The sequence below is a fragment of the Streptomyces sp. NPDC079141 genome (assembly GCF_040686775.1).
Classification (GTDB): Bacteria; Actinomycetota; Actinomycetes; order Streptomycetales; family Streptomycetaceae; genus Streptomyces.
This window is the reverse complement of record NZ_JBFBLP010000009.1, coordinates 112,100-166,848: the sequence shown is the minus strand read 5'-3', so window position 1 is coordinate 166,848 and position 54,749 is coordinate 112,100. Positions and strand designations below refer to the sequence as shown.

The following is a 54,749-nucleotide window of genomic DNA, read 5'->3' as shown; positions in this document are numbered from 1 at the left end:
CGTCCTCGATGGAGCCCTGGTCGACCGAGGCGAGCGTCAGGGTCTTCGAACTCCCGCCGTCGGAGCCCGCCTTGGTGCCGCCGCTGCACGCGGCCAGCAGGAGCAGGGCGGCCGTCGTGGCGGCGATGGTGCGTGTCTTCATGATGTCTCCCTCACGGAGAAGAAGCCGGGGGTCATCCCTTCAGCCCGCCCGCGAAGCCGCTGATGATGCTGCGCTGGAGCAGGAAGTAGACGATCAGGACGGGCAGGATGCTGATCACCAGTGCGGCGAAGATCAGATTCCAGTCGGTGACGTACTGACCGACGAAGCCGGCGATCGCGACCGGCATGGTCTGTTGCGCGCTGCCGCTGAGGTACAGCAGCGGAGTGAAGAAGTCGTTCCAGACGGCGACCGCGTTGAGCACCAGGGCTGTCACGGTGATCGGTCTGAGCATGGGCAGGACGACGTAGCGGAAGCCCTGCAGGGGGGTGCAGCCGTCGATCAGGGCAGCGTCCTCGAAGTCGCGGGGCAGCGCGCGCAGGAAGCCGACGTAGAGGAAGACGGTGAACGGCACTTGCAGGCCGGAGTAGAAGACGACCAGGGCCCAGGGGGTGCCGAGCAGGCCGAGGTCGCGCATCGTCTGGTACAGCGGGAGCGAGGCCAGCTGGAAGGGCAGGACCAGACCGAGGAGGACGAGCAGGTACGTCGCCCTGGACCAGCGGGCCGTGATGCGGGCCAGTGGATAGGCCGCGAGGGAGGAGACGGCCAGCACGACGACGACGCTGCACACCGTCACCAGCACGCTGTTGGCCAACGCCCCGCCGAGCGAGCCCTGTTGCCAGGCGTGGGTGAAGTTCTCCAGCGTCGGCGAGGTGGTCGGCCGGATGGGCGAGGAGGTGTCCGAGGCCGGGCGTACGGCGAGGTTGACCAGGACGTACACCGGGAAGCCGACGAACAGGGCGACGGCGATCATCGCCAGTTCGAGGGCGAGGGTGCGGGGGCGGTAGCGGTTCACGACGCGGCCCTCTCGTTGCGGGTCAGCATCAGGTACTGGCCGGTGGAGGCGACCGCGACGATGATCGTGAGGATCACCGCGAGGGCGATGCTGTAGCCGAACTCGCCCAGCGTGAAGGCGTCCTTGTAGATCAGGGTCGAGATGGTGTCGGTGGCGTGCCCGGGTCCGCCGCCCGTCAACGCGTAGACCTGGTCGAAGAGTTTGATGCCGCCGATGATCGACAGCATCAGGTTGATGGTGAACGCAGGCGCCAGCAGCGGACGGGTCACCGACCAGAAGCGCCGCACGGGGCCGGCACCGTCGATCGCCGCGGCCTCATGGATCTCCTTGGGCACGGACTGCAGGCCGGCCAGGAAGATGACCATGGAATAGCCCGCGAACTGCCACACGACGACGCCGACCACAGACCAGAGGGCGAGGTCGGGATCCCCCAGCCAGTCCTGCTCCCGGCCGTCCAGCCCCACGGCGCCCAGCAGGCTGTTGACGGCTCCGTCGGGGCCGAGCAGATTGCGCCACAGGTAGGCGGTGACGATCGGGGTGATCACGGCCGGGGCGAAGAGGAACACCCTGAGCAGGTTGCGGGACTTGATGGCCGTGTTGACCCCGAGGGCCAGTACCAGCCCCACCGCGTTCTGCACGACCGTGACCGACACCGCGATCAGCAGGGTGTGCCAGACCGCCTGTTTCGCGTCGGCGTCGCGGAGCATGTCGGCGAAATTGCCCAGCCCCACGAACGAGAAGTGAGGATCGAGGCCGTCCCAGTCGGTGAAGGCGTAGTACACCCCGCGCCCGCTCGGCACCAGGACGACGAAGGCGAACAGCAGCAGCGCCGGTGCCATGAACCACCACGGCGGCGCGGTGCGCGCTCGGCGAGCGGGGACGACCTTCACGGGCGGACCTACTTCCTTGAAACGATTCAACCATTCGCCGGTCGCCGAGTCGCCGGTTCCTGCTTCTCGGAGGGTGGCCCGATGCCGGGCAGGTAGTGGGTAACGTTTCCCAAAGGGTGGTGCCAGACCTTAGAGAGGCTCCTGCGTGACGTCAAGATGCCGTGCACGCTGCGCGATTGTTACGGCCGTCCCGCGCGGTCGGCATGATCCCGGCACCCGCTCATCGGCCGGTTGAGCCGTACACTCTGCGGCAACGTTTCCCACGGCGTCGGAGGAACTCGCATGGAACCGCCCGCAGCACCCCGCCGCGTCACCATCGTCGACGTGGCCCGGCACGCCCAGGTGTCCACCACCGCCGTGTCCAAGGTGCTGCGCAACGCCTACGGCGCCAGCCCCGAGATGCGCGCGAAGGTACGGCGCGCCATCGACGAACTGGGCTACCGGCCCCTCGCGGCCGCCAGGGGCCTGCGCGGGCGGACGTACACCATCGGCGTGATGCTGCCCGACATCCGCAACCCCTTCTTCCCGGAGATCCTCGACGGCATCACCGGCCGCCTCGCGGACACCGACTACCAGGTGCTGCTGGGGCCGGGCTGCAACGGGGAGAAGGAGGAGGCCCGGGTCACCGAGGCACTGATCGACCGGGGCATGGACGGACTCGTGCTGGTCGCGCCCGTCTCACCGCGCTCCCACCTCGACCGCGTGGCCTCGCTCGTACCGACGGTGGTCGTGGGCCGTCACGGCACCTCTCCCGCGTACGACACCGTGGCGGACGACGACATGACCGGGGCGTCCCTGGTCGTCCGACATCTCGCCGGCCTCGGGCACCGACGGATCGCCCACATCGAGCACCACGAGACCGACCCCACGCGCATCGCGGAGATGCCCAACGCACAACGTGCCGACGGCTATCGGGAGGCGATGCGGGATCTGGGCCTCGACGAGGAGATCGACGTCGTCTCCACCAGTTACACCCAGGACGGCGGGTACCGCGGCATGAAGGAGCTGCTGGCCCGCGCCGACCGGCCCACGGCCGTGTTCGCCGGGGCGGACATCGTCGCCATGGGGGTACTGGAGGCGATCGCCGAGGCCGGGCTCTCCGTGCCCGGCGACCTCTCGGTGGCCGGCTACGACAACACGACGTTCGCGGCGCTGGGTCCGATCTCCCTGACGAGCGTCGACCAGGCAGGCCGCGAGATGGGGCGGAACGCCGCCCGCCTTCTGCTGGAGCGGATCGAGGACCGCAACAAGCCGTCGGTCCAGGTCAAGCTGTCCCCCACGCTGGTGCCGCGGCGGACGACGGCTGGGCCGCCGGAATAGACCGGGGCGCCTGGTCTACCTCCGGCGAGGGCGGCTACCGCGAGTACGGCGTCGACGCCATCGGCATGCAGGAGGAGGACTACGACTCCCTCGGCGTGGTCACCCCGCACGCCTCGTTCCTCACCCGGGACTTCGGCGCCTACGACGACCGGTACGGCTTCCGCGACTCAGTGAACGTCACTACGGGCCGCGTCAGCGACTTCGTACTCACCCTCGACCAGGGCATGATCGCCGCCGCACTCGCCCGGCAACTGCGCCCCGGACTGCTCCAACGCCCCTTCCGTACGGGCGGTTTCGACGCCCGAGTACGACCGCTGCTGCGCAAGGAACGCGTCAGGATGTGACCACCTCGCCGCCGCGGAGGTGCCGCCGAGTCCGGACTCAAGTCAGGCCAGACACCTCCTGACCTGCCAGTCACTGCAGTCCTCCAGCGGCCACGACCTCAGCGGCGAATGAGCCCGAGGTCGATCGCCGTGGCCACCGCAGCCGTCCGGGAGTCGACGTCGAGCTTCGTGAAGATGCGGGCCAGGTGCGACTTCACGGTGCCCTCCGTGAGGTGGAGGCGTTGGCCGACGGCCTGGTTGGACAGACCCTCCGCGACCAGTCCGAGGACCTCGGTCTCGCGCCGGGTCAGGGTGGTGCCGGGTGTGCGCAGGCGGTTCATGAGCCGGTCGGCGACCGCGGGGGCCAGGGTGGTGCGGCCGGCCGCGGCGGTGCGCACGGCGGCGGCCAGGTCCTCGGGCGGGGCGTCCTTGAGGAGGTAGCCGGTGGCTCCGGCCTCGATGGCGGGCAGGGTGTCGGCGTCGGAGTCGTAGGTGGTGACGATGACGACGCGCGGTGCGCCCGGTCGTGCGGTGATCGCCGCGGTGGCCTCGGCGCCGTTCATGCCCCTGCCGAACTGAAGGTCCATCAGTACGACGTCGATGTCGCCCGCGGCGGCGCGCGTGACGGCCTCCTCGGCGGTGGCGGCCTCGGCCACCACGGCGAGGCCGGGCTCGGTCTCCAGGACGGCGCGCAGTCCGGCGCGGACCACGGGGTGGTCGTCGACCAGGAGGAGACGGATGGGGGCGTCGGTCACGGGCGGGCCTCGGGCTCGTTCTTGGTCTCGGCGGGTGGGGTGAGGGGCAGTCGGGCGGTCAGGGTCGTGCCGCGGCCGGGTGCGGAGTCCACGGTGAGGGTGCCGCCGAGCGCCTGGATACGGGCGCGCATGGCCGCCAGGCCGAAGCCGCCGTTTTCGGGGTCGGGGGCGGGCAGCTGGTCGGGGGCGAAGCCGGTGCCGTCGTCCACGACGTCCAGGACGGCGTGGTCGCCGAGGTAGCCGAGGGTGATCTCGGCCGTGGTGGCGTGGGCGTGGCGGACGGTGTTGGCGAGCGCGGACTGGGCGATGCGCAGCAGGGCGACCTCGTGCGCGGTGGGCAGCGGGGCCGGGTCGCCGGTGAGGTGGAAGCGTGCGGTGAGCCGGTGCCGGGCGCTGGTGGTGGCGCACAGGCGTGCCAGCGCGTCCGGCAGGGTGGTGCCGTCCAGGGCGGGCGGGGTGAGGGCGGCGACGAAGCGGCGGGCCTCGGCGAGATCGTCCGCGGCGGCCTGGCGGGCCTGTACGACATGGCGGGCGGCGACGTCGGGCCGGTCGGGCAGGGCGCGTTCGGCTGCGCGCAGCAGCAACTGGATGCTGGACAGTCCCTGGGCGAGGGTGTCGTGGATCTCGCGGGCCAGACGCTCGCGTTCGGCCAGCACTCCGGCGGTGTGCTGCGCCTGGGCGAGGTCGGCGCGGGTGGTGGTGAGCTCCTCGATCAGGCGCCTGCGGTGTTCGCTCTCCCGGTACAGCGCCTGGTATCCCCACACCACCGCGACCGCGACGGCGGCGCCGAGCGCGGGGCCGATGGCCATGGCCGGGCTGAAGGAGCCCTCATGGGCGGCATAGGCGGTGATCGCGGCGAGCGCCGTCGCAGCCACGGCGGGCAGGGCGGCCCGGCGCGGCAGCAGATGGAGCTGGAGGAAGTACAGCGGGAAGGCCAGCCACACCCCGTCGGCGGTCAGGGCGAGCAGCACCAGCCATACGGCCCCGACGGCGGCCAGCCACCAGGCCGCGGCGGGCCGGGAGCGGCGGATCGGGGGCAGCAGCGGGCCGGCCGCGTACGTCAGCGCGCATACGGCCGCCACGGCGACGATCAGTGCGGTGTGCGGTCGGCTGTCCGCCACCGCCCGGCCCGCGGCCAGGGCGAGCAGGGCGACGATCAGCAGGTGCAGGCACCAGGTCAGGGCCCGGCTGGTCGGGGTCAGGGCGGGAGCGGCGGTGTTCACAGTCCTTCCACTCTAAGGAGGCGAAGCCGCTTCGGGCCTCCATCGAAAGTTGCAACCCGTGTGGCGCCTTCCGTTCCGCGAAGTGACGTCCCTTGCCGGATGCCCGCGCACGGGGCCGGCGGCGACGGTTGAGGCCTACCGCTTCCACCGCCGGAAAGGGCAGCCAACGCCGTGTTCGTCGCCTGGAGAGATCTCCGGTTCGCCAAGGGGCGCTTCGCCCTGATGGGAACCGTCATCGTGCTGATCACCCTGCTGGTCGGCCTGCTGTCCGGGCTCACCGCGGGGCTGCAACGGCAGAACATCTCCGCGATCACCGGCCTGCCCGCCGACCGGATCGCCTTCGGCGCGCCCGGCGAGGGGCAGGACCTGTCGTTCGCCGACTCCACGGTCACCGAACAGCAGTGGCGGCGGTGGGCCGCGACACCCGGCGTCACCGGCGCCGAGCCCCTGGGCATCACGACCACCAGGGCCACCGCCGGTGCCACGAGCGCCGGGGTCTCGGTCTTCGGCGTCCGGCCCGGTTCGAGCCTCACCCCGGACGGCGGCGGGCTCGACGGGCCGTCGGTGATCGTGTCCCGTACGGCCGCCGACGCCCTCGGAGTGCGCTCCGGCGACACGGTAGGCCTGGCCGGACAGGAGCTGACGGTCGTCGCCGTGGCCGGCGACGCCTCCTTCAGCCACACCCCGGTCGTCTGGACGAGCCTCGACGTCTGGCGGCGGGCCGCGCCGGCCACGGGCGACGGCGACCGACCGGCCGCGACCGTGATCGCCCTGGACACCGCGCCCGGCGCCGATGTGCGGGCCGCCGACGCGGCCGCGGGCACCCGGACGGTCGTCAAGGAGGACTCGCTGTCGGCGATCGGCTCCTACACCTCCGAGAACGGCTCGCTCCAGTTGATGCGCGGTTTCCTGTTCGCCATCTCCGCGCTGGTCATCGGCGCCTTCTTCACCGTCTGGACGATCCAGCGCAGCGGCGACGTCGCCGTCCTGAAGGCCCTCGGCGCCCCCACCTCCCATCTGCTCAAGGACGCCCTGGGCCAGGCCGTGGTCCTGCTCGTCGGCGGCACTCTTCTCGGCACCGCCATCGCCGTCGCCGTGGGTGCCCTGGTCGCCGGCTCGGCCGTCCCCTTCGTCCTCACGGCGGCGACCGTCCTCGTACCGGCCGCCGTGATGATCCTGCTCGGCGCGCTCGGGGCTGCCCTGTCCATCCGCCGCATCACCTCCGTCGACCCGCTGACCGCCCTGGGGAGCGCCCGATGAGCCTGCACCTGTGCGACGTCACCCTCACCTACCCCGACGGCGACACCCGGCTGACCGCTCTGGACCGCGTCACCCTGGACGTGCCCGCGGGCAGTCTGACGGCCGTGGTCGGCCCCTCGGGCTCCGGCAAGTCCAGCCTGCTGGCCGTGGCCGCGACGCTGATCGCCCCCGACTCCGGCACGGTCACCGTCGGCGGCACCACCACCGCCGGACTGACCCGCGGCCGCCTCACCGATCTGCGCCGCCGCACGATCGGCATCGTCTTCCAGCAGCCCAACCTGCTGCCCTCACTCACCGCCGTCGAACAGCTCCAGGTCATGGCCCGGATCGACGGCCGGTCCCCGGCCAGGGCCCGCGGCCGGGCCATGGAACTGCTGGACGCCGTCGGCCTGGCACCCCAGGCAGGACGACGCCCCCACCAGCTCTCCGGCGGCCAGCGCCAGCGCGTCAACATCGCCCGCGCCCTGATGAACGACCCCACGGTCCTGCTGGTCGACGAGCCCACCAGCGCCCTCGACCACGAACGCGGGGCCGCCGTCATCGAGTTGATCACCCGGCTCACCCACCAGCGGGCCACCGCAACCGTGTTGGTCACCCACGACCGCACCCACCTCACCGCGGCGGACCGGATCGCGGAGGTCCACGACGGCCGACTGCACCAGCCCACTTCGGCCTGCTGAGCATGCGGATGCCGCGCCGGGCCCAACATCCCGCTCCGGCACGGCAGTTCACGCGCGTTGAAGCGGTACGCACCCGCCCGGGCCGGGTAGACCCGGTAGGCCGCGCCCCCGGCCGTGGCGTTACGGAGGAAGGTGACCCCTTGTGGCGCGGTGACGGGACGGTCCTGTGTGGGAACCCAGATCTCGGCCTCGGTGTTGTACGGGACGGTGACCGCCAGCTCGATCCGGCCGTCCGCGCGGCGCCACCACTCGCTGGACACCGTGCCGCGCACGGTGTCGATCGAGGCGCTGACGTGATCGAGGGTCGCGGGGTCCAGGTCCGTGTCCTGCGTGTCCTTGGGTACGCGGCTGTTGACGGCGACCGTGGGGATGTACGGGCGGATGCGCAGCGTCTCGTAGGCGGTCGAGGTCGGTCCGATGCCGGCCAGGGACTGGTAGAACCAGGTGGCCACGTTGGAGCGGTAGTGGTGGTTGACGGAGAGGCGGTCGGTCCACTGCTCCCACAGCGAGGTGGCGCCCTTGGCGATCTGGTGGACATAGCCGGGCATGCCGGTCTGGGTGACGGCCTGCAACGCCACGTCCGTGTACCCGTACTCACTCAGGATGTTGAACTCGTAGCGCGAGCCGTACATGTCGTTCTGGATGTGCTGGTCCGCGGCCACGATCCGGTCGGCGAGGAGCTTGGCGAGGGCCTTCTCGTTCTGCGCGAGCGTCTTCGTGCCGGCCAGGTGGCGGGGGTCGTCGGGGCTCAGGTCCGAGCCGGGCACGAGGTCGAAGGCGAGGGCCATGGCGTTCTCGCCGGAGATGCTGCCCTGGGTGAAGCAGCCCCTCGAAGCGTCCCAGTAGTGCGCGATGAACGCCCGGCGCAGGGTGCGCGCCAACCGCCCGTAGTGGGTGGCGCGTTCGGTGCGGCCGAGGATGCGGCCCACCTTGTCCATGTAGTCGCAGAAGTGGATGTAGAAGGCAAGGCTGATGACGGCGTTGCTGCCGGGGTCCTCGGCACCGGAGTAGGCGCCGAGGGAGGCCTCGAACCGGTAGCCGTTCTCGGCGGTGAACAGCGTCTCGTAGTACGTCAGGAGTGTGTCCTGGTGGTCGTACAGCGGGGCGAACAGGCTGCTGTTGCCGTAGTAGCGGTGCAGCTCCCACGGGATGACGAAGTACGCCGAGTCCCAGGCCGGCACCGCCTTCCATGCGGCGTTCCAGCCGGGTGTGCGGTCGTAGCCGTAGCCGCCCTTGGCGACGGGGACGATCATGGGCAGTTGGCCGGTTCTCCTTGTACATCGGCAGCACGACATCGAGCTGCGCGGCGCACTCCAGGCCCTCCCACCGCTCCACCGTGTTCGGCGGATTCCCCATCCGTTCCCTCCCGTCTACTGCCACCAGCCGCAACCGACGCTGGCTAGAGCGTGCTCGTCCCAACAGGAATGGACCTGCGAGACCGCTCGCCGATGCTGACGCCACCCTTCGAGGTGACGAGGCGAGGGACAGCCCTGCGGCTGCCGATGCCCCCGCCGCCAGTCTTCGCGGTGGCGGGGCGGCCGACGGTCCTGCGGGTGCCGGCGCCCGTGGTGACCTTCGCGGTCACGGGGTGACGGACCGTCCTGCGAGTGCCGACGCTCGGGCCACTGCCCTTCGCGGTCGCGGGGTAGCGGACAGCCCGGCGGCCGCCGACGCCGGAACCAACCTTCAACGTTGCGGGACGGCGGACAATCCTGCGGGAGCCGATGCCCCCACTGCCGCTTTTCGCGGTGGCGGGGTAGCAGACAATCCTGCGGCTACCGATGCCAGGCGTGCTCTTCGCAGTAGCGGGGTGGCGCACGGGCTGGCGGCTGTCGACGCCGGAACCGCCTTTCAAAGTGACAGCGCGGCCGCTGACGCCCGGGGTGCCCTTCAACGTGGCCGGGACGCGGACAACCCTGCGGCCACCGACGCCAATACCGCCACCCTTCAGCGTGGCGGGGTTGCGGACAGCCCTGCGGCTGCCGACACCCGGGATGCCCTTCAACGTGGCGGGACGGTGGACAGGCTTACGGGTACCGACGCCCGGATGGCCCTCCGCGGTGGCGGGGCGGTGGACGGTCCTGCGGGTACCGACGCCAGGGTGGCCGCCCTTGAATGTGGCCGGACGCCGGACAACCCTGCGGGTGCCGACGCTCGGGCCACTGGCCTTCAACGTGGCGGGGCGGCGGACGGGCCTGCGACTGCCGACGCCGGGGGTGATCTTCGTGGTGGCGTGGTGGCGGACGGCCCGGCGGCCACCGATACCCGAACCGGCCTTCAGCGTGGCCGGGTGGCGGACAATCCTGCGGTTACCGGCGCCTGGGGTGCCCTTCGCGGTCGCCGGGTGACGGACAGGCCTGCGGGTACCGAGGCCAGGGGAGCCGCCCTTCAGCTTGGCGGGGTGGCGGACAGGCTTGCGGGTACCGATGCTCGGGCCGCTGCCCTTCAACGTGGCGGGGCAGTGGACAGTCCTGCGGCTACCGGTGCTTGGGCCGCCCTTCAACGTGGCGGGGCGGTGGGTAGTCCTGCGGGTACCGGTGGTTGGGCCGCTCTTCAAAGTAGCGGGGCGGAGAGCAAGCGTTCCCTGGGCAAGGGCGGGGGCCTCAGAGTCCATAAGGGCGAGCATGTGTCCGGTCCTTTCGGCGTCGAGGCGGGCTCCGGTCCTGATGCGCACGCGGCCGGCGACGGGCAGACCGGGCTGCCTCCCCGGAACAGCTGGGACGGTGACGCACCTCGGGCGATCCGTTGTCTCGTTCCGTGCGTCGCGTCTCACGGCGACGGGTCACCTATCGTCTGGTGCTGCCACGCGGCCGGAAACCTCAACAGTTATAGGGTGCCGGGCGTTGATCGGCTGCAGGCCGAGGGGATACAGGATCGCCAAGGAGGGCGTCGCTCGGCTGCTCTACTCAAGTTCGGGGATGTGACCGTGTGTTACTCACTCGTCGTCGGCGGGGTCGGCTGCCTGGGATTCTGGAGCGAAGGTGATGTAGAGCGCCGTGATGGTGGGCAGGGGGATCCAGGCGTCGTGGTTGTCGAGGAAGCAGCGCCAGTCTCCGTGGGAGTCAGGCCCTGTGAGTAGTGGGTCTGGATCCTTCGTTAGTTGTCCTCGGTCATGAAGGCCCGCGCTGGGGGCTGTGCATCGGGGAAACGCGGGCTGAGGATCCTTCTGAGGCCCCAGAGCGGTATCTGCCACTTGTCGGCGATCTGCCGGTTGACAGACGATCTACTCTGCGAACTGCTGCCCATGACCAGTGTGAGCACCCTCAACGGCTGTCACACCAGCCCTTTGACCTGCGACTTCAAGTTGGCGGAGGCTCACTGAGCCAACTCCGCGCGATCCCCCTCCTTCGCTTCGGGACAGTTGAACCACTTGCCGTCCGTGCAGGGTTCACCGCGCCTCTACTTGCCTTCTTGTTACACGTACTTGGGGCGGCGAGGCTGGGGCACGTCGGTTTCCCCGCACGGAAAAGAGGACGCATGTCCCGCCGTACGCTTCTGTCCGCCGCCGTCGGCCCCCTCGCAGCTCTCACCCTGCTGTCGCTGGGCGTCGCCCCGCACGCCGTCGCCGACTCCACCGTCCGGTCCGAGGACGCGACGGCCGTCGCCGTCATCGCGCACCGGGGTGCCTCGGCGGCCGCCCCGGAGAACACCCTTGAGGCAGTCGACACGGCGCACGACATGGGCGTGCGCTGGGTGGAGAACGACGTGCAGCGCACCAAGGACGGCGAGCTGGTCGTCCTGCACGACACGAACCTGGCCCGCACCACCGACGTCGAGCAGGTCTTCCCCGACCGCGCCCCCTGGAACCTGCGCGACTTCACGCTGGCCGAGATAGAGAAGCTCGACGCGGGCAGCTGGAAGGGTGCGCAGTGGACCGGCGCGCGCGTGCCGACGCTGGAGCAGTACATGAACCGCGTCGAGGACAACCACCAGGCGCTCGTCCTTGAGATCAAGGCGCCCGAGCTCTACCCCGGTATCGAGAAGGAGGTCCTGCGCGAGCTGAAGGCCCTCGGTTGGCTCGACAGCGGCCATGTCAGGGCCAAGCTCGTCATCCAGAGCTTCAGCGCGGACTGCATCCGCACCGTGCACGAGTTGCGCCCGGACGTAAAGACCGGCTTCCTCGGCAAGCCGGCCGTCGCGGACCTCCCCAAGTACACGCCCTTCGCCGACCAGATCAACACCTGGGCCGCCGACGCCGCCTACTACGACGCCGTCCACGCCCTCACCGGCCCGCACCGCCGGCCCCTGCAGAACTACACCTGGACCATCGACGACCCGGCCCAGGCCGTGTCCCTCGCCAAGGCCGGTGCCGACGGCATCATCACCAACCGCCCCGACGCCGTCACCGAGGCGCTGGAAGAGGCCGGTTACGTCGTGCCGTAACGCGTGGAGAAGTTGTTGAGGTCCGGCCGGCGGGGCGACGCTCCGGCCGGACTTCGCCGTCGGGCGGGCCGTACGGCCCCATGCGCTTGTCCTGCCCTCCGGTACCGCAATACCGTGCGGCGGTGGATCTCTTCTCCCGTTCCTGGACGGCGTTGCGCGCGGCTGTCGCCGATATCGCGGACGAGGACTTCGAGCAGCCGTCGGGCTGTGCGGGCTGGCTCGTGCGGGACCTGGTGTGCCACCTGGTCATCGGCGCCCAGGACGTGCTGATCACCCTGGTCACGCCCGCGGGGACGGAGCCGACCGTGGACGCGGTCACCTACTGGCGGCCCACCGACTCGGCTGCCGAGGAGGGTCCGCCCGAGGCGTTGGTCCCGCGGCTCGCCGCGGCCTACGGCGAGCCGCGGTGGCTCAAGTTCCACTTCGACGACGTCGGTTCCGCCGCGGGCCGCGCCGCCGAACTCGCCGACCCCGCCGCCCGCGTGAGCACGCAGGGCGAGGTGATGACCGTCGGCGACTTCCTGTCCGCGTACGTACTCGAATGGACCTTGCACCACCTCGACCTGATCGCCCATCTGCCGTCGGCCGCCGATCCGCCCGACGAGACCCTCGCGGCGACCCGCATCCTGCTGGAGAAGATCGCCGGGACCTCGTTCCCCGCCTCCCTGTCCGACAAGGAGGCGCTGCTGATCGCCACGGGGCGGCGCACACCGACCGACGCGGAGAGGGCCGCGCTGGGCGGGGCCGCCGCGAGGCTTCCGCTGGCTCTGGGGTGAGGGGCCGACGCCGGGGCGTTGAGGTGAACGGCGTCAGCGGTGGCTGAGCACGTTCACGACGCGGCCGTTCGGGTCGCGGACGAAGAACCGCCGTACTCCCCACTCCTCGTCCTGCAGAGGGTGGACGATTTCCGCGCCGCTGTCGCGCACAGCCGTATAGACGGCATCGACGTCGTCGACCTCGACGCTCATGTCGGGGGTGACCGGGGCGGTCTTGTCACCGGTCATGATGCTGACCTGCGCGGCCGGGGTGGTCGGCGAGGCAAGGGTCATGATCCAGCCGAGGTTCATCACCTCCTCGAAGCCGAGCAGGCCGTAGAACTCCCGGTTCTCCTGCGCGGCCTCCGACTGGATGATGGGCATGACACGGCGAACGGCCATTGACGCCTCCGGATGAGATCGGGTCCTGGCAACAGGACGTACCCCCGCACCACCCGAGTCGGCGCAAAAGGAAAGGCAAGGAGGTCGTCCACTCCTTGCCACTCTTAACTTATAGCGCACTGGGGGGCTTGCGGCAAGGCCCCCGTCCTCCCGCAGAATCACTCCCCTGACCCCGGAATCTGCGAAATGGATGTCACCGACTTGAGTCTCCTGACCACCAGCGCGTTCGACCTTCCCGACCGTCTCTCCCCCAAGGCCGACCCGGCGCTGATCGCCGCCGACGAGCGGCACTTCGCGGCCATCGCGGAGAGCCTGGACCAGGCGATCGCTGAACTCTCCGACAGTCTGGACGACTTGCGCAGGGCGCCGGGCGGACTGGGCCGGGAGGCGATGGACCGGGACGTGGAGATCCACCGGCTGACCGGGCGCCTGCGCGCCCTGCGCCGCTTCGGCCTGGACCTGTGCCTGGGGCACATCGTCAGCGCGGACGACCCCGAGCCCGTGTACATCGGACGACTCGGCCTCACCGACAGCGAGGGCCGTCGGCTGCTGCTCGACTGGCGCTCCCCCGCCGCCGAGCCGTTCTTCGCGGCCACGCACGCCAACCCGATGGGTCTGGCGAGCCGCCGCAGGTATCGCTGGACGCGCGGCCGGATCGGCGACTACTGGGACGAGGTGTTCACCACCAACGGTCTCGAAGGGCACGCCGCGCTCGACGACCAGTCCGCCTTCATCGCCAGCCTGGGCAGCACCCGCTCGTCCCGGATGCGCGATGTGCTCGCCACCATCCAGGCCGACCAGGACGCCATCATCCGCGCGGGTTCGCGCGGCGCGCTCGTCGTCGACGGTGGTCCCGGCACGGGCAAGACCGTCGTCGCGCTGCACCGCACCGCTCATCTGCTCTACTCCGACCCGCGCCTCGGCCACCGGCGCGGCGGCGTGCTGTTCGTCGGCCCGCACCAGCCCTACCTGGCCTACGTCGCCGATGTGCTGCCCAGCCTGGGCGAGGAGGGCGTACAGACCTGCACCGTGCGGGACCTCGTCGCCGAGGGAGCCACGGCGGCGGCCGAGACCGACCCGCAGGTGGCCCGGCTGAAGTCGTCCGCGGACATGGTGAAGGCGATCGAGAAGGCCGTCCGGTTCTACGAGGAGCCGCCCACCGCGGGAATGACGGTCTCGACCGACTGGGCCGACGTCCGGCTGACCGCCACCGACTGGGCCGAGGCGTTCGACGCACCCGGGCCGAGCACCCCGCACAACGAAGCGCGCGACCTGATCTGGGACGAGCTGGTCGCGATCCTCATGGACAAGCACGGCGGCGACATACCGGCCGACGCGTTCCGCAGGTCACTGCAGAACGACAAGGAACTGGTCGACACCCTCAACAGCGCGTGGCCGCTGCTGGAGGCGGCCGACCTGGTCTCCGACCTGTGGTCGGTGCCCGCCTACCTGCGGATGTGTGCTCCCTGGCTGAGCCGCGAGGAGGTGCGCGCGCTCCAGCGCGAGAACGCCCAGGCGTGGACGGTGTCCGACCTGCCGCTGCTGGACGCGGCACGGCAGCGGCTCGGTGACCCCAAGGCGGCGGTGCGCAAGCGTCGGCAGCAGGCCGCCATGGCCGCCGAACGTGCGCGCATGTCCGACGTCATCGCCAACGTGATCGCGGCCGACGACGACGGCGAAGGCGCGGTGACGATGCTGCGCGGACAGGACCTTCAGGACAGCCTGGTCGACGAGTCCGTGCTGCCCGGCACCGAACCGGACCTGCTGGCCGGGCCGTTCGCGCACATCGTCGTGGACGAGGCGCAGGAACTCACCGACGCGGAGTGGCAGATGCTGCTGCTGCGCTGCCCGTCGCGGAGCTTCACGATCGTCGGGGACCGCGCCCAGACCCGGCACGGGTTCACCGAGTCGTGGCAGGAGCGGCTCGCGCGGGTCGGGCTCGACCGGATCGAGGTGGCCTCCCTGAGCATCAACTACCGGACACCGGAAGAGGTCATGGCGGTGGCCGAGCCGGCCATCCGGGCCGCGCTCCCGGACGCCAATGTGCCGACGTCCGTGCGCAGCAGCGGCATCCCTGTCGTGCACGGGTCCGTCTCCGATCTGGACTCGGTCCTCGACACCTGGCTCGCCGCCAACGACGACGGCGTCGCGTGCGTCATCGGTGACCCCACGTTCCCGGCGACGTCCCGGGTGCGCTCGCTGAGCCCGGGGCTGTCGAAGGGGCTGGAGTTCGACCTGGTCGTCCTCGTCGACCCGGAGGAGTTCGGCGAGGGGGTCGGGGGCGCGGTCGACCGCTATGTCGCGATGACGCGGGCGACGCAGCAGCTCGTGATCCTCACGTCCGCCTCGGGCTGAGCCGTCCTCCTGCCACCGCGCACGGCAGGGACCGTCGGCTGAGGAAGTCCCGGAGTTCGGCGCCGCAGCGTCAGGGAGCTGACTCACTGGGTGGCGTGTCGGCGTCGAGGGCCGCCGCGCGCAGGGCGGCTGCCACCCGGGTGGCCGGCTCGGTCGGCGGGTGCGGGAGGCGCGCCAGGAGCAGACGTCGCTGCTCCTGGGGGCCGCCGCGCACGGGCAGGACGCGGACGCCCGGTGGCGCGGCGGGGGTGAGCGAGGCGGGCACCGTGGTCAGGCCGCAGCCGGCGGCGACGAGGTGGAGCTTGGCCAGCCAGTCGCGGGCGGTGTGGGCGATCTCGGGCCGCTCGTCCAGGCCGGGCCATACGCCCATCAGCCGGTCCTCGCCGGACGTGGTGCCGGCGATCCAGCGCTGCCCGCGCAGGTCGGCGACGTCGACGAAGTCGCCGCGGGCCAGCGGGTGGCCGACCGGCACCGCGAGGCGCAGGGCGCGTTCGCCGAGGGTGTGCAGTTCCAGCGGGGGCGACTCGGCGTCCGGCGGGCGGAACGGCGGGGCCGACGCGAGCAGGGCGAGGTCCAGGCTGCCGGCGCGCAGGGCGCGCACCAGGGCCGGGGTGCTGCCTTCGCGTCCGACGACGTTCAGGTCCGGGTCGGTGCGGCGCAGCGCGGCCAGGGCCCTGGGCAGCAGGACGGCGCCGGCGCTGGGGAACCAGCCCAGGCGGACCGTGCCGGACTGCCCGGGCAGTCCGGACAGTTCGCGCGCGGTCGCCTCGATCTCGTCGAGGACGACCGTCGCGCGACGCATGACGACACGGCCGGCCGCGGTGAGCCGTACGCCGTCGCGCCGCCGCTCCAACAGCTCCGCACCCGCGGCCCGTTCGATCGCGGCGATCTGGCGGGAGACCGCCGACTGGGTGTAGCCCAGCGAGGCGGCGGCCGCGGTGAAGGTGCCCTGTTCGGCGACGGCGCGGAAGACGCGCAGTGCGGTCAGCGAGACATCCGTGAAGTCCATGACGTTTACGCATAGCAGACGTGCCGAACTCTCGTTGGACTCATGGACACCGGGTTTCTAGCGTGGCGTGCATGACCGCTTCCCGCATCGCCCTCATCACGGGCGCCAACCAGGGGCTGGGCCGCGCCCTCGTCGAAGGGCTCGCGGCCCGGATGGCCCCGGACGACCTGGTGCTGCTCACCGGCCGCAACCACCGGCGCGTCATGGACGCCGCCCGCGAGGTCGCCCGATTGTCCGACACCCGTGCCCGTGTCGAGGGCCGGGTCCTGGATGTCGCCGACACCGACGCCGTCACGCGTCTCGCCGAGGAGCTCCAGGCCCGGTACGGGGGCGTCGACGTCGTCATCTCCAACGCGATCGCCCGTGTGCTGCCCGAGGACTCGCAGGCCGAGCGGGCCGACGAGTTCATCGATGTCTCCAACACCGCCACGCACGCGGTTCTGCGCTCCTTCGGTCCCGTGCTGCGCCCGGGCGGCCGGCTGCTCGTCGTGGCCAGCACCCTCGGCACGCTCGGGCATCTCGACCCGCGGCTGCACCACCTCTTCGACGGCGCGAGCCTGGACCAGGTCGAGCACGCCGTCGAGTCCTGGCGCGGCGCCGTCCACAACAAGGCCACCGCGGAAGCGGGTTGGCCACTCTGGCTGAACGTGCCCTCCAAGGTGGCCCAGGTCGCCGCCGTCCGCGCGGTCGCGGCCGAACGCCGCGAGGACGACCTCGCCACCGGCACGCTGATCGCCTCCGTGTGCCCCGGCATGGTCGACACCGCCACGTCCCGGCCCTGGTTCAGCGACTACAGCCACGCCCAGTCCCCCGCGCAGGCCGCCCGCGCCGTACTCGACCTGGTCTTCGCCGAGCGCGTCGATCCGGCCCTCTACGGCGAGTTGGTCCGCTTCGGCAAGGCCCTGGACTGGCACGGCGGGACACCGCCGGTGGAGCAGGACCGCATGCTGACGCCCTGAGCGCCGAACGGCTTTGTCACGTGCGTATCTAGACCCTTGAGGGTGGCTGCCGCACCGTGGTCCCTCCTGTTCGCCCATCCGCGTGGAGGGATCCAACAGTGAGACGAAGGCGATTTGTGGCGGGCGCGATCGGCTCGGTCGCGGGGATCGCGCTCGGTCCGGGTACGGCCCGGGCCGAGGTGCCGACGCCCCGGATGCAAGGCTGGCAGGCCGTGCCGGCGCCCGGCAGCATTCCGGCCGCGCAGTTACGCCGTATCGCAGCGGCCGGGCCCCGACTGGCGTGGGCCGTCGGCGAGGAGGATCTCGGCGGGCCGTCTGGGGCACGGGCGTTGGGCATGGTGTGGGACGGCACGGGCTGGAAGAAGGTCGACCTGTCGCATCTCAACCACTCGCGGCTGACGGGCATCTCCGGTGTCTGCGCCGCCGCGGCGTGGTGTGTGGGCCAACCCGCCGGAACCGGCAGCCAGTTGCTGCGCTGGGACGGCACCACCTGGCGCGAGGCGCAGTTCCCGGGCCGGGGTGACCCGGACGTGCGGCTGACCTCGGTGGCGGTCGGGCCCGACCGGCAGGTGTGGATCTGCGGCAGCCGAGGCGGCGCCGTGCGGCTGCTGCACGGGGACGGGCGGCGCTGGCAGTGGCTGGACCCGCTGCCGGTGACGAGCGCGAACCTGTACCGGGTCGAACTGCGTTCACCGGGCGAGGTGTGGGTGAGCGGCGACCAGTCCAACGGCGCAGGCTGGTTCGGGCTGGTGGCCCGCTGGGACGGGCAGTGGACGGTCCTGCCCGCAATCGGGGGCCTGCGTCTGGGCATCGGCGACGTGCACGCGGCCGGTCCGGACGACGTATGGGCGGTGGGCACCGAGTTCGGTGTCGGCGGGCCCGTGGGCCGTCCCGGCAACCCGGTGCTGGCCCACTGGGACGGCACGGCCTGGACGCGGGTGGAAGCGGGCTTCACGCTCGGCTCGTTGAGCGGGATCGCGGGCAACACGCAGGGCCGCGCCGAGTGGATCTCGGGCTGGAACTACCAGGACCAGACCCGCAGTACGTATCTGCACCGCGAAGGCGACACCTGGACGCTCGTACGCGGTCCGGCCGGCGCGGCGCCGGCGCCGTACCTCAACGACGTGACACCCATCCCCGGCACCACGGGCTTCTGGTCGTCGGGCATGACGAGCCCCAGCCCGTACCCGCCGACCGAGGCCTATACGGAGCGCCTCGATGCCTGACGCCGGGTCACCTCGGACGTGAGCGGCTCCTCAAATACCCCCCTCAGGTATCGATTTCGATCACCGAACCTCTTGCCCCCAGGTACCCGAGGGGGGTATATCTGAATGCCGTCGGAGAGATACCCCCCAGGGGTACCTCGTCAGTGCATTTCAGAGAGGTCAGCCATGTCAACCGTCAATCCACGCCGCTGGTGGGCCCTGGTGGTCCTCGCCGCGGCCCAGTTCATGGTCATCATGGACACCTCGATCATCGGCGTCGCCCTTCCCGAGATGCAGAGAGACCTCGGCTTCTCGCAAGGTGACCTGCAGTGGGTCTTCAACGCCTACGTCATCGCCTTCGGCGGGCTCCTGCTGCTCGGCGGGCGCCTGTCCGACCTGCTCGGCGCGCGCCGGGTGTTCATCGCCGGCTGGAGCGTGCTCATCGCCGGTTCGGTGGTCGCCGCGGCCGCCCAGACCGCGTGGGTGGAGGTCGCCGGCCGAGCCGTCCAGGGTGTCGGCGGCGCACTCATCGCACCGTCCGCGATGACCCTGCTGATGATCCTGTTCTCGCACGACCCCAAGGAGCTCGGCAAGGCGATGGCGCTCTACGGTGCCGCCGCACCCGCGGGCGGAACCGCCGGCGTCTTCCTGGGCGGCGTCTTCACCGAATGGCTCAGCTGGCCCTGGGTGTTCATCATCTACCTCCCGATCGGCGCCGCCACGCTCGCGGCCACCGGTCTGCTCCCGGCGGTGCCGCCCCGGCGCGGGGCCGTCGACCTGCTCGGTGCCGTGACGGTCACCGCGGGTCTCGCCCTGACCGTCTTCGCCGTCGTACGGGCCCCGGAAGTGGGCTGGGGTTCCACGCAGACCGTCCTCGAACTCGCCGGAGCGGCCGCCCTGTTGACGCTGTTCCTCGTGCTCCAGAAGACCGTGCGCGAGCCGCTCATGCCGCTCGGCATCTGGCGGGTTCCGCGCCTGGGCTCGGCCAACCTGGCGATGGCACTGCTGGGCGCCGCGTGGATCCCGATGTGGTACTTCCTCAACCTCTACCTCCAGCAGGTCCTGGGCTACGGGGCGTTCGCGTCCGGCGCCGCGCTGCTGCCGATGACCGGGCTGCTGATGGTCTTCATGACCGCGATCACCGCCCGTCTGCTGGGCCGCTTCGGCGCCAAGCCGCTGATCGGCGGCGGGCTGCTGGTCCTCGCGCTCGGGCTGGTGTGGCTGTCGGCCGTGGAGCCGACCGGCACCTTCGTCGTCGACGTGCTGCCGGCCTCGCTGGTCGCCGCGCTCGGTATGTCGCTGGCGTACATCCCGGCAATGATGGCCGCCATGTCCGGCGCCCCCCAGGAGCAGGCCGGGCTGGCCTCGGGCATCGTCAACACCACCTACCAGGTGGGCTCCGCGCTCGGCCTCGCGGCCCTCAGCGCACTGGCCACCTCCCAGGGCGCGGACGAGCTGGGCAACCTGCCCGCACTGACGGACGGGTTCGGCGCGGCCTTCCTCGGCGCCGCGGCCCTCGCCGCCATCGGCGGGATCGTCACCCTCCTCGTCATGCGCACCGAGAAGTCCGTCGCGGCCGAGCAGCCCCGGCAGCAGGCGCAGGAGGAGGTGGGCGTCTAGGGATGGGCTGCTGTCGCGCACACTCGCCAGGGCGTCCGCCGTCTCTCCGGAGGCGGCGGACGCCTATGGAGGACCGGTTGACCGACGAAGGGATACGACGATGACGAACCAGCCGATTTCCCTGCTCCGCAGGGGCGCGGGCCATCCCCTGACACGTGTGGCGGCCGCGGCGCTGCTCCAGGCCCTGGCCACGCATCTCAGTCAGACCGGCTCGGCCGGAACACGGTCGCCGGACTGCTCCTGCCGGGTGTCCCGCACCTGACAGCACGCGACTGTCAGGCCTGCCGTCGGTTGCGGCGGTGCAGGTGCCGGCCCCAGGCCGTCAGTGCCATCACCTTCAGGGCGACCGCGGCCACGACACCCACCGCGGCCCAGCCCGTCCAGCGCGGCGCGGAGAGCAGCGCGCCCGCCAGGCCCAGGTGTACGGCGACGACGACGGCCACGAGGGCCGCGGTGCCCACCCAGGCGAGGCGCCTGCGTCGCGACGAGGACGGCGGTGCGGGCCTTTCCGGCTCGGGTGTGGCTGTCCCGGACCCCTGCCAGTCCACCCGTAGCTCCTCGCGCCGGCCGAAGCGGCCGATGTGCGCCGCGAGGAGCTCCTGGAGGCGGCGCAGGCCCTCCTCGTCGTCGGCCTCGACACGCAGCACCAGCGCGCCGGGCTCGGCGTCCATCGCGCATGTGCCCCAGGGCAGGCGCAGGACGCCGTGGGTGTCGGACCACTCGACGTGGATCTGTTCCGGGTCCAGGCCTGGCGTCCTGTGGTCGGCTCCGCTGTGGGATCGCGGACGGTGGCCGAGGTGGCGGCCCTTGTTGCTGAAGTGCTTGCACAGCTGGGTGAGATAGCGGCCGGGGCGGTCGGTTAGGACGCGGGCTTCGGCGGTGATCGGCATGACGTTCTTTCGGCTGATGGCGGGTGGGCGGGGTCAGATCCGGGTCAGGGCGACGAGCCAGGCCGCGACGTGGCCCGGGTCGGCGGTGATGTCGATGGCGGACGGTTCGACGGAGTCGATCCGCCAGCCCTCGGCGAACGCCGCGTCGATGTCGTTCCGCGTCACCGCGTGCACCGGGCCCCATGAGCCCTGCTCCCGGTCGCTGATGCACAGGACGAAGCAGCGCCCGCCGGGCGGCAGTACCGCGCGCAGGCCGTCGACGTAGGCCGTGCGGTCCTCGCCGCCGAAGACATGGAAGAGGCCGCAGTCCAGGACGGTGTCGAACTGCTCGCCGAGGCCGGCCAGTTCGCGGGCGTCGTGGCGCAGGAAGCGCGCCGTGCGTCCGCGATCCCGTGCCTTGGCCTCGGCGGCGTCCAGGGCGCGGGTGGCGAGGTCGATGCCGGTGGCGTCCAGGCCGAGGCCGGCGGCCAGCAGGGTGTGCTCGCCGGTGCCGCAGCCCGCGTCCAGGACACGGCCGCGCAGGGCCCCCGATGTGGCGAGGGCCAGGAACACCGGCTGGGGGCGGCCGATGTCCCACGGTGGCGGGGTGGCGTAGAGGTCGTCGGGGTGCCGTCGCGAGACGGGCATGGCGTCCCTCCCTGTTCGGGCGATGGGCCGGAGCCGCGTGGGGATCCGGCCCCCTGGGATGCCGCCAGATTTATCGATACAGAGTGTCTACGTCAAGTCATTGTGTATCGAGTGCGAGCGACTCGTACACTTGGAGACGTGCCGAAGCTGTGGAACGAGACGATCGAGGAACACCGCCGCGCGGTGCGGGAGGCGGTTCTGGAGGTCACGGCCGCCCTGGTGGCCGAGCACGGGCTGCGCGGCGTGACGATGTCGAGGATCGCCGAGGGGACCGGGATCGGCCGGGCCACGCTGTACAAGTACTTCCCGGACGTCGAATCGATCATGACGGCCTGGCACGCGGGGCAGATCTCGGGACATCTCCAGGAGCTGGCCGCGCTCCGGGAGCGGCCCGGCAGCCCCGGCGAACGGCTGACGGCGGTGCTCGTCGCCTACGCCTTCATTCAGCAGCGCCGCCACGGCCACGACCCGGAGATCGGTGCCGTGCTGCACCACGGTGACCATGTCGCCCACGCCGAGCAGCATCTGCGCGGGTTCGTCAGCGACCTGCTCGCCGAGGGCGTACGGGCCGGTGAGGTGCGCGACGACGTGACCCCGGAGGAACTCGCCTCCTACTGCCTGCACGCCCTGGCCGCGGCCGGCGGTCTGTCGTCCGAGGAGGCGGTGCGCAGGCTGGTGCGGGTCACGGTGGACGGACTGCGTCCGTCGCCCGTATAGCCCGCCGGTTCACCTCTGCTCTGCGGGACGCGACACCAGTACGGCCAGTTGTCCCAGGCGCCCGAGGTACCGGATGTCCTCGGCCTCAGTCCACAGGGGCCGGACCCGCTCCAGGTCCTGGACGCAGTCGCGCAGGATCCGGTGGCGCTCCGCGTCCAGGAAGCCGCCGTTGTTCAGCCACGTGGAGACGCATCCGGCGACGGTCGCGTCGAGCAGCACCATGTCGATGCCGTCGAGTTCGGCACCCCGCAGTCGGGCCGGGAAGGCCGCGCCCAGGTGTTGCTGCCACAGGCGCAGCACGGTGGCCCGATGCTCACTCGCTTCGCTCGTGTGACTCACCGGCCGACGTGGGCGGCGATGACGCGCGCGCACTCCAGGGACTCCGTGTGCGTCGTGTCCACCTCCAGGTCGTAGGAAACCCCCTCGTGCACCACGTCCGCCTGCATCGCGGCCATCCCCTGCACCCGGTCCCCTCGTGCGGTCTCCCGGCCCGCGGCGACCGCGCTGTCACAGCGAACGCCGACCCACAGCACGGTCAGCCCGCCGAGGGCCTTCCGCCACCGCTGCTGGGACGCCGCTCCGCCGAGGAATACGTCGTCGATGACGATCCTGGCGCCCGCGCGGGCCATCGCCGCGACGCCCTCCGCCCAGGCCGCGTCCAGCGCGGCGAACTCGGCCCCGACGCTCACCCCGCCGTCCGGGGCGAACACGATCCCGCCGTCCGACCCCTGCATCCTCGCGGGCAGGGCGTCGACGAACGAGTCGCACCCGAACGCCAGCCACGGATCCGGCAGTACCGCCTGGAGGCACCGCACGATCCCGGACTTCCCGGAGCTGGAACCACCGTTGACAATGATCACCTGAGTCGCCACCGCGCCACAGTAGGCCGCTCCCCCTACGGCACGAAGCGAATTTCGGCGCTGCCGGGCACGCCGTAGGGGGTTGCAGGCGGCTGACTCCGGCGTGCGGCGCCCTCCTTCACGCCGTGCCGTCCGTAGTGGACGTTGTGTTCCACGGCGCGGCGGCCGGGATGGCGGCGGTCCTCCGCCGGGTAGCCGACGGACACGAGCAGGGCGATGGCCAGGTCGTCCCGGTCGCCGATCCCGATCACCTTCTTCACCTTGTCCTCGTCCCAGCCGTTCATCGGCGAGGTGGCAAGGCCCAGCTCCGTCGCGGCGAGCATCAGGAAGGAGGCCGCGATCATGGCGTCCTTCACCGCGTACTCCCGCAGCAGACCGCGCCGGTCGAGGTCTTCCTGGAAGGCGTTCGAGGCGGCCGAGAACACGGCGATGAAGTCCTCGTTCCAGGCGCCGTTGCGGCGTGCCTGGTCGTAGACGTCGCTGTGGTCCTCACGCCAGGACTGCGGTTCGGCGACGAAGACCAGGACCACGGGGGCTTCCTGCGGCTGGGGTTGGCCGCCGGTCGCCCAGGTCAGTCCGGCGCGGCCCTCGTCGTCGGCGACCACGACGATGGACCGGTCCTGAAGGTTCCAGCTGGTGGGTGCCTCGACGGCGAGTGCGAGCAGTTCGGTGAGGGCGGCCGCCGGGACGGGCTCGGGCCGGTAGTGGCGTACGGTGCGGCGGGTTCGGATCGCGTCTGCGACAGAGAGTGCGCGGTTCGTCATGCCACTCACTATTGGAGAGTGGCGCTCCAACGGAAAGTAGGCACTATTTTGTGCGTTACTCTCCTGGCATGAAGCCTGTGGTGGAGTCCTCCGGACTGACGGCCGACGCCTACTCCGCGAAGTGCCCGACCCGCCAAGTGCTCGACCACATCGCCGGCAAGTGGACGATCCTGGTCGTCGACGCCCTCCTGGAGGGCACCCTTCGCTACACCGACCTGAGCCGCCGCATCGAGGGCGTGTCGCAGAAGATGCTCACCCAGACGCTCCGCGGCCTTGAGGCCGACGGCTTCGTCACCCGCACCGTGCACCCCACCATCCCGCCCAAAGTCGAGTACGACCTCACGGAGTTGGGCCGGAGCCTGGCCGAGCCGATCACCGCCCTCCGGCAGTGGACGGAGACCCACATCAACGAGATCGAGCAGGCCCGGGCTCGCATCGCGGCGGCAAAGGCCCCGGCACCGTGACGTGCCGGGCCGGGGCCAACGGACCGCTCAGGCCACCTCGATGCTGTCCAGCTCGGCGTACAGCTCGCCCTTCCCCAGTCGGATCGTGTTCCAGCCCTCCCGCAGGTCCACGGAGACGGCCGCGTGCTGCCAGTCGTCCCAACCCGTGTACGGGTAGCGGACCTCGCCCGCTGCCGTCCCGTTGACGGTGAGGAGGTGCGAGGACGTCGACGCGGAGCCGTTGCCGTAGCGGACGGTCAGGGTGTGGGAGCCGGGCGTCGGGGTGAACACCGAGAACTCCACATAGCTGTCGGCGTGGTCGATGTATCCGACCGCCCTGCCGTCCAGTGCTCCCGCCGCGTCCCGGATCACGGCGTGGTGCACGACCGCGTTCTCCGCCTGGTAGAACACCTTGCTGCCGTTGACGACGGGGTAGCCGTTCGCCCAGCCGAGATCGGCGACGTACATCGCGCGATGGGTGCGCTCGCTGTTCCAGCCGTGGAAGACGATCCGGTCCCGGCCGTCGGAGCCGGTGACGACGTCCTGGCCGCCGGGGCCGTGGACCGTGCCGGAGAAGGAGTCGGTCGTCATCAGCGGTGCGGCGGCCTTGGTGTAGGGGCCGGTGAGCCGGTCGGCGACGGCGTAGCCGGTCTTGTAGCGGTCGTCGCCGTAGTGGTCGGCGGAGTAGAACAGCACATAGTGCCCGGCGCGCTTGACGAGTGTGGGGGCTTCGACGAGGGCGCCCTCCCAGGACCGGTCCTGGCGAACGAGGGGTACCGGGTTGCCGGTGGTGCGGGTGCCGGCCCGGTTGACCTCCTGGAGGTACAGCCAGGTGTCCAGGCCGCAGCAGTTGCCGTCGTTCTTCCAGAGCAGGTAGCGGCGGCCGTTCTCGGTGTACGACGCGGGGTCGATGGCGCCTCCCTGGTCGGCCGGGCAGACCAGGGGGCGGTCGCCGACCGGCCGGAACGGGGAGTTCGGTGAGGCGGATCGGGCAACTCCGATGCACTGCTTGTCGCTCGCCGCGTCCCGGGCGACGTAGTACATGATGAACTCGCCGTCGGCGCCGAACACTTCGGGAGCCCAGACCAGGGAACGGTCCGGTCTGGCCCAGGCGCCGACCGCGGGCAGGGCGTCCGCGTCGGCGACTGTCCAGTTCAACAGGTCGGTGGAGGTGGCGTGTTGGACGTACTTGCCGTCGGCGTTGGTGGCGTAGGCGTGGTAGGTGTCGCCCACCTTCACGAGGTCCGGGTCGGGGAAGTCCCGGTCGAGGACGGGGCCGGAGCTTGCCGCGGATGCCGGAGTGGCGGCGAGGCAGAAGAAGGCCAGGGCGACGGCGGCCAGGCGGCGCGTGTGCGACATGACGTACTCCCTTCGTCGGCTGGTCAGTTGGTGTACACCTCGGCCCGGTCCACGCTCACGAACGCGGCCTGGGACTGGGCGTTGCGCTCTCCCGTCACGCGGATCCGCAGCGTGTGCGTGCCGTGCGGGAGCTTGGGGCTGACGTACTGGAGGGTCTCTCCGGTGCGGATCGCGCCGTAGAAATCGACGCGTTGTTCCGCGCCGCCGTCGACGCTGATCGCGGCGATGCCGTTGCCGGTGTCGCGGACGGAGAGCAGGGCGATGCGGGTTCCGGTGAAGGTGAAGGTGGCCGTGTTGTCGGCGCGGTCGCTCCAGTGGTCGTCGCCCCAGAAGCACTGGCCGGCGCAGCCGGTGCCGGAGTTCCAGGTGCCGGTGTAGGCGATCGATCCGGCGCCGCTGGAGCGGCCGTCGTCGTTGATCCAGTAGGTGCCGGAGCCGGGGTCGCCGGAGGGCAGGTCCTGGGTGGCGCCCAGGGCGAGCGGGCGGCCGAGGTCGGGGCTGCCGTCGGCGTTCCAGCTGATCTTCTGGGCGCGGGTGGTGCGGTCGGTGTAGGTGTACGTCGAGGTCGTCTTGGCGTGGTAGACCATCCAGTCCTCCGTGCCGTCGGGGGACTTGAAGAAGGCGTGGTGGCCGGGGCCGAAGACGCCGCGGTCGTCGGCGCGGGAGAACAGCGGGCCGTTGTGCTGGGTCCAGGCCGAGGGGCGAAGCGGGTCGGCGCCGTTGGGCAGGGACAGCATCCAGACCTGGTAGTCCGGCTTGCCGGTGTCGCAGGTCGAATACGTCATCCAGGTACGGCCGTTGCGGTTCAGGAACTCCGGGCCCTCGCGGACCTCGGGGCAGCCGCCGGCGGCGTCGAGGGCGACCGCGTTGCCGGAGACGGTGTACGGGTTGGTCATCGGGGCGATGTTGAGGCCGTTGTGCTGGTACTGGTTGATGCCGCTGTAGGCGAGGTAGAGGCGGCCGTTGTGCTGGAAGACGGCCGGGTCGATGGCGAAGTCGTCGGCGTGGTTGGGCGGGGTGAGCTTGGCCTTGAAGTGGTACGGGCCGGCCGGGTCGTCGCCCTCGGACTCAAGGACGTAGAGCCGGTGGTGATCGTCGATGCCGTCGTCGGCGGTGTAGTAGAGGTACCAGCGGTCACCGAAGCGGTAGAACTCGGGGGCCCAGATGTTGCGGTTGCGGGAGGGGTCGGTGTCCGTCCAGACGGTCACCGGCTCGGCGGTGAGCAGGGTGCTCAGTGAGGGGGAGCGCCACATGCGGATGCTGCCGCCCTGGGTGGTGGTGAGGTAGTAGTTGCCCTTGAAGTGCGTCATGTAGGGGTCGGGGCCGGGGTTGAGCGGGTTGCGGAAGGTGCCCGCGGCGGCCTTCTTCTCGGGTGCGGCGGTCGACGACGGGACGAGGGCGAGGCCGAGCAGGAGGGCCAGGAGGACGGCCAGGAGGGTGCTGCGAGGGCGGGTGCGCATGCGTGACTCCTCACATCGATGGGGTCGACAGGGGTGCTCACTGGCCGCCGAGGCCGGTCGTCGCCACGGACTTCACGATGTGGCGCTGGAAGAACATGAAGACCACGACGAGCGGCAGGGCGGCCAGCACGGCCGAGGCCATGGACTGGGCGTACTGGATGCCGTAGGCGTCCTTCACGGAGGTGATGCCGACCGGCAGGGTCATCAGGGCCGGGTCGGACGTCGACACGAACGGCCACAGGAAGTTGTTCCAGGCGCCGATGAACACGAAGATCGCGACGGCGGCGAGCATCGGGCGGGACAGCGGCAGCAGCACGGACCAGAAGATCCGCCAGTGGCCGGCGCCGTCGATGCGGGCGGCCTCCTCCAGCTCGTGGGGCAGCGAGTCGAAGTGCTTCTTCAGGATGAACACCATCACCGGTGCCACGGTCTGCGGCAGGATCACCGCCGCGTAGGTGTCGAGCAGGTGCAGGCTGAGCATCTGCTGGAACCACGGCACGATGAGCAGCTGGGGCGGGACGAGAACGGCGGCCACGGTCAGCGCGAACAGCCACCGCCGCCCGGCGAAGAGGGTGCGGGAGAAGGCGTATCCGGCCATCGCCGAGACCAGCACCGTGATCACGGTGACGGCGGCGGCGATGAGGAAGCTGTTGAGCATCCACAGCGGCAGGTCGCCGCGTTCCCAGACGGTGCTGAAGCCGTCGAGGGTCAGCCCGTGCTCCGGCCACAGCCAGTTGAGCGGATCGCTCGCGTCCTGTTCGGTCTTGAAGGCGGTCAGCAGCGCCCAGGCCATGGGCAGCAGCCACACCAGGGCCATCACGGCGAGGGCGGCCAGGGCGAGCAGCCGGGAGGTTCTGCCCTCGCCGAGAGTGAGGTGCGTACGCCGCCTCGGGGCGTGGCGCCGCACCGCCAACTCCCTTATCGGGGCGGCCTTTTGCGCGGCGGGTCGGACGGGCAGGTCGGTGGAGGTCATGTCACTTCTCCCGGCGGCGGAGGGCGGCGTACTGGGCGGCGGAGGCGATGAGGACGAGGGCGAAGAAGACGTAGCTGATCGCCGAGGCGTAGCCGAGCCGGTAGCCGGTGAAGCCGACGTCGTAGACGTACTCGATCACCGGGCGGGTGGAGTTGTTCGGGCCGCCCTTGGTGAGCAGGTACACCTGGTCGAAGACCTTCAGAGAGGCCAGGATCTGCAGCACCGTGATGACGACGGTGATGCGGCTGAGCTGGGGCAGGGTGATCGACCACAGGCGCCGCCAGGCACCGGCGCCGTCGATGGCGGCCGCTTCGTACAGGTGGTCCGGAACGGCCTGCAACGCGGCCAGGTAGAGCAGGAAGTTGAAGCCGACGGTCCACCACAGGGTGGTCAGCACGATGGCCCACATGGCGACCGACTCGTCGCTGAGCCAGGCCACCTGCTCCAGACCGAGCACGTCGAGAAGGTGGTTGTACAGGCCGAGGTCGGGCTGGTACAGCCAGATCCACAGCAGGCTGACGACGCCCACGGGCAGCAGGTAGGGAGCGAAGAACGCCAGCCGCCACACCCATTGGCCGGGCAGGCCGGTGTGGACGAGCAGGGCCATACCGAGCGCGACCGCGACGAGCGGGATCGTGGACAGGGCGGTGAACCACACGGTGTGGCCGAGGGCGCGCCACATCTCCGCGTCCCGGAAGGCCTCGGTGAAGTTGTCCACGCCGATGAAGGACGGGTCGTGGGCCGACAGGGAGGTGTCGGTCAGGCTCATCCACAGTCCCTGGCCGAGGGGCCAGAGCATGAAGACGGCGAACAGGGTGAGGAAGGGGAGGGCGAAGAGCAGGCCGGGTGACAGCAGCCGGCTCCCCGGCACGGCTCCGGTACGGGGCGAGGACATCGTTGTGCCTCCTGCGCGGATCGTTCGCAGCCGGGTCAGGCCGGGCTGGGCTTGGAGAGGAAGGTGTTCAGGCGCCGCACCATGGCGCGCGCCGCGCGGTCGGGGGCGAGGCCGTCGAGGAGGGCCTGCTGAAGGACCTGGGACATGGCGTTCTGGAAGTCGGACCCGGCGCCGGCGAACCAGGCCGCGGGATCGAGCACGACATGGCTCTGCGCCTGCACATAGCGCGCCTGCGGTTGCAGTTCCGCGTACTCCTGGGTGCGGGTCACGGGCCGGTAGGAGGGGATGTGCCCGGCGGTGGCCCAGATCTGACCGGCCTTCAGCAGGGCGGCGACCGCGCGATGGGTGCGGCGGCGGCGCTCGGCGTCCGGGTCGGGGTGGTGCGGCAGGACGAAGGCGTGCGCGTCGGCGTAGACGGCGGGGGTGCCGAACACCGTGGGGAAGGGGGCGGCTTGGACGTTCTCGTCCGCGGCGCGGAACGTGCCGAGCTCCCACTCCCCCGAGAGGATCATCGCCGTCTGCCGGTTGGCGAAGGCGGCGATGGCCGCCGCGTAGTCGAGCCGCCGGGGGTTGACCCGGCCGTCGACGAGCCGGGCCATGAAGGCGATCACTTCGGCCATGCGGTCCACGTCGACCTCGGCCGGTCCGCCCTCGGGCAGCCGGAAGACGCCGCCGGTCTGGCGGTACAGGCCGTAGAACAGGCGCCAGCCCTGGGCGGTGTCGGTGACATAGCCGAAGGCGATGCCCTGCTTGCCGGATGCCTTCGCCAGTTCCCGGCCTGCGGCCAGGAATTTCTCGGGCGAGTCGAAGGCCTCCGCGTCCAGGGCGCCGTCCTTGGTCAACAGGCCTGCCTTGGCGGCGGGTTCGGGGTGGAAGAAGACGATGAACGGGTGGGTGTCCAGGGGGATGGCGTACGTCTTGCCGTCGAACTGGGTGCGCGACCACACCGCGTCGGCGAAGTCGCCCTGGCCGACGCCGTATTCGGCGAGGGCGTCCAGGTCCCACGGGTCCAGCAGGCCGGTGGGCGCATAGCCGGCCAGGCGGGACATGTGCGCGACCGCCACGTCCGGGCCCCGGCCGCCGGCGGAGGCCATGGCGAGCTTGGTGTAGTACGGGGTGCCCCATTCAAGGACGGTGCGTTCGATCCGCGTGCCCGGCATGTCGGGGCGGGCGGTGCGCACCATGTCGTTGAGCAGGCCGCCGTCGGCGCCGCTGAACAGGTCCCACAGGCGTACGGTCGACTCGTCGGCGGCGAGCGCGGAACCGCAGCCACTGAGCGCGCCGGCGCCGAGGACCGCAGCCCCCGAGGCGAGCGCGGTGGTGAGCAGTCGGCGCCTGGTCGGGCCGGGGCGACCGACTGGTGCGGGCAGGCCGGTCATGGGGCTCCTTCCCCGGGGCGGCGGGATGTCTCCTCCCGCCGTCCCACGGTTGTACATCGATGTAAATTGTGGGCAGGGTTCAGTGCTTGCGCGGGGTCGTGGTGCTACGGCGCTTCCTCGAAGGCCGCCGGGCGGATCTGGGCCTCCCGCAGCCGTGCGGTGTCGACCTTCTCGGTGCGGTCGAAGCGGTAGACGCCGTTGCGCTCCTGGAAGACGTCGGTGAGCTGGGTGTAGCAGTAGCCGAACATGTCCGGATCGTCGAGCAGGACGCCGGTCAGGCCGGCGAAGCGGTCCAGGAACTCCTCGGCGCTGCGCGGCCGTTCGCCATAGCCCCAGGAACTGTCCGGCTCGTTGCCGGCCGCCCGGGCCGCCGCCTCCGGGTCCCACCAGATGCCGCCGAACTCGCTGCAGAAGTACGGCTGTCCGCGGTACGGCACCGACCACGGCCGCCCGTCCGGCCCCCGGTTGACGTACGGCCGGTCCTCCGCGAGGCCGCCCATCGCCTTGGCGAAGGCGGCCGGGTCCTGCTCGTAGCAGTGGGAGTCGTACACGTCGGTCTCCGCCACCCGGTGCGCATAGCCGGAGGCGTCGATCACCGGGCGGGTCGGGTCGGCCTGCTTGGTGGCCAGGAACATCGCCCGGGTGACGTCGTCGAGTTGGGTGATCCGGTCGTGCAGGGGCTGGTAGGTCTCGTTCAGCGGGCACCAGCCGACGATCGAGGGATGCGAGTAGTCGCGCTCCAGGGCCTCCAGCCACTGGCTGACATAACTGGCGTCGGGGCGCTGGTTGTCGTCGCGGACGCCGACCTCGCAGCCCCAGTCGCCGAACTCGCCCCAGACCAGGTAGCCGAGCCGGTCGGCGTGGTAGAGGTAGCGCTCCTCGAAGACCTTCTGGTGCAGGCGGGCGCCGTTGAAGCCGGCGCGCAGGCCCAGTTCGATGTCACGGACCAGGTCGGCGTCGCTGGGCGCGGTCATCAGGCCGTCGGGGTAGTAGCCCTGGTCCAGGACGAGGCGCTGGAAGAGGGGTGTGCCGTTGAGCAGCAGTCGCTTGCCCTGGACGGCGACGGAGCGCAGTCCGGCGTAGGAGCGTGCGGTGTCGACGACCCCGCCGTCGGCGTCGAGGACGTCGAGGGTCAGGTCGTACAGGTGCGGGTCCTGCGGTGACCAGACCCGCAGGCGGTCCTCGGGCAGGGGAAGGACGAGCCGGGGGCACAGGTCGAGGTCCGCGCGCGCCTCGGCGGCGGTGATCTCCCCCTGGTCGTCGGCGAGCGTGGCGCGCACGCGGTGGCCGGGCGCGTTGGCGGTCAGCGGGAGTTCCAGGAAGAAGGAGCCGGAGGCCAGGTCGGGGGTGATGCGGGGCCGCTTGAGGGCGACGGTGCGCGGGACCGCCTCCAGCCAGACGGTCTGCCAGATGCCGGTCGTACGGGTGTAGTGGCAGTGGGAGTTGGCGTACCAGGTGGCCTGCTTGCCGCGGGCCTGGACGCCGTGGCGGCTGTCGCGGGCGCGGACGACGATCGTCAACTCCTCGCCGGGTGCGGCGACTTCGCCGAGGTCGGCGGTGAAGGGCGTGAAGCCGCCGCGGTGCCGGGCGACTTCGCTGCCGTTGGCCCAGACGGTGGTGTCGTGGTCGACGGCCCCGAAGTGCAGCAGCACCCGGGTACCGGCCCAGTCGGCGGGCACGGTGACCGTTCTGCGGTACCAGACGGCCTCCAGGAAGTCCGTCTCCCCGATCCCCGACAGCTCCGACTCCGGGCAGAAGGGGACGACGATCGTGTCGGCCAGTTCGCGCGTCGACAGACCGCGCTCCAGGCCGGTGTCCGAACGGTCGATCTCGAACTGCCACACGCCGTTGAGGTTGAGCCAGGCCGCGCGGACGAACTGCGGCCTGGGGTGTTCGGGACGGGGGACGTCCGGGAGGTGCGGGACAGGCATGGGGCTCCTTGCATCGAGAGTGCCGGTCGGTGCGAGGCACATGGCACCATAGGATTTACATCGATGTAAATGGCTGGGCGGAGACTGGTCCGACGGAAACCGATTTCTCGGAGGTCGGTACGATCACGGCAACCGGAAGGATGGGACAGCGTGGCGGCCAGACCCAGGATCAAGGACGTGGCGGAGTACGCCGGCGTCTCCCCCAAGACCGTCTCCAACGTGATCAACGACTTCGAGCATGTCTCGGAACAGACCCGCGCAGCCGTCCGCGAGGCGATCGACGCGCTCGGCTACCGGGTCAACATCGCGGGCCGGCAGCTGCGGCAGGGCCGGACCGGCATGATCACCCTGGCGGTCCCGGAACTCGACGTCGCCTACTTCTCCGAACTGGCCAAGCACGTCATGACCGAGGCCGACCGGCGGGGCATCACCGTGCTGCTGCACCAGACCGGCGCCGTCCGCGAACGGGAACTGGCCGCGCTGCACGGCTTCGACACGCAGTTCTGCGACGGCGTCATCCTCAGCCCGCTCGCCCTGCTCCCCCGCGACCTCGCCACACGGGACCGCAGGCTGCCGGTCGTGCTGCTCGGCGAGCGGTCCGTCGAGGGCAGCACCGACCACGTCGGCATCGACAACGCCAGGGCGGCACGCGACGCCACCGAGCACCTGCTCTCCCGGGGCCGGCGGCGCATCGCCGTGATCGGCGGCGCCGTGCGCGGCCGCCAGAGCACCGACCGGCTGCGCACCGACGGCTACCGCGAGGCCCTCAAAGCGGCCGGGCTGCCCTTCGACACCGACCTGGTGGTGCCGGTGGAGGCGTACCACTGGCAGGACGGCGCCCGGGCCGCGGCCACGCTCATGGACCGGCCCGCTCCCCCGGACGCGCTGCTGTGCCTCAACGACCACATGGCTCTGGGCGCCCTGCGCGCCCTGCACGAGCGGGGGCGTTCGGTACCCGGCGACCTCGACGTGGTCGGCTTCGACGACATCGAGGCGTCCCGCTTCAGCGTGCCCTCACTGACCACCGTCGCCCCGGACAAGCAGGAGATCGCGCGCGCCGCGGTGTCCCTGCTGCTGGAACGCGTCGACGATCCGGATTCGGGCCCCTTGCAGGACCGTGTGGCCGGGCATCGGATCATCGTGCGGGAGAGCAGCGGGGGTTGAACCGGCCGCGTCAGCTCGGGGCCGGTCCACGTCAGCTCCGGGCCGCTCCCCGGCCACGGCGTTCCTGGCGCCGCATCCGGCGGCGCTCGTCCTCGTCGGTGCCGCCCCACACGCCCGACTCCTCGCCGGCCTCCAGCGCCCACGCCAGACAGCGGCCCCTCACTGGGCAACGGTGACAGACCGCCTTGGCCTCCTCGATCTGCCGGCGTGAGGGGCCGGTGCCGCTGAGCGGGAAGAACAGCTCGGGGTCCGCCCCGCGACAGCGGGCGCGGTCACGCCAGTTGGAGACGGAGTTCCGCACGATTCAGCCCCTGTCCTCTTCCCCGGCCTCGGGCCGTGCGACCGGAGGCGGCTTGCGTGCGGGAAGGCCATGAAGGTGGTGCCTGCGGGTCCTCGCCGACAGGGACTGCATGACGTGGGCGATGCCCTCCGTCGCACCGAAGGCCGACCGCTGACCGCCGACACCGACCCTGACCCCCGACGCCGACACCAACGCCGACCGCCGACCGCCGACCGCCGCAACAGCGGTCCGCGGATCGGCGTCCTTTGCGTCGACTTCGGTGGCGAGGGTCAGAGGTGGGTGCGCGCCGTAGCCGGGTGCTGAGCCCTTGGAGCACGAGCCCCTCCACTCCCCTACTCGAACGCGCGCTCGTACTCGGGCCGGTCGGCCGCCCGGCCGGTGCTGCGCGAGCGGACCAGGGCCCGCCGGCCGAGGACGGTGGCGATCACCCCCAGGATCACGGCCAGGGCTCCACCGATCACGCCGTTGCCGGTGCCGGGGCCGCCGTCGGCGAGGGCCAGGTTCAGCGTTCCGACGACGATGCCGGTCAGGCCCGCCACCAGGGACACGCCGGCCCCCTTCTTCCTGTTGGCGTGGCTGAGACGGCCCGCAAAGCGGGACAGCACCAGCCAGCCGACGGCCACGCCGGCCAGCGCCACCAGAGCGGCCGTGGTGGCCACGAGCCGGTCGGTGGTCATGCCGGACACGCCGGCGGCGGCCGGTGCGGCGAGAACGGATCCAACTGACATGTCTCCTCCTGTGTCTTGAACGTGGTCCGAGCATGTCCGCCGCACCCACCGCCGGTCGTCCCGCAGACGGAGACACTTCGCGCTGCCGCCGACGACGCACCCCGCTACCGCGGGCGCCGCAGGCACCCGGGAAGTACCGCGTGCGCGGTAGTCGACAGCTCGTCCACAGGCGGGACTCGCTCGCGACGGCATCCGGCTACAGTGCGTGCATGGCATGGCTACGGGTCGGGGTGACGGACTGGGCGATCGCCCTCGGGGTGGCGGCGTCGCTGCTGGTCACGGGGCTGTCCGCGGAGCGTTCGGCCACCAACGTCGACCTGCTCGGCTACGCCCTGCTGACACTCGGCGGCCTCGCGCTGGCGCCGCGCCGCCGGGCGCCGCTTGCCGTCCTGGCCGTCACCGGGGCATGCGCGATGGGCTATCAGGCGGCCGGGTTCGACGTACCGGCCGTTGCCTTCCTGTTCGCGGTGTACGCGGCCGTACGGGCGGGACATCGCACCGTCACGCTGGTGGCGAGCGTGGTCATGGTGGCCGTACTCCCGCTCGCGGCCCTCATCGCGCTCAACGACGTCGGTGAGGCGTACGCGCGCGCCCGGGGCGCCCTGGAGATCGCCTGGCTGATCGCGGCCGGCGCGGCAGGTGAGGCGCTGCGGCAGGCCGAGCAGCGGGCGGACGAGGCCGAGCGCACCCGGGAGGAGACCGCGCGACGCCGGGCCGACGACGAACGGCTGCGGATCGCACGGGAGTTGCACGACTCGCTCACCCATCAGATCTCGATCATCAAGGTGCAGTCCGAGGTCGCCGTGCATGTGGCCCGCAGACGGGGCGAGCAGGTTCCGGAGGCGCTGCTGGCGATCCAGGCGGCCGGGCGAGAGGCGACCCGGGAGCTGCGTGCCACTCTGGAGGCGCTGCGCGACGACGACACGACGCCGCCGCGCGGGCTCGACCACGTCCCCGAACTGGTCGAACAGGCCCGGAGCATAGGCCTGGACGCCACGCTGACGATGGAGGGGCAGCGGCGCGACGTGCCCGTCGCGGTGGAGCGTACGGTCTACCGGATCGTGCAGGAGTCACTCACCAACATCGCCCGGCACGCGGGCGCCGCCACGGCGTCGGTGCGCATCGACTGCCGTCCGGACTCCCTCGCGGTCCGCATCGACGACGACGGCAAGGCCGAGCCGGACGCCCCGCCGACGCCCGGCGTCGGGCTGCTCGGCATGCGCGAACGCGTCACCGCCCTCGGCGGCCGGCTGCGGGCCGAGCCGCGCGACGAGGGCGGCTTCACCGTCCAGGCCGAACTCCCCGTGGAACAGGCATCATGATCCGAGTCCTGCTGGTCGACGACCAGCCACTCCTGCGCAGCGGGTTCCGCGCGCTGCTCGACCTTGAGGACGACATCGAGGTGGTGGCCGAGGCCGGCGACGGGCAGGAGGGCCTGGACCTCGTCCGCAAGCACCTGCCGGACATCGCGCTCATCGACATCCAGATGCCCGTCGTCGACGGCATCGAGGCGACCCGCCGCATCGCCGCGGACCCGGCCCTGGCCGGCGTCCACGTCGTCATCCTCACCAACTACGGCCTGGACGAATACGTCTTCGACGCACTGCGCGCGGGCGCCGCCGGCTTCCTCGTCAAGGACATCGTCCCGGACGACTTCCTGCACGCCGTACGCGTCGCCGCCCGCGGAGACGCCCTCCTCGCGCCCTCCATCACCCGCAGGCTCATCGACAGATACGTGGCCCAGCCGCTCAACTCAGGAGCCAGCGGGTCGGGACTGACCGAACTGACCAACCGCGAACGCGAGGCCGTCGCCCTGGTCGCACAGGGGCTGTCCAACGACGAGATCGCCGACCGCATGGTGATCAGCCCGACCACCGCCAAGACCCACATCAACCGGGCGATGACAAAGCTCCACGCCCGCGACCGGGCCCAACTCGTGGTGCTGGCCTATGAGTCGGGGCTGGTGGTGCCGGGCGGGGCCTGACTAGTCCGTCAAGTACGGGGCGTATCCGTGCTGCACGACGGCGTGATCGGAGATCTCGTCCAGTTTCTGGTCATCGGTCTACACCACGCGCTCCGGCCGCAGCTCCAGGGAGATGTGCGGGGACAGTGCCCGCAGGAAGTCCGGCGCGTCGAAGATCTCGCCGGCGGAGGCGACGCCGACCGTCCTGGTCCGTCCGGTGAGGATGCGGTCGACGGCTTCCACGGCGAGGGGTGCGGTGACGGCGTAGATGTCCTGGCCCCTTGCCACGGCACGTCGTTCACGGTCGCCGGAGCGTACGACGACGTCGACGAGGAAGGTCTGTTCGGACCGTCCGTGTGCGTCGGCCGCGACCGGTGCCGGGGTGTCGGGGGCCGAGAGGTCCCTGGCCGCCTCGACCGTCATATAGGTGCGGACCTCGGGGATGGGCAGGTGGCTGGGCACGGTGACGACGTCGGCCATCGTGAACTCGCCGAGGACGGACCGCGGTCCCATCGGGTCGGGGAAGGTCCATTCCAAGGTCGGCAGGTCGTCGTGGTGGTACTGGAGCCGCCCGTCCGTGAAGCGGACGCGTCGGCCGTCGCGCCGCTCGTGAGAGACCGCGCCGGCGGCGCGTGTCCCGGCGGTGGGGTGCCAGCTGCTGAGCCCGTAGGCGATGTGGGCCTCGTCGGCCGTCGTCCAGTCGCCCATCGCGGCCGTGGTCAGAAGGTCGCCGAGGCCGCCGTAGAAGGCCATCGCGGGGACGATCACGGCCTTGGCGGCGCGGGCGCGGTCCGTGAAGTGCGTGAACGTGTCGGCGTTGGCCTCGATCTCGGCCGCGACGTCGACGTAGGGGATCCCGGCGCGCAGGGCCGCCTCGATCAGGGGGGCGGCCGTCGTGGCGAAGGGACCGGCGCAGTTGATCACGGCTGCGGCGCCGGACAGTGCACGGTCGAGGGCGGCCGGGTCGTCGGCGGCCGCCGGGAAGACGTCCCAGGTGGGTTCGGAGGCCGCCAGCTCTTTCAGCTTGACGGCGTCGCGGCCGGAGAGGACCGGGACGAACCCGCGTTCTTGCAGGTGTGCCACCACGAAGCGGCCGGTGTGCCCGTAAGCGCCGAACACTGCCACTCTCTGCCGCGATCCCATGGGTTCTCCCCCGTACTCGAAATGATCCGCTGCTGTCTGTCCTGAACATCGTGCCGGGAGCAGGTGTCCCGCACGAGTGTCCGGAACGCCATGACCCGTACAATTCCAGACGTGAACACTGTTGCGCTGGCCGTCACCGACGGAATGCTGCATTTCGAACTGTCCTTGGCGTACGAGGTGTTCGGGTCCGCCCCGGCCGGCGTGACCGAACCCTGGTACCGCCTCGACGTCTGCGGGCCGGGGGCGGTGCGGGTCGGCCGGTTCCTGCTGGAGGCCGATCACGGCCTGGACGCGCTCGCGCGCGCCGACACCGTGATCGTCCCGGGGTGGGCCGACGTCGACGTGGATCCGCCCGCGGAGCTGATCGACGCGGTGCGTGCGGCGCACGAGGCGGGGGCGCGTGTGGCCTCCCTGTGCACGGGGGCGTTCGTGCTGGCCGCCGCCGGTCTGCTGGACGGGCGGCGCGCGACGACGCATTGGGCGCACACACAGGTTCTGGCCGAGCGCTATCCGCAGGTCCAGGTGGACCAGGACGTCCTGTACGTGGACGACGGCACCGTGCTCACGTCCGCGGGCAAGGCCGCCGCCATGGATCTGTGTCTGCACCTGGTCCGTCTCGACCGTGGCTCGTCCGTCGCCAACGCGGTCGCCCGCCGCCTCGTCGTACCGCCCCACCGGGACGGCGGCCAGGCCCAGTTCGTCACCACACCGGTCCCCGCTCCGGGCAACCACCCGCTCGCCGGCCTGTTGCCCTGGGTGCTCGAACGGCTGGACCAGCCACTGACCGTGGAGGACCTGGCCCGCCAGGCACGGATGAGCTCACGCCACCTCGGCCGTCACTTCAGGTCGGTGACCGGCACCACTCCCCTCCAGTGGCTGCTGACTCAACGGATCCGCCGCGCCCAGGAGTTGCTGGAGAACACCGACAACAGCGTGGAAGCCGTCGCGACGGCCACCGGCATGGGCACCGCGACAACGCTGCGCCGCCACTTCAACCGCACGGTCGGAGTGGCTCCGGACACCTATCGCCGCACGTTCCGGGCGCGGAGCCGGTCCGGGCACGCGCCGGAAGTACACCCGTGAAGGGACCAATCGGAACAGCCCCCGCACCGGCGGGGGCTGTCACTCGGTCCACGACGTCGGTCAGATCCCGCAGTTCGGTGCGGACCAGTACGGCGACGGGTCGAACGCCACGTGGGTGTGGTCGTTGTGGCCCGGGTAGCCGGGGCCGAGGATTTCCGAGAAGCCGTGGGTGCGGGCCTGCTGGGCGAGGCGGCAGAGGGTCGGGGAGCCGGTGAGGTCGGCGGCGTCGCCGTAGAGGTGGCGGCTGGTGGAGGAGCCGCCTACGGCGCTGTTGCAGGCGTAGGAGCGGAAGCCGCTGGAGATGGTGATCGGGACGTCGCCGAGGGCGTGCCGCATGGCCTCCAGTTTCCACATGCTCTTCAGGGCGTTCGCCTTGGCGGTGGCCGCGGAGACCGCGCCGCCGGACCAGTCGGAGTTGCACCTGTTGAGTTCGGCGTAGCTGAAGTGGACCGGGGTGCAGTCCGGGTCCTGGAGTGCGTAGATCTTGCTGAAGGTCTGCGGTCCCGCGACGCCGTCCGCGGTGAGGCCGTACGCGGACTGGAACTTCTTGACGGCGGCGGCGGTACGGGCGCCGTACTGGCCGTCGTAGGAGAGTCGTTCGCCGGAGGTCACCCAGCCGGCAACCCGGATCTGCAGTTGGGTCACGTCGCTGCCGGACGATCCCTCGGACAGGGTGCGGCTCCAGGTGTAGCACTCGTCGGCGTGGGCCGCGCCTGAGGTTGCCCCCACACCGACCACCGCACCAGACATGATCATGACAAGCGAGGCGAGGAAACGTGTGACCCGTCTGAGCATTCCGACCTCCGGACCGTCGAATACGGAGTGACGACCACCACGGATTCCGCGGCAGCCCGAGCCCAGGGTGCGGCCAACCGCTACGCGCGTCAACGGCGCCTGGACTTCGGGAAAGTGAACGCCGGCTCGCCTCCGGCCCGGCACCATGGTTCCCACACGGGAGAAGGAGCGTATGAACTACCGGGAACACGCCCTGAAGTACGCCGCCGACCGGGGCTGGGAACACGTGACGGCCGCCATGACGCTGGGGGCGACCAAGGTGACCGTCGACGAGTTCCGCAAGAAGGGGAAGACCGTCGTCGCCACCTTCATGGACTTCGAGGTCCTCAAGCCGGAGTGGACGGACTACTGGACGCTGGGCTACTACGACTTCGGCGACGGCCGGTGCGGCCGGATCGAGGCCGTGCAGTCGGGGACGGGCCAGAGCAGGCTGAGTCTGGAGAGGGCGCTCGACGAGTCGTAAAGGGGCGCGCGGGGTGGGCGACGCTCCCCCGTCCATCGACGTAGTTCAGTCGAGGACCGCGATCGCCTCGATCTCGACCAGGTGTTCGGGGACATCGAGCGCGGCCACGCCCAGCAGCGTGGCCGGCGGGACCGGTGTGACTCCCAGCTTTGCGGATGCCCGGGCGATGCCCTCCAAGAGCAGGGGCATCTTGTCGGGGGTCCAATCCACCACGTGGACGTTCAGCTTCGCCACGTCGTCGAAGGAACCACCCGCCGCTGCCAGGGCGTTGGCGATGTTGAGGTAGCACTGTTCGACCTGGGCGGTGAGATCGTCTTCGCCGACCGTCGCCCCGTCGGCGTCCCAGGCGACCTGCCCGGCGATGAAGACCAGCTTCGTTCCGGAGGCGATCGCCACCTGCCGGTAGACGTCCACGGTCGGCAACTCGGCAGGGTTCAGCAGGGTGATGCTCATCCGGCGCCTCTTCTCTCTTGTGGTTACTCAGGAACCGTAGGAGAGTCTGTGCTGACGTGGAAGAACGCACTTTTCGGTGACTGGGGAACCTGATGGTGACCAAGCAGCTCGGGGGCTTGCCCGAGGACGCGGACCTGCGGCGCGCGGACTCCCTCGCCCGGGAGATCTTCGCCGACGTCGCCAACAAGTGGGCGTTCTTGATCATTGAGGCCCTCGGTGAACGCACCCTGCGGTTCAGTGAGTTGCGCGACGAGGTCGAGGGCATCAGCCACAAGATGCTCACCCAGAACCTGCGGATGCTGGAGCGCAACGGCCTGCTCTCGCGGAAGGTGCATCCGACCGTGCCGCCGCGGGTCGAATACACCCTCACCGAGCCGGGCCGGGCCCTGCGTGCCACGGTGGACGGCATGTGCGGCTGGACCCACGAGTACCTCGGTCACATCGAGGCCGCCCGTCGCCGGTTCGACGACTGACGGCACCCGACGGCTCTCAGCGCAAGGTGCGCACGAACACGTCCCCGATCAGGTTCGTGTCCTCCGGCACCAGGCCCGGGTAGTACGAGTCGAAGACGGCCGTCGACTCGTCCGCGCTCAGTGCCGCGCGGCCCACGGTGATCGGGGTGCCGTCAGCGCCGGGTGACAGCAGGTCCTCGTGGCCGGTGCGCAGGTCGCGCAGGATCAGGCCCAGGGAGCTGCGGTTGGCGTCCGCTGTGTTCAGCAGCAGCTTGGTGCCGTTCACCGAGAGGTCCGAGATCAGGGTGAGGTCGGTCGGGGTGTGGCCGTCGTAGCGGTGGAGCGTGCCGGTGTCCAGGTCGCGGACGAAGGCGTTCCAGCCGCCGTTCGGGTCGGTGCCGGGCACGAGGTCGGTGGCGACCGAGTTGAAGCCGACCTTGGAGCCGTCGGGGCTGAGCACCGGTGCGACCGCCGAGCTGTCGGCCGGGGTGCCGTCGTGGGTGGCGTCGGCGTGCACGGTCCGGCGCGTGATCCGGTCGTAGACGAGGATGTCGCCCTGGTCGGTGTCGGCCGGGCCGGAGTAGCCCTCCAGGTAGGCGACCTTGCGGCCGTCGGCGCTGATGGAGATCTGCTGGCACTGGTGGAAGTTCTTCGAGCCGTCGGCGGGGCGGCTGACGCGTTGGACCTGCTGGGTCCAGCGGTCCAGGAGCATGACCCGGCAGGCGAAGGCGCCGTGTTCGTCGACGGCGGGGCGGGCGACGAAGGCGATGTAGCGGCCGTTGGCGCTGATCGGGGCGATGCCGTACGACACGTGGTAGTCCTCGTCCATGGCGGGGGCCAGGCGCTCGACGCTCCTGGTGTGCAGGTCCATGACATGCTTGGAGGACGTTCCGGTGGTGGCCGAGAACGAGGTGAAGGTCAGGTAGCGGCCGGACTCGGAGAGTTGGGGCGTCGATGTCGTCTCGCCCGGCACCACCACCCGTTGCAGTGGTGCGTCGGGGGCCGTCCGGTAGAAGACGCTGTTGCGCACGTCCGTGCCGGGCACGAGGTTGGTCGCCGACGACGTGAAGGCGACGACGCGGCCATCGGCGCTGACCACCGGCTCCGTCGAGTGGCTGTTGCCTCCGGTGCCGTCCGGGGCGACGCTGATCCGTTCGGTGTGCGGGGCCCGGTCGTCGCTCGCCGCGCCCGCGGGCGCGGCGAGGAAGGTGACGGCGGCTGCCAGGGCGGCGGACACGGACATGGGTAAGCGAGATCTCATCAGGTGGTCCCCCTGTACCTCGCGCCCCGGCCCTGTGCACGGGGCGCACGAGATGCACGCGATGAAAGCGCGGCGGCGGTCGGGGGTCAATGCTTCCGCACGCGGTACTCCTGGCTCACTTCACGGCACCGGCAGTCACGCCGCGGGTCAGGGAGCGCTGGAAGAGGAGGAAGAAGACCACCATGGGGACCACGCCGAGGAGGGCGGCGGCGCTCATCGCCGTGGGATCGCTGGTGTACTGGCCCTGCATGACGGACAGGCCGAGCGGGACGGTCTGGTTGTCGTTGGAGATGAGCAGGACGAGGGGGTAGAGGAACTCGTTCCAGCTCCAGACGAAGAAGAACACGCACATCACCGACAGGGTGGGCCAGCTCATCGGCAGGATGATCCGCCACAGGATGGTCCAGCGGCCGGCGCCGTCGAGGGAGGCGGCTTCGATGAGTTCGCGCGGGAAGCCGCTGAAGACAGAGGAGAGCAGGTAGGTACCGAAGGCGCTGTAGGTGACGCCGACGAGGATCGTGTAGCCGAGTTTGCCGTCGTACAGGCCCATCTCCTTGAACAGGTAGTAGATGGGGTAGACCAGGCCCTCCTGCGGCAGGACGTTGACGCCGAGGAAGAAGACGAGGAAGGCGGTACGGCGGCGGATGCGGCCGATACCGATGGCGTAGGCGTTGAACAGGGCCAGGACCACGGCGATCAGGACGACGCCGAGGCTGATCTGGATGCTGTTGACGAGTTTCTGGGTGAAGTCGACGCGCTCCCAGACGTCGCCGATGATGTCCCAGTTCCACTGCTCGGGCCAGGACAGCGAGCCGTTGGCGCGGTAATCGGCGCTGGTCTTGAAGGAGTTGAGCAGGATGATCGCGAACGGGGCGAGGAAGGCCAGGACGAAGACGGCGACCGCGGTGACGACGGCGTAGGAGCCCGCGCCGCGCTTGTGCTGCTTGCGGCGCCTGGGTGCGGCCTGTTCCGTGGGTGCGGCCTTGCGGACGCGGGGCGGGCTGGTGATGTCGGTGGTCATGGTCATCCGTCCTCGCGTGCCTGGCGGGTGAGCATGGTGCCCGCGACGATCAGTACGAGCAGGGTGATGGTGCTGGAGATGGCCGATCCGTAGCCGACGTCGGCGCGCTCGAAGTAGTTCTGGTAGGCGAAGTAGGCGGGAACGAGGGTGGAGTTGCCGGGGCCGCCGCCGGTGAGGACGAAGATCTGGGCGAAGACCTTCAGGCCGGCGATGGTGGTGGTGACGAGGACGACGTAGACCTCGGGGCGCAGGACGGGCACGGTGATGCGGGTGAAGCGCTGCCACCAGTTCGCCCCGTCGAGGGAGGCCGCCTCGTACAGTTCCGGGTCGATGCGTTGCAGGCCGGACATGAACAGCACCAGCGGGTAGCCGAGTTGCATCCAGACCAGGACACCGAGGACCGCCCACAGGGCGAGGTCGGGGTCGCCCAGCCAGTTCTGGGCCAGCGAGGACAGTCCGACGGTGTCGAGGATGCTGTTGACGGCTCCCTCGGGGGCGAGGATCCAGCCCCACATCAGTCCGGTGACGGCGACGGGGATGACCTGGGGCAGGTAGAGGCCGGAGCGGAAGACGGAGACGATGCCGTCGCCGTGCTTCTTGCCGACGTAGTCGAAGAGCAGGGCGGCCAGGAAGAGGCCGAGCAGGGTGGGCACGACCGCGATGCCGATGATCACGAAGGCGATGTTCTGGAAGGAGGCCCAGAAGTCGGCGTCCTGGAAGAGGCGGGTGTAGTTGTCCAGGCCGGTGAAGGTGGGGTCGCCGATGCCCTGCCACTGGGTGAGGCTGTAGTAGAAGGTCATCACCAGCGGGACGACGAGGAAGAGCAGGCTCAGCAGCAGGCCGGGGGCGAGGAAGAGGGCGTAGCCCGAGGACCGCGGGTGACGTGTGGTTTTCACTGTTGCTCCTCGCGGGCTCAGGACCTGGACTTCGCGTAGTCCTCGTAGGGGGCGGCGAGTTCGTCGAGGATCGCGTCGGGCTTGCCGCCGTTCATGAGGTTCTGGGTGGCGGCCATCCAGGTGTCGTAGTAGCCGGGGACCGGCCAGTCGGGGTAGAAGGCGAGGCCGTTGCCGGACTGGTAGGTGGTGAAGGCGGTGATGAGCTCGCGGGACTTGGGGTTGTCGATGGTGTCCGTCTCGGCCGCGAGGGGGACGCTGCCCTCCTCGCCGATCAGCTTCTGGATCTTGTCGGACATGGTGATGTCGATGAAGTCCTCGGCGAGTTCCTTGTTCTTCGCCCGGGTGGGGATGACCCAGTGGTTGCCGCCGGAGCCGAGGGTGCGCTCACTGCCCGGGTAAGGGGCGGAGGACCATGCGAAGTTCTTGATGTCGGTGTTCAGTCCGCCGAACCACCAGTTGCCGCCGACCATGATGGGCCGCTTCTGGGCGACGAACTGCTCAGTCATGTCGGTGCCCTTGAGGCCGACGTCCTTCTTCTCGAAGTAGCCCTTGTCGAGCCACTCCTGGTACTTGTCGACGGCGTAGGTCATCTCGGGACCGTGGAAGTCGACCTCGCCCTGGTACAGCTGGTAGTTGTCGACCCAGGTGCCGTTGGCCTTCGACAGGGCGAGCAGGTAGAGCCAGTGGCCGGCGGGGTGGTCGTTGCCCGCGTTGGCGAGCGGGGTGATCCCGGCGGCCTTGAACTCGGCCAGGGCGGCCTCGAAGCTCTTGAAGTCGGTGGGCTTGGCGATGTCGTGCTTCTTGAACAGGTCGTCGTTGTAGTAGGCGAGGACGAACTCGCCGTAGTTGGGTATGCCGTACCACTTGTCGCCGCCCATCTCGCCCTTGGCGTCGTAGCGGGCGGTGACGGAGGCGCTCTCGCTGATCTTCTTGTCCCAGCCGCGGGTCTCGGCGACGGCGGTCAGGTCGGTGAGCAGGCCCTGCTTGGCGAGCAGGCCGGTGGTGGCGTTGCCCTTGTTGTACTCCATGACGTCGGGCGCCTTGTCGGAGTTGAGGATCATGCCGGCGTTCTGCTGGATCTGCTCGAACGTCTTCTGCTCGAAGACGACCTTCACATCGGGGTGGGTCTTCTTGAACTCGGCGATGGCCGCGGCCCAGGCCTTGCCCAGTGCGCCGTCCTTGTCCTCGTAGTGCCACAGGCGCAGGGTCTTGCCGTCCCCCTCCGCGCTGCCGGAGCCGCCGCAGGCGGTCAGCGGGGCGAGCAGGGCCAGGGCGGCGGCGGAGAGCAGGAGCGTCCTGCCGGCGGTGCGGAGGGTGCTGCGGGGGTGCGTCATGACTGTTCCTCAGGGTGCGTCGGTGCAGAGAGGGACTGGTGTCAGCGGGTGCGGCGGTGGACACGTGCCTCCCACGGCCGCAGGGTGTGCGGGCTCGTGAGGGGGGAGGTGGTGGGGACGTTGGCGATGAGGGTCTCGCTGTGGTCCCAGCCGTCGGGCAGGTCGACGGTGAGGTCGGTGGCGCCGAAGTTGGCCAGGACCAGCAGTTCGGTGCCGGTGGCCGGGTGGTGGCGGGTGAAGGCGTAGAGCTGTTCGTGCTCCGGGTGGAGCATGTGGAAGTCGCCGTGCGTCAGGGCCGGTTCGGTGTGGCGCAGGGCGATCAGGCGCCGGTAGTGGTGGAAGACCGAGTCCGGGTCGGCGAGTTGGGCCTTGGCGTTGACGGTCTCGTGGTCGGGGTTGACCGCGATCCACGGGGTGCCCGCGGTGAATCCGGCGTGCTCGCCGGCGTCCCACTGCATCGGGGTGCGGGCGTTGTCCCGGCTGCGGCGCCGCAGCCCTTCCATGATCGTCTCGATGTCCGTGCCGAGGGCGCTCTGTTCGCGGAAGTGGTTGAGCGACTCGATGTCACGGAAGTCGTCGATCGAGGTGAACGGGGCGTTGGCCATGCCCAGTTCCTCGCCCTGATAGACGTACGGGGTGCCGCGGTGCAGATGCAGGACCGTGGCCAGCAGTTTGGCGGAGCGGTCGCGGTGGGCGGGGCTGTCGTCGCCGAAGCGGGAGACCACGCGGGCCTGGTCGTGGTTGTTCCAGTACAGGCTGTTCCAGCCGGTCTCGGCCAGGCCGGTCTGCCAGCGGCCGAGGCTGGCCTTGAGGTCGGTCAGCCGCAGGGGGCGGGCGTCGAACTTGCCGCCGGGGCCCTGGTCGAGGCCGACATGCTCGAACTGGAAGACCATGTCCAGTTCCCGGTGCGCGGGGTCGGTGAAGAGCTTGGCCTCCTCCACGGTGACGCCGGGCATCTCGCCGACGGTGAGCAGCCGGCGCGGGTGCTGGGCGACGACCTCGCGGTGCATCTCGGCGAGGTACTCGTGGATACGGGGCCCGCAGACGTAGTACGGGTGGCCGAAGCCGTAACGACTGCCCTCGGGAACGATCCCGTCGGGCAGGGCCGGGTCCTTGGAGATCAGGTTGATGACGTCCATCCGGAAGCCGTCCACGCCCCGCTCCAGCCACCAGCGCATCATCGCGTGGACGGCCTGGCGGACCTCGGGGTTGTCCCAGTTCAGGTCGGGCTGCTTGCGGGAGAACGTGTGCAGGTAGTACTCGCCGGAGGCTTCGTCGAAGGTCCAGGCGGGGCCGGAGAACCACGACTCCCAGTTGTTGGGCTCCGCTCCGGGGGTGCCGGGCTGCATGCCCGCGCGCGGCGGGCGCCAGATGTACCAGTCGCGCCGCGGGCCGGCCGGGCCGCCGTCTCGGGAGGCGGTGAACCAGGAGTGTTCGTCGCTGGTGTGGTTGACGACCAGGTCCATGACGAGCTTCATGCCGCGTCCGTGCACGGCCTCAAGGAGCCGGTCGAAGTCGGCCAGCGTGCCGAAGAGCGGATCGATGTCCTGGTAGTCGCTGATGTCGTAGCCGTTGTCGTCGTGCGGGGAGGGGTAGACCGGGGAGAGCCAGAGCACGTCGACACCCAGCTCGGCCAGGTAGTCGAGGCGTTCTGTGATGCCGGGCAGGTCCCCGATGCCGTCCGCGTCGGAGTCGGCGAAGCTGCGGGGGTAGATCTGGTAGACCACCGCGTCGCTCCACCAGGCGTCGGCGGGGCCGGCCACGTTTTCGGGCACGTCAAACGTCATCAGGTGTCCTCGGGTACTGGTACTGGGGTGTGCGGGGTGTGTGCCGGGGTCAGGAGATGGCGGCGCCCACCGCGTCACGAATGACGAGGCAGGCCGCTCCACGGGCCCACAGGTCGTGGCGCACGGGGTCGACATGGATGTCGCAGTCGCGGGCGGCGGTGGAGAAGGCGTGCGCCTGAAGGGCCTGGGACATCGCCGGGCCGAACAGGTCGTGGGCGACCGCGCCCTCCCCGGCGATGATGATCTTCTGCAGGTTCAGCAGGTTGCACAGACCGGCCAGTCCCCGCCCGAGGGCCGTGCCGGCCTCGGCGAACGCGGAGCGGGCCACGGTCTGTGCCGCGCCGCTTCCCGAGCGGGCGAGGTCGATGGCCTCGGTGATGTCGGCGCAGGCGACGCCTGCGTCCTGGAGGTGGCGCAGTACGGCGCGGTCCCCGGCGAGGGCCTCCAGACAGCCGCGGCGGCCGCAGCTGCACATGGGGCCCGCCGGGTCCAGGGGCAGGTGGCCGAGTTCCCCGGCCAGTCCGGTGGCGCCGGAGAACAGGGTGCCGTCGAGGAGGAGACCGCAGCCGATGCCGGGTCCCACGGTGACGACGGCGAACGAGTCGAGGTCGCGCCCCTGCCCGAACCAGCGCTCGGCCACGACCAGGGTGTTGACGTCGTTGTTCACGACGACCGGCAGTCCGGTCGCCGCGCGCAGCGGGCCGGCCACGTCGACCTTGTTCCAGTCGAGCAGGGCCGAGTAGCGGCAGACGCCCGCTTCCGAGTCGACATGCCCGCTGACGCCGACGCCCAGGCCCAGCACCCGGTCCGCCGCTTCGGGGGCCTCGGACAGGAGCCTTCGGGTCAGGTCAGCGGCGACCGCCAGGGCGGCTTCGGGCGTGTGGTCGTCGAGGGGTTCCTCGGCGTGCGCCAGGACGCCCGCGGCCATGTCGGTGACGACGCCGGAGATCTGTGCGGGGCCGATCTTCATGCCTACGACGAGGTGTTTGTCCGGGTTGACGTGGAGCATCTTCTGCGGCCGGCCCCGTCCCTGGGGCGCGGTGTCGGTTTCGCGGAGGTAGTCGTGTTCGAGCAGCGGAGGCAGCATCCGGGTCACGCTGGAGGGCACCAGGCCCAGCCGTTGGGCGAGCTGGGTGCGCGAGATGGGTCCCGCGGTGAGCACGGTCGCGAAGATCTCCGCGCGGGTCTGCTCACCGACAAGCTCCGAGAAACGGATCTTGGACGGGCTCATGACGCATGCCTCCACAGCAGTGATCGGTCAGCTCTCGCGGCCCGCACGGCGCCGGCCGGTTGGGCATGACGGGAGTCTGTCCCCGGCTTTTTTGTGCGTCAAGGAAGAAAACAGCGCGTTACGCAACCGTGATCGATGCCGAGGGAGCCGAATACCGCGACCCGAATCTGCCGATCCATCCGGATTTACGGCATCGATCGGGCCCCCTTCGCGAGCGGATCACGTTCATTTCATTGACACGAGCAAGAAATGACGGGACGTTGTGCGGCGTTCGCAGGGCCCTACGAACATCCGCGAACCCGACCACCTCCAGAAGTGGAGTTCGTCATGCCCGCACCGAGACGGAACCGGCCCGCAGCGGTCGCCGTCGGCCTGACACTGGCCTTGATCCTTGCCCTGGCCGGGGCCCTCACGCCCGTCGGCACAGCGGCGGCCAAGACCGGGGCGGCCACCGCCCACAGCGCGCAGCTGCGGACGTGGTGGCACGACAACCACGAGTTCAACACCACCAGCCCGGTGGCGGACGACAAGGTGCGGCGGTCGTCGTTCTACGACGTCCAGGTCGCCACCACCGCGGCCCCGAGGACGAAGTACGACTCGTTCGCGTACATGAGCATCCCCCGCAGCGGCAAAGGGAAGATCGGCTACACCAAGGAGGACGGCGCCGAGTTCTCCTCGGCCGCGAACCTGACCATGAGCTGGTCGTCCTTCCAGTACGCCACCGACGTCTGGGTCGATGTCTCGCTGCGCACCGGCCAGCGGATCTCCTCGGCCGACCAGGTCACGATCCGACCCCGCGGCCTGGACTTCGCCAAGCAGCTCGTCGACGGCGACACCGTCCGCGTCAAGGTCCCCTACGACGCCAAGGGCTACCGCTTCTCGGTCGAGTTCGCCCCGCAGCTCTACACGGCCTACAACGACATGTCCGGCCCCGCGGACGACGCGGGCAAGCTCACCACCAGCGCGGGCAACGGCAACCGGGCCGTCCACACCGAGCCCCGCAACTCCATGATGATCTTCGCCGAGCCCACCCCGACCGGCACGGAGAGGGACCGGCTGATCCCGACGCCGGAGTCGGGCAGCACGTACTACCCGCCCCAGGGCCGGGTCACGAACCTGAACACGATCAGCGAGGAGATCGTGTACTTCCGGCCCGGCACCTACTACATGACCTCGAAGTACCACGCCCTGCTGCCCCAGCAGGTCAAGTGGGTCTACCTCGCCCCCGGCGCCTATGTGAAGGGCGCCATCCGCTTCCCCCACGACAGCCAGGGCCTGTACAAGGTGACCGGCCACGGGGTGCTCTCCGGTGAGCAGTACGTCTACGAGGCGGACACCAACAACAACTACGACCACCTCAGCGGCGCGTCCAACTGCCACGCCTCCTGCGTGAAGATGCTCCAGTTCGCCTCGGCCCAGGGCCGGCAGCAGCACCTCGACCTTCAGGGCGTGACGATCAACGAGCCGCCCTACCACTCCTTCGTGGTCTACGGCGACGAGGAGACGTTCAGCATGCGGGTCGACAACTACAAGCAGGTCGGCTCCTGGTACTGGCAGACCGACGGCATCGAGCTCTACCGCGGCAGCACCATGAAGAACACCTTCTTCAACGCCAACGACGACGTGCTGAAGCTGTACCACAGCGACGTGAGCATCGATAACACCGTGATCTGGAAGAACGAGAACGGTCCCGTCATCCAGTGGGGCTGGACCCCTCGCACCATCGACAACGTGCGGGTCAACAACACCCACGTCATCCACAACCGCATGTACTGGAAGGACGTCAAGTACAACACCTGCGTCCTCAACTCCTCCTCCCACTGGGAGGACATGGGCTCGACCACCAAGGCCGATCCGAACGCCTGGGTGCGGAACATGACCTTCGAGAACATCACCGTCGAGGGCATGGCGAACTGCGCGATCCGTGTCTTCGCGCTCTCCAGCACCGAGAACATCCACGTCAAGAACCTCAGGATCGACGCCTGGAACCAACTCGACGCCGGCTCCCAGATCAGCCTGCTCAAGCGGTACACCGACGCCGCCGGGCAGAAGGTGACCCTCGGCAACGAGACCCGCGACGGCCGCGGCCTGAAGCTGGAGAACTACACCGTCGGCGGCACCGTCATCGACAAGTCCGGCGACAACTGGGCCGCGGACCGGCTCGGCCGGCTCGGCTTCGACGCCGAGAACTGGGACAGCTGGAACGCCTGGGGTTAGGACGGGGCCCACCCCTCCCGGCCGCTCGCGTGCCGCCGGATAGTGTTCGGCACCAGCGGGAGCAAGCCGGGAGGGGCCGTCATGAGCGTGGAGCCGATCGATCTGATCCGTCTGGAAGGCGAGGGCAACAGTGTTGTCCTGCGGATCACGGGGAGGGACGCTCGGGGCCCTCATGGCGAAGCGGACGTCCTCGTCGGGGAGTTCCGGGTCGACACCCCCTTCGTCCGGGGCACCCTCCGGACCTGGGTCTTCCCCGGGGATCTGGGGCAGTGGCAGTCGGCCCTGGACCTGCTCGACGCCGGGAAGGACATCGCCTGGCGCGAGGGCACACGCGCTCCGTCGCTGTTCGTCGAGCGCGACGAGGACGACGACCGGTGCCAGGTCACGGTCACGGACGACTCGACGTCCCTGACGACGGTGACCGTGACCGTCCCGCTGACCGACGCCTGGTTCGACGAGGCCTACCGCCGCCTGGACCAGGTGCGGGACATGTGGGGGGCCGACGAGGTCTGAGCCCGTCCTCAGTTCTCCAGCAGCCGCCAGGCGGCCAGCGCGAGCCGGGCTCTCATCAGGCCCGTGGGCTCGGTGAGTTCGATGCCGAGGGTCCGGCCGAGCTGTTCGAGTCGGCGGGCCACGCTGCTGTGGTGCAGATGGAGACAGTCCGCGGCCCGGCGCAGGGAACCGGTGGCGCAGTAGACGTCCAGGGTCTCCAGGTCGTCCGGGCTGGCGGCGACGTTCGCGATCGCGGCCACATCGGGGTTCGCACGCGCGGCGCCCTCGGGGAGCTGCGCGAGCAGCGCCAGCGCCCCGAGGCTGCCGTGGTGGACGACCGGCTCGCGGGGTGTGGTGAAGCGGAGGGCGGTGCGGGCTTCGTGCCAGGAGCGGTCGGGGCTGTCGGCGGCGCCGATGCCCGCGCACACTCCTGCCGGGAAGCGGGTCCGGTCCACGGTGGTGGCGAGGATGACGCCCGCGTCGGCCAGCGGTGCCGCCTTCACCGGGCGGGCCGGGCAGATCAGCCCGCCGATCCGGTCGAGCGGCAGCCGTGACCGTACGGCGACGACGTGGACCGGCAGGTCGGCTGCGAAGCCCAGCAGCCGTAGCGCCCGCGCCCTGGCGGCCTCGTCGCTGTCGGCGCTGATCGCCAGTTCGACGAGGGCGGGGTCGGCCATGGTGGTGCGGGCCGGGCCGTAGCGCTCGACGACCGCCGCGGCGGCGATGGCCAGCCGGTCCAGGAGCACTTCGTCGAGGGAGCCGGGCGGGCCGGGGCGTTCCAGCCACACCGTGCCGATCTCCTCCTCGTCGAGGGTGATCGGCAGCGTCGTGGACGGGGGCGGCGAGGGAGTACCGGCGGCCTCCCTGCCGTCGGGTGCCATGCGGACGGCCCGCCCGGTGCCGTGCAGCCGGATCCCGGCCACGCACTCGGCCAGGCCCGCCGAGGCCCGGGCGAGCGCCGGGAGATCCACCCGCCGGCGCATGAGGGTGTCGTAGAACATGACGACGCGGATCGCGCCCTCGCTCTGTGTGTCCAGCTGCGACAACCGTACGGCCAGTGCCTCCATGTCGGGAGGATATGCGCCGATCGGCGCGCAACGCGCGGGTGACGCGCGACAGTTGGCGGATGCCGTCGGGGTCGGCCGGCCGTGAGGATGGCCGCATGGACCCTGAACTCGAAGCATTCGTCCCGTTGTTCCCCCGCGCCGACCTCACCGACCCGGTCACCGAGCGCAAGAACTTGGCCGCCCTGGCCGCCACGCTGCCGCCGCCGGACACCACGGGCCTGGAGGTCGAGGACCGCACGGTGCCCGCCGAGCCGGAGGTGCCGGTGCGGATCTACCGCCCGCACCACGCGCGGGGCGCGATCATCTGGCTGCACGGCGGCGCGTTCGTCATGGGCGATCTGGACACCGAGCACCCGTGGGCCGCCCGGATCGCGGCGGGCGCCGACGTCGTGGTGATCTCGGTGGGCTACCGGCTGGCCCCGGAGAACCCGTTCCCGGCCGCCCTCGACGACACCTACGCCGTGCTGACCTGGGCGGCCGAGCACGCGGACGAACTGGGCATCGACGCCGAGCGGATCGCGGTCGGCGGACACAGCGCCGGCGGCGGGCTCGCGGCCGCGGTGGCCTTGCGGGCCCGCGACCAGCAGGGCCCGCGGATCCGCTTCCAACTGCTCAGCCAGCCCGGGCTCGACGACCGGCAGGAGACCTGGTCGCGGCGGAACTTCACCGACACGCCCTGGATGGACAGCGACAAGGTCGCCACGGCTTGGCGGCACTACCTGGGCACACACCCCGCCACGCCGTACGCCGCACCCGCACGGGCCACCGACCTGTCCGGCCTGCCGCCCGCCTACGTCGCCACCGCGGAGCTCTGCCCGAACCGGGACGAGGACATCGCCTACGCGCTGCGCCTGCTGCAGGCGGGCGTCTCGGTCGAACTGCACCAGTGGGCGGGCACGTTCCACGGCTCGCAGGCGATCCTGTCCGCCGAAGTGTCCCAGCGGCAGATCGCCGAGCTCGCCGCCGCCCTGCGCCGCGCCCTGGCCGAGTGAACCCTCTCCCCTTGCCACACCGTCACAGGAAGGACCCACGGGCATGACCGTGACCCCGATCGACCTCTTCTCCTCGTTCCTCCACATCCGGCCGGGCGGCCAAGTACGGGCCGAGGAGCCGGTGTTCGACCCCCAGCGGGAGGGCTGGCAGGTGATGACCTTCCACGTGGAGACCGACGCCGACGTCCACGCCGACCACTGGGAGATCCACACCGAGGCGGACGAAGTCGTCGCCTGTCTCACCGGTGGCATACGTCTCGTCCTCCGTCCGGAACAGGCCGGGGACGGAGAGGAGGAGATCAAGCTGGCGTCCGGAACGGCCGCCATCGTGCCGCGCGGGCGGTGGCACCGCATCGCGCTGGACGGACCCAGCGACATCATGTCCGTCACGCTTCCGCGGGGCAGCCGTCTGGAGAGGCGGACCGGCACGGACTGAGAGGATCCCGCGAGCCGCGAGGAGTCCCGGGGCTTCGGCGGTCGTACTGTCGAAGCCGTCACCGAGGAGGGCTTGCGATGCGCAGCGTGACCTATTCGATGAACGTCTCACTCGACGGCTACATCGCCGGGCCGGACGGCGACTTCAACTGGACGGCGCCCGACGATGACGTCTTTCGCTCCTGGATCGACGAGATCCGACAGCTCGACGTCTATCTCCTGGGGCGACGGCTGTACGAGACGATGCTGTACTGGGAGACCGCCGACCAGGATCCGTCACTCGACGCCGCCAGGCTCGAATGGGCAGCGCTCTGGAACGCGCTCCCCAAGGTGGTCTTCTCCACCACGCTGTCGGCGGTGCAGGGCAATGCCCGCCTGGCCGCCGGCGGCCCGGTGGAGGAGATCGAGCGGCTGCGAGCCGAGCCCGGGGAGGGCAACATCGCGATCGGCGGCGCGACTCTCGCCGCCGAGGCGGCCGCGGCGGGTCTGATCGACGAGTACCGGGTCAGGGTCTACCCGGTGCTGGTCGGCGGCGGCCTTTCCTACTTTCCCCAGGGTGAGCGCCGGGAGGATCTCGAACTCGTCGAGACCCGCACCTTCAGCTCCCAGGTCATCTACCTCCGCTACCGCGTGACGCGACAGGCCGCGACGTAGCGCGAACGATCCCCGCTTGCGCTTATCCCGCGTGTGCAATTATTGTCATCGCTCGTAAGCACCTGGCGCAATCGGGCGCGTTCGTCGCCTCCCGCCGTCCACAGCAAGGAAGATCCGCACATGACCACCCCGGTCCCCACCCTCACCCTCAACAACGGCGTCGAGATACCGCAGCTCGGCTTCGGTGTCTTCCAGGTCCCCGACGCCGAGACCACCGCCGCCGTCACCGCGGCGCTCGAAGCCGGCTACCGCTCCATCGACACCGCCGCGATCTACGGCAACGAGGCCGGCGTCGGCCAGGCGCTCGCCGCCTCCGGCATCGCCCGCGAGGAGCTGTTCGTCACCACGAAGCTGTGGAACGCCGACCAGGGCTACGACGCCACCC

General features: G+C 70.6%; 54 protein-coding genes and 2 pseudogenes (2 of these 56 running past the window's edge). 25 read left to right on the top strand and 31 right to left on the bottom strand.

The features are described from left to right. The 3 genes in view from AB0Q90_RS24765 to AB0Q90_RS24755 are tightly spaced (at most 31 nt apart) and all read right to left on the bottom strand, a layout consistent with a single transcriptional unit that may run on beyond the window. On the bottom strand, positions 1–142 hold the 5' end (the start) of the coding sequence (locus tag AB0Q90_RS24765; RefSeq protein WP_363161553.1) for an extracellular solute-binding protein. 1,115 nt of this gene lie to the left of the window's left edge; only the first 142 of its 1,257 coding nucleotides appear in the window; the start codon lies at positions 140–142; its stop codon lies off the left edge, out of view. 31 nt (positions 143–173) lie between these two features. Beyond that, positions 174–995: a carbohydrate ABC transporter permease gene (locus AB0Q90_RS24760; protein ID WP_363161551.1), complete on the bottom strand. Its 822-nt coding sequence runs from the start codon at positions 993–995 to the stop codon at positions 174–176. Continuing rightward, positions 992–1,885 carry a sugar ABC transporter permease gene (locus AB0Q90_RS24755; protein WP_363161549.1) on the bottom strand — a complete coding sequence of 298 codons (894 nt, stop codon included), beginning with the start codon at positions 1,883–1,885 and terminating at the stop codon, positions 992–994. Before AB0Q90_RS24755 ends, AB0Q90_RS24760 begins: the two co-directional genes overlap by 4 nt. 282 nt (positions 1,886–2,167) lie before the next feature. Here AB0Q90_RS24755 and AB0Q90_RS24750 point away from each other — a divergent pair, with 282 nt between their 5' ends. Together AB0Q90_RS24750 and AB0Q90_RS24745 are read left to right on the top strand one after the other, a co-directional pair. Continuing rightward, positions 2,168–3,205: a LacI family DNA-binding transcriptional regulator gene (locus tag AB0Q90_RS24750; RefSeq protein ID WP_363161548.1), complete on the top strand. Its 1,038-nt coding sequence runs from the start codon at positions 2,168–2,170 to the stop codon at positions 3,203–3,205. A 26-nt stretch (positions 3,206–3,231) separates the two neighbouring features. Then, positions 3,232–3,549 (top strand): annotated as a pseudogene (locus tag AB0Q90_RS24745) (hypothetical protein); the annotation flags it as partial. 98 nt (positions 3,550–3,647) lie between these two features. Here the strand turns inward: AB0Q90_RS24745 and AB0Q90_RS24740 are convergent. Both AB0Q90_RS24740 and AB0Q90_RS24735 read right to left on the bottom strand, forming a co-directional pair. Further along, positions 3,648–4,283, bottom strand: coding sequence for a response regulator transcription factor (locus AB0Q90_RS24740; protein WP_363161547.1), 636 nt, complete (start codon positions 4,281–4,283; stop codon positions 3,648–3,650). Continuing rightward, positions 4,280–5,506, bottom strand: coding sequence for a sensor histidine kinase (locus AB0Q90_RS24735; RefSeq protein WP_363161546.1), 1,227 nt, complete (start codon positions 5,504–5,506; stop codon positions 4,280–4,282). Before AB0Q90_RS24735 ends, AB0Q90_RS24740 begins: the two co-directional genes overlap by 4 nt. A gap of 171 nt (positions 5,507–5,677) precedes the next feature. Here AB0Q90_RS24735 and AB0Q90_RS24730 point away from each other — a divergent pair, with 171 nt between their 5' ends. After that, positions 5,678–6,766, top strand: coding sequence for an ABC transporter permease (locus AB0Q90_RS24730; protein WP_363161545.1), 1,089 nt, complete (start codon positions 5,678–5,680; stop codon positions 6,764–6,766). Then, positions 6,763–7,446: an ABC transporter ATP-binding protein gene (locus AB0Q90_RS24725; protein WP_363161674.1), complete on the top strand. Its 684-nt coding sequence runs from the start codon at positions 6,763–6,765 to the stop codon at positions 7,444–7,446. The genes AB0Q90_RS24730 and AB0Q90_RS24725 overlap by 4 nt, the downstream gene beginning before the upstream one ends. A 164-nt stretch (positions 7,447–7,610) precedes the next feature. Here AB0Q90_RS24725 and AB0Q90_RS24720 read toward each other — a convergent pair. After that, positions 7,611–8,699 (bottom strand): annotated as a pseudogene (locus tag AB0Q90_RS24720) (alpha-L-rhamnosidase C-terminal domain-containing protein); the annotation flags it as partial. Between the two features lie 2,224 nt (positions 8,700–10,923). Here AB0Q90_RS24720 and AB0Q90_RS24715 point away from each other — a divergent pair. Together AB0Q90_RS24715 and AB0Q90_RS24710 are read left to right on the top strand one after the other, a co-directional pair. Continuing rightward, entirely contained in the window at positions 10,924–11,829 is a 906-nt protein-coding gene (locus tag AB0Q90_RS24715; RefSeq protein WP_363161544.1) for a glycerophosphodiester phosphodiesterase family protein, read from the top strand. Positions 11,830–11,951: 122 nt separating this feature from the next. Next, positions 11,952–12,605 (top strand): maleylpyruvate isomerase N-terminal domain-containing protein, encoded by a 654-nt coding sequence (locus AB0Q90_RS24710; protein ID WP_363161543.1) that lies wholly within the window; start codon positions 11,952–11,954, stop codon positions 12,603–12,605. A 33-nt stretch (positions 12,606–12,638) separates the two neighbouring features. On the opposite strand, the gene AB0Q90_RS24705 is transcribed toward AB0Q90_RS24710, so the two are convergent. Next, complete coding sequence (locus AB0Q90_RS24705) at positions 12,639–12,986, bottom strand: VOC family protein (protein ID WP_363161542.1); 348 nt, start codon at positions 12,984–12,986, stop codon at positions 12,639–12,641. Between the two features lie 201 nt (positions 12,987–13,187). Here AB0Q90_RS24705 and helR point away from each other — a divergent pair, with 201 nt between their 5' ends. Beyond that, the gene (gene helR / locus AB0Q90_RS24700; RefSeq protein WP_363161541.1) at positions 13,188–15,341 is read left to right on the top strand and encodes an RNA polymerase recycling motor ATPase HelR; all 2,154 of its coding nucleotides are present in this window, start codon (positions 13,188–13,190) and stop codon (positions 15,339–15,341) included. 70 nt (positions 15,342–15,411) lie between these two features. Here the strand turns inward: helR and AB0Q90_RS24695 are convergent, their stop codons facing one another. Next, a complete protein-coding gene (locus tag AB0Q90_RS24695) occupies positions 15,412–16,350 on the bottom strand; it encodes a LysR family transcriptional regulator (protein WP_363161540.1) in 939 nt (312 codons plus the stop codon). Between the two features lie 71 nt (positions 16,351–16,421). Between AB0Q90_RS24695 and AB0Q90_RS24690 the strand changes: the two genes are divergently transcribed. From AB0Q90_RS24690 to AB0Q90_RS24675, 4 genes are all read left to right on the top strand, one after another. After that, positions 16,422–17,309 (top strand): SDR family NAD(P)-dependent oxidoreductase, encoded by an 888-nt coding sequence (locus tag AB0Q90_RS24690; protein ID WP_363161539.1) that lies wholly within the window; start codon positions 16,422–16,424, stop codon positions 17,307–17,309. A gap of 98 nt (positions 17,310–17,407) precedes the next feature. Next, positions 17,408–18,535, top strand: coding sequence for a hypothetical protein (locus tag AB0Q90_RS24685; protein WP_363161538.1), 1,128 nt, complete (start codon positions 17,408–17,410; stop codon positions 18,533–18,535). A 165-nt stretch (positions 18,536–18,700) separates the two neighbouring features. Continuing rightward, complete coding sequence (locus AB0Q90_RS24680; RefSeq protein WP_363161537.1) at positions 18,701–20,134, top strand: MFS transporter; 1,434 nt, start codon at positions 18,701–18,703, stop codon at positions 20,132–20,134. A 100-nt stretch (positions 20,135–20,234) separates the two neighbouring features. Further along, positions 20,235–20,396, top strand: coding sequence for a hypothetical protein (locus AB0Q90_RS24675; RefSeq protein ID WP_363161536.1), 162 nt, complete (start codon positions 20,235–20,237; stop codon positions 20,394–20,396). A 13-nt stretch (positions 20,397–20,409) separates the two neighbouring features. Here the strand turns inward: AB0Q90_RS24675 and AB0Q90_RS24670 are convergent, their stop codons facing one another. Then, positions 20,410–21,024, bottom strand: a complete 615-nt coding sequence (locus AB0Q90_RS24670) for a DUF2218 domain-containing protein (RefSeq protein WP_363161535.1) — start codon at positions 21,022–21,024, stop codon at positions 20,410–20,412. Positions 21,025–21,057: 33 nt separating this feature from the next. After that, positions 21,058–21,651, bottom strand: coding sequence for a class I SAM-dependent methyltransferase (locus AB0Q90_RS24665; RefSeq protein WP_363161534.1), 594 nt, complete (start codon positions 21,649–21,651; stop codon positions 21,058–21,060). A gap of 138 nt (positions 21,652–21,789) precedes the next feature. Here AB0Q90_RS24665 and AB0Q90_RS24660 point away from each other — a divergent pair, with 138 nt between their 5' ends. Continuing rightward, on the top strand, positions 21,790–22,368 hold the full coding sequence (locus AB0Q90_RS24660) for a TetR/AcrR family transcriptional regulator (RefSeq protein ID WP_363161533.1): 579 nt from the start codon (positions 21,790–21,792) through the stop codon (positions 22,366–22,368). Between the two features lie 9 nt (positions 22,369–22,377). On the opposite strand, the gene AB0Q90_RS24655 is transcribed toward AB0Q90_RS24660, so the two are convergent. Genes AB0Q90_RS24655 through AB0Q90_RS24645 form a run of 3 tightly spaced genes read right to left on the bottom strand, consistent with a single transcriptional unit; the run spans position 22,378 to position 23,992 of the window. Beyond that, positions 22,378–22,707, bottom strand: coding sequence for a hypothetical protein (locus tag AB0Q90_RS24655; protein ID WP_363161532.1), 330 nt, complete (start codon positions 22,705–22,707; stop codon positions 22,378–22,380). After that, positions 22,704–23,240, bottom strand: coding sequence for a chloramphenicol phosphotransferase CPT (gene cpt, locus AB0Q90_RS24650; protein ID WP_363161531.1), 537 nt, complete (start codon positions 23,238–23,240; stop codon positions 22,704–22,706). The genes AB0Q90_RS24655 and cpt overlap by 4 nt, the downstream gene beginning before the upstream one ends. 23 nt (positions 23,241–23,263) lie before the next feature. Beyond that, entirely contained in the window at positions 23,264–23,992 is a 729-nt protein-coding gene (locus tag AB0Q90_RS24645) for a nitroreductase family protein (protein ID WP_363161530.1), read from the bottom strand. 68 nt (positions 23,993–24,060) lie between these two features. Here AB0Q90_RS24645 and AB0Q90_RS24640 point away from each other — a divergent pair, with 68 nt between their 5' ends. Then, positions 24,061–24,456, top strand: coding sequence for a helix-turn-helix domain-containing protein (locus tag AB0Q90_RS24640; protein WP_363161529.1), 396 nt, complete (start codon positions 24,061–24,063; stop codon positions 24,454–24,456). A 27-nt stretch (positions 24,457–24,483) separates the two neighbouring features. Here the strand turns inward: AB0Q90_RS24640 and AB0Q90_RS24635 are convergent, their stop codons facing one another. From AB0Q90_RS24635 to AB0Q90_RS24610, 6 genes are all read right to left on the bottom strand, one after another. After that, positions 24,484–25,794, bottom strand: coding sequence for a family 43 glycosylhydrolase (locus AB0Q90_RS24635; RefSeq protein WP_363161528.1), 1,311 nt, complete (start codon positions 25,792–25,794; stop codon positions 24,484–24,486). A 23-nt stretch (positions 25,795–25,817) separates the two neighbouring features. Continuing rightward, positions 25,818–27,254 (bottom strand): glycoside hydrolase family 43 protein, encoded by a 1,437-nt coding sequence (locus AB0Q90_RS24630; protein ID WP_363161527.1) that lies wholly within the window; start codon positions 27,252–27,254, stop codon positions 25,818–25,820. A 37-nt stretch (positions 27,255–27,291) separates the two neighbouring features. Next, complete coding sequence (locus AB0Q90_RS24625; RefSeq protein ID WP_363161526.1) at positions 27,292–28,227, bottom strand: carbohydrate ABC transporter permease; 936 nt, start codon at positions 28,225–28,227, stop codon at positions 27,292–27,294. 1 nt (position 28,228) lies between these two features. Then, positions 28,229–29,122, bottom strand: coding sequence for a sugar ABC transporter permease (locus tag AB0Q90_RS24620; protein WP_363161525.1), 894 nt, complete (start codon positions 29,120–29,122; stop codon positions 28,229–28,231). Positions 29,123–29,157: 35 nt separating this feature from the next. Further along, positions 29,158–30,501 carry an extracellular solute-binding protein gene (locus AB0Q90_RS24615; protein WP_363161523.1) on the bottom strand — a complete coding sequence of 448 codons (1,344 nt, stop codon included), beginning with the start codon at positions 30,499–30,501 and terminating at the stop codon, positions 29,158–29,160. Positions 30,502–30,605: 104 nt separating this feature from the next. Next, positions 30,606–32,432, bottom strand: a complete 1,827-nt coding sequence (locus AB0Q90_RS24610; RefSeq protein ID WP_363161522.1) for a sugar-binding domain-containing protein — start codon at positions 32,430–32,432, stop codon at positions 30,606–30,608. A 150-nt stretch (positions 32,433–32,582) separates the two neighbouring features. Here AB0Q90_RS24610 and AB0Q90_RS24605 point away from each other — a divergent pair, with 150 nt between their 5' ends. Then, positions 32,583–33,596 carry a LacI family DNA-binding transcriptional regulator gene (locus AB0Q90_RS24605; RefSeq protein WP_363161521.1) on the top strand — a complete coding sequence of 338 codons (1,014 nt, stop codon included), beginning with the start codon at positions 32,583–32,585 and terminating at the stop codon, positions 33,594–33,596. Between the two features lie 31 nt (positions 33,597–33,627). Here AB0Q90_RS24605 and AB0Q90_RS24600 read toward each other — a convergent pair whose 3' ends face one another. Then, positions 33,628–33,897 (bottom strand): WhiB family transcriptional regulator, encoded by a 270-nt coding sequence (locus AB0Q90_RS24600; RefSeq protein ID WP_363161519.1) that lies wholly within the window; start codon positions 33,895–33,897, stop codon positions 33,628–33,630. A 332-nt stretch (positions 33,898–34,229) separates the two neighbouring features. Beyond that, positions 34,230–34,625 carry a DUF6223 family protein gene (locus AB0Q90_RS24595; protein WP_363161518.1) on the bottom strand — a complete coding sequence of 132 codons (396 nt, stop codon included), beginning with the start codon at positions 34,623–34,625 and terminating at the stop codon, positions 34,230–34,232. A 209-nt stretch (positions 34,626–34,834) separates the two neighbouring features. On the opposite strand from AB0Q90_RS24595, the gene AB0Q90_RS24590 reads away from it, so the two are divergent. Both AB0Q90_RS24590 and AB0Q90_RS24585 read left to right on the top strand, forming a co-directional pair. After that, a complete protein-coding gene (locus tag AB0Q90_RS24590) occupies positions 34,835–35,947 on the top strand; it encodes a sensor histidine kinase (protein WP_363161517.1) in 1,113 nt (370 codons plus the stop codon). Continuing rightward, positions 35,944–36,609: a response regulator transcription factor gene (locus AB0Q90_RS24585; protein ID WP_363161516.1), complete on the top strand. Its 666-nt coding sequence runs from the start codon at positions 35,944–35,946 to the stop codon at positions 36,607–36,609. Before AB0Q90_RS24590 ends, AB0Q90_RS24585 begins: the two co-directional genes overlap by 4 nt. Positions 36,610–36,687: 78 nt before the next feature. Here the strand turns inward: AB0Q90_RS24585 and AB0Q90_RS24580 are convergent, their stop codons facing one another. Continuing rightward, positions 36,688–37,731, bottom strand: a complete 1,044-nt coding sequence (locus AB0Q90_RS24580) for a saccharopine dehydrogenase NADP-binding domain-containing protein (RefSeq protein ID WP_363161515.1) — start codon at positions 37,729–37,731, stop codon at positions 36,688–36,690. A gap of 111 nt (positions 37,732–37,842) precedes the next feature. Here AB0Q90_RS24580 and AB0Q90_RS24575 point away from each other — a divergent pair, with 111 nt between their 5' ends. Beyond that, positions 37,843–38,814, top strand: a complete 972-nt coding sequence (locus AB0Q90_RS24575) for a helix-turn-helix domain-containing protein (protein WP_363161514.1) — start codon at positions 37,843–37,845, stop codon at positions 38,812–38,814. A gap of 60 nt (positions 38,815–38,874) precedes the next feature. Here the strand turns inward: AB0Q90_RS24575 and AB0Q90_RS24570 are convergent, their stop codons facing one another. Next, positions 38,875–39,609: a D-Ala-D-Ala carboxypeptidase family metallohydrolase gene (locus AB0Q90_RS24570; protein ID WP_363161513.1), complete on the bottom strand. Its 735-nt coding sequence runs from the start codon at positions 39,607–39,609 to the stop codon at positions 38,875–38,877. A 172-nt stretch (positions 39,610–39,781) separates the two neighbouring features. Here AB0Q90_RS24570 and AB0Q90_RS24565 point away from each other — a divergent pair, with 172 nt between their 5' ends. Beyond that, on the top strand, positions 39,782–40,072 hold the full coding sequence (locus AB0Q90_RS24565; protein WP_363161512.1) for a hypothetical protein: 291 nt from the start codon (positions 39,782–39,784) through the stop codon (positions 40,070–40,072). 45 nt (positions 40,073–40,117) lie between these two features. Here AB0Q90_RS24565 and AB0Q90_RS24560 read toward each other — a convergent pair whose 3' ends face one another. After that, the gene (locus tag AB0Q90_RS24560) at positions 40,118–40,525 is read right to left on the bottom strand and encodes a RidA family protein (RefSeq protein ID WP_363161511.1); all 408 of its coding nucleotides are present in this window, start codon (positions 40,523–40,525) and stop codon (positions 40,118–40,120) included. Between the two features lie 92 nt (positions 40,526–40,617). On the opposite strand from AB0Q90_RS24560, the gene AB0Q90_RS24555 reads away from it, so the two are divergent. Further along, complete coding sequence (locus AB0Q90_RS24555; RefSeq protein WP_363161510.1) at positions 40,618–40,998, top strand: helix-turn-helix domain-containing protein; 381 nt, start codon at positions 40,618–40,620, stop codon at positions 40,996–40,998. 16 nt (positions 40,999–41,014) lie between these two features. Here AB0Q90_RS24555 and AB0Q90_RS24550 read toward each other — a convergent pair whose 3' ends face one another. From AB0Q90_RS24550 to AB0Q90_RS24525, 6 genes are all read right to left on the bottom strand, one after another. Beyond that, positions 41,015–42,238 (bottom strand): hypothetical protein, encoded by a 1,224-nt coding sequence (locus AB0Q90_RS24550; protein WP_363161509.1) that lies wholly within the window; start codon positions 42,236–42,238, stop codon positions 41,015–41,017. Between the two features lie 115 nt (positions 42,239–42,353). Beyond that, complete coding sequence (locus tag AB0Q90_RS24545) at positions 42,354–43,259, bottom strand: carbohydrate ABC transporter permease (protein WP_363161508.1); 906 nt, start codon at positions 43,257–43,259, stop codon at positions 42,354–42,356. A 2-nt stretch (positions 43,260–43,261) separates the two neighbouring features. Beyond that, on the bottom strand, positions 43,262–44,155 hold the full coding sequence (locus AB0Q90_RS24540) for a sugar ABC transporter permease (RefSeq protein ID WP_363161507.1): 894 nt from the start codon (positions 44,153–44,155) through the stop codon (positions 43,262–43,264). A gap of 17 nt (positions 44,156–44,172) precedes the next feature. Continuing rightward, positions 44,173–45,489, bottom strand: coding sequence for an extracellular solute-binding protein (locus tag AB0Q90_RS24535; RefSeq protein WP_363161506.1), 1,317 nt, complete (start codon positions 45,487–45,489; stop codon positions 44,173–44,175). Between the two features lie 41 nt (positions 45,490–45,530). After that, the gene (locus AB0Q90_RS24530; RefSeq protein WP_363161505.1) at positions 45,531–47,276 is read right to left on the bottom strand and encodes an alpha-glucosidase; all 1,746 of its coding nucleotides are present in this window, start codon (positions 47,274–47,276) and stop codon (positions 45,531–45,533) included. 49 nt (positions 47,277–47,325) lie between these two features. Beyond that, the gene (locus AB0Q90_RS24525) at positions 47,326–48,507 is read right to left on the bottom strand and encodes an ROK family protein (protein WP_363161504.1); all 1,182 of its coding nucleotides are present in this window, start codon (positions 48,505–48,507) and stop codon (positions 47,326–47,328) included. Between the two features lie 327 nt (positions 48,508–48,834). Between AB0Q90_RS24525 and AB0Q90_RS24520 the strand changes: the two genes are divergently transcribed. Both AB0Q90_RS24520 and AB0Q90_RS24515 read left to right on the top strand, forming a co-directional pair. Further along, complete coding sequence (locus AB0Q90_RS24520) at positions 48,835–50,724, top strand: family 49 glycosyl hydrolase (RefSeq protein WP_363161502.1); 1,890 nt, start codon at positions 48,835–48,837, stop codon at positions 50,722–50,724. Between the two features lie 81 nt (positions 50,725–50,805). After that, positions 50,806–51,237, top strand: coding sequence for a DUF5959 family protein (locus AB0Q90_RS24515; RefSeq protein WP_363161501.1), 432 nt, complete (start codon positions 50,806–50,808; stop codon positions 51,235–51,237). Positions 51,238–51,245: 8 nt separating this feature from the next. Here AB0Q90_RS24515 and AB0Q90_RS24510 read toward each other — a convergent pair whose 3' ends face one another. Further along, a complete protein-coding gene (locus AB0Q90_RS24510; protein ID WP_363161499.1) occupies positions 51,246–52,283 on the bottom strand; it encodes a helix-turn-helix domain-containing protein in 1,038 nt (345 codons plus the stop codon). A gap of 95 nt (positions 52,284–52,378) precedes the next feature. Here AB0Q90_RS24510 and AB0Q90_RS24505 point away from each other — a divergent pair, with 95 nt between their 5' ends. The 4 genes from AB0Q90_RS24505 to AB0Q90_RS24490 all read left to right on the top strand — a co-directional run. Continuing rightward, on the top strand, positions 52,379–53,275 hold the full coding sequence (locus tag AB0Q90_RS24505) for an alpha/beta hydrolase (RefSeq protein WP_363161498.1): 897 nt from the start codon (positions 52,379–52,381) through the stop codon (positions 53,273–53,275). A 43-nt stretch (positions 53,276–53,318) separates the two neighbouring features. Beyond that, on the top strand, positions 53,319–53,711 hold the full coding sequence (locus tag AB0Q90_RS24500) for a cupin domain-containing protein (protein ID WP_363161497.1): 393 nt from the start codon (positions 53,319–53,321) through the stop codon (positions 53,709–53,711). Between the two features lie 77 nt (positions 53,712–53,788). Beyond that, a complete protein-coding gene (locus AB0Q90_RS24495) occupies positions 53,789–54,364 on the top strand; it encodes a dihydrofolate reductase family protein (RefSeq protein WP_363161496.1) in 576 nt (191 codons plus the stop codon). A gap of 120 nt (positions 54,365–54,484) precedes the next feature. Next, positions 54,485–54,749, top strand: partial view of an aldo/keto reductase gene (locus tag AB0Q90_RS24490; protein ID WP_363161495.1) — the start only. 563 nt of this gene lie beyond the right edge of the window; 265 of the gene's 828 nt are visible here — the first part of the coding sequence; it begins with the start codon at positions 54,485–54,487; its stop codon lies off the right edge, out of view.

Excerpts from the sequence above, each read along its gene's own strand:
- AB0Q90_RS24750 (WP_363161548.1), top strand. The coding sequence starts at position 2,168 with ATGGAACCGCCCGCAGCACCCCGCCGCGTCACCATCGTCGACGTGGCC.
- AB0Q90_RS24725 (WP_363161674.1), top strand. The coding sequence starts at position 6,763 with ATGAGCCTGCACCTGTGCGACGTCACCCTCACCTACCCCGACGGCGAC.
- AB0Q90_RS24715 (WP_363161544.1), top strand. The coding sequence starts at position 10,924 with ATGTCCCGCCGTACGCTTCTGTCCGCCGCCGTCGGCCCCCTCGCAGCT.
- AB0Q90_RS24705 (WP_363161542.1), bottom strand. The coding sequence starts at position 12,986 with ATGGCCGTTCGCCGTGTCATGCCCATCATCCAGTCGGAGGCCGCGCAG.
- AB0Q90_RS24695 (WP_363161540.1), bottom strand. The coding sequence starts at position 16,350 with ATGGACTTCACGGATGTCTCGCTGACCGCACTGCGCGTCTTCCGCGCC.
- AB0Q90_RS24690 (WP_363161539.1), top strand. The coding sequence starts at position 16,422 with ATGACCGCTTCCCGCATCGCCCTCATCACGGGCGCCAACCAGGGGCTG.
- AB0Q90_RS24680 (WP_363161537.1), top strand. The coding sequence starts at position 18,701 with ATGTCAACCGTCAATCCACGCCGCTGGTGGGCCCTGGTGGTCCTCGCC.
- AB0Q90_RS24675 (WP_363161536.1), top strand. The coding sequence starts at position 20,235 with ATGACGAACCAGCCGATTTCCCTGCTCCGCAGGGGCGCGGGCCATCCC.
- AB0Q90_RS24670 (WP_363161535.1), bottom strand. The coding sequence starts at position 21,024 with ATGCCGATCACCGCCGAAGCCCGCGTCCTAACCGACCGCCCCGGCCGC.
- AB0Q90_RS24665 (WP_363161534.1), bottom strand. The coding sequence starts at position 21,651 with ATGCCCGTCTCGCGACGGCACCCCGACGACCTCTACGCCACCCCGCCA.
- AB0Q90_RS24645 (WP_363161530.1), bottom strand. The coding sequence starts at position 23,992 with ATGACGAACCGCGCACTCTCTGTCGCAGACGCGATCCGAACCCGCCGC.
- AB0Q90_RS24640 (WP_363161529.1), top strand. The coding sequence starts at position 24,061 with ATGAAGCCTGTGGTGGAGTCCTCCGGACTGACGGCCGACGCCTACTCC.
- AB0Q90_RS24635 (WP_363161528.1), bottom strand. The coding sequence starts at position 25,794 with ATGTCGCACACGCGCCGCCTGGCCGCCGTCGCCCTGGCCTTCTTCTGC.
- AB0Q90_RS24630 (WP_363161527.1), bottom strand. The coding sequence starts at position 27,254 with ATGCGCACCCGCCCTCGCAGCACCCTCCTGGCCGTCCTCCTGGCCCTC.
- AB0Q90_RS24625 (WP_363161526.1), bottom strand. The coding sequence starts at position 28,227 with ATGACCTCCACCGACCTGCCCGTCCGACCCGCCGCGCAAAAGGCCGCC.
- AB0Q90_RS24620 (WP_363161525.1), bottom strand. The coding sequence starts at position 29,122 with ATGTCCTCGCCCCGTACCGGAGCCGTGCCGGGGAGCCGGCTGCTGTCA.
- AB0Q90_RS24615 (WP_363161523.1), bottom strand. The coding sequence starts at position 30,501 with ATGACCGGCCTGCCCGCACCAGTCGGTCGCCCCGGCCCGACCAGGCGC.
- AB0Q90_RS24610 (WP_363161522.1), bottom strand. The coding sequence starts at position 32,432 with ATGCCTGTCCCGCACCTCCCGGACGTCCCCCGTCCCGAACACCCCAGG.
- AB0Q90_RS24595 (WP_363161518.1), bottom strand. The coding sequence starts at position 34,625 with ATGTCAGTTGGATCCGTTCTCGCCGCACCGGCCGCCGCCGGCGTGTCC.
- AB0Q90_RS24590 (WP_363161517.1), top strand. The coding sequence starts at position 34,835 with ATGGCATGGCTACGGGTCGGGGTGACGGACTGGGCGATCGCCCTCGGG.
- AB0Q90_RS24585 (WP_363161516.1), top strand. The coding sequence starts at position 35,944 with ATGATCCGAGTCCTGCTGGTCGACGACCAGCCACTCCTGCGCAGCGGG.
- AB0Q90_RS24580 (WP_363161515.1), bottom strand. The coding sequence starts at position 37,731 with ATGGGATCGCGGCAGAGAGTGGCAGTGTTCGGCGCTTACGGGCACACC.
- AB0Q90_RS24570 (WP_363161513.1), bottom strand. The coding sequence starts at position 39,609 with ATGCTCAGACGGGTCACACGTTTCCTCGCCTCGCTTGTCATGATCATG.
- AB0Q90_RS24565 (WP_363161512.1), top strand. The coding sequence starts at position 39,782 with ATGAACTACCGGGAACACGCCCTGAAGTACGCCGCCGACCGGGGCTGG.
- AB0Q90_RS24560 (WP_363161511.1), bottom strand. The coding sequence starts at position 40,525 with ATGAGCATCACCCTGCTGAACCCTGCCGAGTTGCCGACCGTGGACGTC.
- AB0Q90_RS24555 (WP_363161510.1), top strand. The coding sequence starts at position 40,618 with ATGGTGACCAAGCAGCTCGGGGGCTTGCCCGAGGACGCGGACCTGCGG.
- AB0Q90_RS24550 (WP_363161509.1), bottom strand. The coding sequence starts at position 42,238 with ATGAGATCTCGCTTACCCATGTCCGTGTCCGCCGCCCTGGCAGCCGCC.
- AB0Q90_RS24545 (WP_363161508.1), bottom strand. The coding sequence starts at position 43,259 with ATGACCACCGACATCACCAGCCCGCCCCGCGTCCGCAAGGCCGCACCC.
- AB0Q90_RS24535 (WP_363161506.1), bottom strand. The coding sequence starts at position 45,489 with ATGACGCACCCCCGCAGCACCCTCCGCACCGCCGGCAGGACGCTCCTG.
- AB0Q90_RS24530 (WP_363161505.1), bottom strand. The coding sequence starts at position 47,276 with ATGACGTTTGACGTGCCCGAAAACGTGGCCGGCCCCGCCGACGCCTGG.
- AB0Q90_RS24525 (WP_363161504.1), bottom strand. The coding sequence starts at position 48,507 with ATGAGCCCGTCCAAGATCCGTTTCTCGGAGCTTGTCGGTGAGCAGACC.
- AB0Q90_RS24520 (WP_363161502.1), top strand. The coding sequence starts at position 48,835 with ATGCCCGCACCGAGACGGAACCGGCCCGCAGCGGTCGCCGTCGGCCTG.
- AB0Q90_RS24515 (WP_363161501.1), top strand. The coding sequence starts at position 50,806 with ATGAGCGTGGAGCCGATCGATCTGATCCGTCTGGAAGGCGAGGGCAAC.
- AB0Q90_RS24510 (WP_363161499.1), bottom strand. The coding sequence starts at position 52,283 with ATGGAGGCACTGGCCGTACGGTTGTCGCAGCTGGACACACAGAGCGAG.
- AB0Q90_RS24505 (WP_363161498.1), top strand. The coding sequence starts at position 52,379 with ATGGACCCTGAACTCGAAGCATTCGTCCCGTTGTTCCCCCGCGCCGAC.
- AB0Q90_RS24500 (WP_363161497.1), top strand. The coding sequence starts at position 53,319 with ATGACCGTGACCCCGATCGACCTCTTCTCCTCGTTCCTCCACATCCGG.
- AB0Q90_RS24495 (WP_363161496.1), top strand. The coding sequence starts at position 53,789 with ATGCGCAGCGTGACCTATTCGATGAACGTCTCACTCGACGGCTACATC.